Genomic DNA, 57,671 nt, shown 5'->3' with positions numbered 1-57,671 from the left:
CGCCCCCGAAAATACATAACATGTGCTCTTTGGAGTCTCGGCGGTATTGTTTGCTCAGGCTCTATCTTTATTCCTGTAGTTTCATTGGAAGCCACGTAGGTGGTGAGACATTATGAGCCAAGACAAAATCGCATTTATCAAAGACAACATTAAGACCGTTCCTGATTATCCTAAACCAGGCATTATGTTCCGCGACATCACAAGCCTGATGGAAAATCCAGCGGCTTACAAAGCAACGATTGACTTGCTGGTTGAGAAATACCAAGGCCAAGGTTTCACAAAAGTTGTTGGCACTGAATCTCGTGGCTTTCTTTTTGGTGCGCCACTGGCACTGGAGTTGGGTGTAGGTTTCATTCCTGTGCGTAAACCGGGTAAATTGCCTCGTGAAGTGATCAGTGAAAGCTACTCGCTGGAATATGGCGAAGATACGCTTGAAATCCATACCGACGCAATTGTTGAAGGCGATAAAGTGTTGGTTGTCGACGACCTGCTAGCGACTGGCGGCACGATTGAAGCGACCACGAAACTTATCCGTCGTCTTGGCGGTGAAGTTGAACACGCTGCATTTATCATCAACCTGCCAGAAATTGGCGGTGAGGCGCGTCTGACTGCGCAGGGCATCAATGTATACTGCCTGTGTGAGTTCGACGGACACTAATTGTTCGTTTAGCCCAGAATCTCTAAAAGAGCGTGATCGTCAAGATCGCGCTCTTTTTGTCTGTGTGCTAGGATGGCGACAATAGAAGAATAGATTTTATAACGCATGAGTTATCAGGTATTAGCCAGAAAATGGCGCCCGCACCAGTTCAGTGATGTCGTCGGTCAATCGCACGTACTTACTGCACTGGCCAACGCGCTGGATCACAACAGACTCCATCATGCTTACTTGTTCAGTGGCACGCGAGGCGTGGGTAAAACGACCATCGCGCGTATATTTGCCAAAGGCCTGAACTGTGAGCAAGGTATTACGTCTACACCCTGTGGTGTTTGCGCGACGTGCCAAGAAATTGATCAAGGACGCTTTGTCGATTTGCTAGAGATCGATGCGGCTTCTCGAACAAAAGTCGAGGACACGCGAGACTTGCTGGATAATGTCCAGTACAAGCCTGCACGCGGTCGCTTTAAAGTCTATCTCATAGATGAAGTTCATATGCTGTCGCGGCACAGCTTCAATGCGTTGCTTAAAACGCTGGAAGAGCCGCCAGAATATGTGAAGTTTTTGCTCGCGACGACAGATCCGCAAAAACTGCCCGTCACGATTTTGTCTCGTTGTCTTCAGTTCCACCTGAAGCATCTCGATGTCACCCAAATTAAAGATCAGTTGCACCATGTTCTTGAACAGGAACACGTGGCTGCGGATTCACGCGCACTTTCATTGATTGCTCGTGCGGCGGAAGGCAGTATGCGTGATGCTCTGTCTTTGACTGACCAAGCGATTGCGCTGGGTAATGGTGCTGTTGTTGAACAGCAAGTGACTGAGATGCTTGGTACCTTGAGTACCGATCAGGCTCTACTCTTGCTTGAGGCATTGGCAGAAGGTCAGGCTGATCTTGTTATGCAGGTGCTTTCTCAGCTTGCAGAGGTTGGTGTTGAGTGGGATGGCCTTCTTAAGGAAATCGCGTCCCAATTGCATCGTATTGCAATGGCACAGGCGTTACCGGATGCACTTGACAACACGCAGCCAGATGCTGAACGCGTCAGTCATTTAGCTCAGACACTTTCGCCTCAAGATGTTCAGCTTTACTACCAAATTGCGCTTCAAGGTCGTCAGGACTTGCCATTTGCGCCAGATGGACGAGCAGGACTAGAAATGGTGCTGCTGCGTATTCTGGCATTCAAACCGGTTACGTCGGCGCACTATGAGCCATCTGTAATCAATGTACCGCTATCGGAGCCGCAAGCCAGTCAGCCGTCTCAGCATTCACAGGACAAGTTGGCATCACTGAAAGCGCAGGTAGCATCAGTACGCTCGAGCCACAATGCGCCGAGTAATGCTATACCTAACCAGCATGTGGCATCTAATCCACATACTGCGCCGAGCCAGATAGCCTCGCAAAATGTGCCAGCTGCCAAGCAACAGCAGTATGCGCCGCAGCAGCAAAGCACTGCACAAAGACAAGCTGTTCAGCCATCTCAGCCAATGCAAGAAGACCCTCAAATGTCTTCGCACATGGCGGCAATGGAACAAGAGGCGATGCGTGAATACGACCACGCACCTCATGATGAGCAGCAATATCAACCCGCTCCAGCGCAACAGGCTGCTCAACAGCCTACACAACCATCGCAGGGCTCGCCTTCGCAAGGAACGGCGTCTGGCAGTATTCTCGCTGCGCGTAATATGCTGAGAAGCCGCGCCAAGCAAGAGGGCCAACCGCCAAAAAAGGGTAGTCCGGTATCGGCTGGCAGCAAGCCGCTGTCAGTAATTGATCGTATTGCGGCAAAACATAAGCCTGCTGATCCGGCAACTTTTCAATCCTTGCCGACACAGGCTGCTACGGTGAAAGATGATGCGTATCGTTGGACACCTACTCAACATGTTGCTGAAGTTAAGACGGTAACCGTAACGCCAGAAAAAATTAAAAAGGCACTGGAGCACGAGCGAACGCCGGAAATGCGTGAAAAGCTTGAGCGTGAATCGATTGATAAAGATGAATGGTGCCGAATTGCCAATGCGTTAGATGCGCCTCGTTTGGTAAAACAGATGGCACTGAATGCATCGATGGAGAGTGATGGCTCTTCGATGACGCTAACGCTGCGATCCGCGCAGAAACACCTAAATACGGATCAAGCACAAGGCAAACTGCGAGACGCATTGAGCCACCAATTAGGACAAGCTATCACCTTGTCTGTTGTGCTTGGTGATGAAGGTGTAACGCCACTAGAATGGCGAGATAAGCTGTACACAGAAAAGTTGACGCAGGCCAGTCATAGCCTGAACGAAGATCCACATGTTCGCTTTATCTGTCAGCGTTTTGCCGCTGAAATAGATGAAGAGAGCATTAGACCGATATAAACCACGTGATGCTGTTTACGTCATAGCGTGAGCAGTTCCAGACTATAAAAGAGAGATTGATATGTTTGGTAAAGGCGGAATGGGCAACCTGATGAAGCAAGCGCAGCAGATGCAAGAGCGCATGCAGAAAATGCAGGAAGAGATTGCAAACATGGAAGTGACCGGTGAATCGGGTGCTGGCCTTGTGAAAGTTACCCTAACGGGCAGTCACAGCGTTCGCCGTGTTGATATCGACGAAAGCCTGATGGAAGACGAAAAAGACATGCTGGAAGATCTGATTGCGGCAGCTTTCAATGATGCAGCACGCCGTATTGAAGAAGCGCAGAAAGAAAAAATGGCTTCTGTGACTGGCGGTATGCAACTACCACCAGGCATGAAAATGCCATTCTAAGAATGCGTACCAGCCAACTGCTTGAACAATTAATGGAAGCGTTGCGTTGCCTGCCGGGCGTTGGCCCGAAAAGCGCGCAGCGTATGGCTTTTCATCTCCTTCAGCGTAACCGCCAAGGTGGTGTAAAGCTTTCTGAGTCATTGCTTGCGGCAATGACAGACATTGGTCATTGCGATAAATGTCGAACCTTTACTGAAGAAGAGGTTTGCGCCATTTGTGCCAACCCTCGTCGTCAGGAAAATGGCCAGATTTGTGTGGTAGAAAGCCCTGCAGATATCGCGGCGATTGAAGCGACAGGCCAATATTCTGGACGTTATTTTGTCTTGATGGGTCACTTATCACCACTAGATGGTATTGGCCCTTCAGACATTGGTTTGGATGTATTGGAAAAACGTTTGGCGTCAGAGTCGATTGCAGAACTGATTCTTGCGACCAATCCGACCGTGGAAGGCGAAGCGACGGCTCACTATATCAGTGAGCTTTGTGCCGAGCATGATGTTGTTGCCAGCCGAATTGCCCACGGTGTCCCGATGGGCGGCGAGCTAGAACTTGTCGATGGGACAACCTTGTCTCATTCCATCATAGGACGACATCGTCTCAGATAGAAAAGGCCGCTTAGCGGCCTTTTTTTTACCTGTTAGTTTTTACGTTTTCGGTTTATTGACGAGGTATTAATGCTCGCGTGGTGGCAGATTCGCCATCAGGCGTAATTGCGATGATCTCGACGCTTCTTGCTGGCTCACTGTCCACATAGACAAAGACCCGGCCATTGTCTGCAGTCATGAATTTGTCGTTAACACTGGCACCAGATACTGGCTGGCCATTTTGAGTCAATTTAACCCATGCGCCACCGTTTGCCGGAGTGACATCAAGGTCTAGGTTGTGGGAAGGCATCGCTACTGCAGCAGATGCACCAAAAACCATAGCTAGAGCGATAATTGTCGTTTTCATAATCGTATCTCCTTTTTGGTGTGCTTCTTGAGCAACAACTAAACAATATGAGGAGTGACCATGAATCACAACAGAGTAATTCGCTCAAAACGTTCTAAAAGATAGTGCAAGATTTCGTCAAATATCCGGTCAAACCCGGTAAGAATCTAAAAATTTCTTAAAATAGGCGGCACAGTGCTAATTTGTTGATTCTTAGTGAAAGGCGTAAGACTGAGTGTGATGGTGCTAGAGGGAAGAAAACGCCGACAGATGTCGGCGTAATAAGGGGGGCCACATGGGGTACTTAATACTTGCTATAAAGCACCATAGACCCGTGGTTTAGGCTTGTGAGTAACAATGAGCCATCGCCCAAAACGTCAATGCGTCTGACTTTCTCTGCGCCCATCCGATAAATAGAGCGAACAAACGTCAGGTCTTCTTTGGAGAACTCTGTGGTATCCCCAGTGGTAACATCTTTTAATTCGACCAAGTTCAGTTTCAAGTAACCACCGCTCACTTCCCACTCGCCAGATTCAGAGACGGACATCATTATCTGAACGTTCTCATTCTGATTCTTTAAGATGATTTGTGTATCTCTTGAGTAGGTGTTGTCGGGCAGAAAAACCATATTACTCTGTTGTTCAGACATAGTAAGCCCACTGGCATCACGGTACGCAGATTCTTGAAAGTAGTTATACGTTTTTGACTTCCATTCTCGTGATTTGAGTAAACTCGCGGTGCGAACATCTTCGCCTAAAAATACCCAGCTACTGCCAAGCAGCGAAAGGAATAGCAAGACAAAAGGTGCCCAGCGTTTAAATTGGTCACGTCGACGAATTTCTTGCGTTATCGACATAATGAATGGCTCTCCTCTTCACTGGTCAGAACAACATATGTCACGTTGTCATCTGCGTCATCAGCACTGTGTATGTAATTGAGCGAGATTTGATTGTCTTGGCCGCCTGTGACGATCACTTCTTCAAGAGGAGCTCCCTCGCTATAGTGGCTGATATACCTATCAACACATCTTTCAACCATCGGCTTCCATTTCACGATGCGTGCATTGGTGACGGGAATATACACGGGCACATCTTGAACCTTTAAAATTTCACGAAACGCTTCGGATTTCGGGGTTGAAGCGACAAAAAAGGCAACAGGAAGAAGAAGTGCTAATAGAAAAGCAACCCAAGAGCTTAGTGGCGTTTTAGGGTAGGTGGGTGGTGCTGTCGTGGTTTCCGGGATCGGGTCTGGTTGCGTGTATTCTGGCGGCGTTAAAGGCGCACTCATTACCTCTTCAATAGGATCAGGCGTGTCCACGATATCTTCGGATACCGTTTCTACGGGTTCTGGCAATGGATCTTCCTGAATAACGGGCTTGGGCGTTGGTATATCAACCGGTTGGTCGTTGTAGACTTCGACAGAGCAAACAACCTGATACCCACGTTTGGGTACGGTTTTGACGAACATCGGGTTCTTAGTCGACTCCTTTAACGCTTTCCTTAGCGTGGAAATTGATTGCGTCAGACTGGAGTCGTCAACTTCGAAGCCTTGTTTGCGCCAAACAAAGTCATGGATTCGGTTCCGCGTAACAATCGCATGAGGCTCTTCAATAAGAACCATCAAAACGCGGCATTCATTGCTCCCTAATCGGACTAAATCGTCATTCTCATGAAGATCGACCAGAGAGCTATCGCTGGGAGAGAAAACAAAACGCTCTCCCAGTAGGTATCGGTTCGATTTATTTAACATTCGTAATTCTAACCTGCACGAATTTTGGGCAATTTTAGAGGAAAAGGCCGATTTATAGGCGTAATTAAAGAGGATTATACTCGAATTGCGAAAAAGACCTCAACAAATGAAAAAATGCCTAAAGAACCTTGAAAAGTAAACATGCGACCCTATCTAAAAAGGAACAGTTAATAAAATCACATTTGGTTGGGGTTTAAATGAGCGATCAAGCAACTCTACAAAGTAAGGAAACACGTGGTTTCCAATCTGAAGTGAAGCAACTTCTTCACTTGATGATCCATTCTCTCTATTCGAACAAAGAGATTTTTCTGCGTGAATTGATTTCAAATGCATCGGATGCATCTGACAAATTGCGCTTTAAGGCACTTTCAGATGTCGCCCTGTATGAGAACGATGGTGACTTACGTGTTCGCCTGAGTGTGAATAAAGACGCGGGAACCTTGACCATTGAAGACAATGGCATCGGTATGACCCGTGACGAGGTGATTGATAACCTCGGCACCATTGCGAAATCTGGTACGGCTGACTTTTTCAAGCAGCTTTCAGAAGACCAAACGAAAGACAGCCAGCTTATCGGCCAGTTTGGCGTAGGCTTTTATTCTGCCTTTATTGTTGCGGATAAAGTAACGGTAGAAACCCGAGCAGCGGGTACTGACGCGTCAGACGCGGTTTGCTGGGAGTCGACGGGTGAAGGTGAATACACCCTCGAGAACATTGAAAAAGCATCTCGCGGTACGGTGATCACGTTACATCTTCGCGAAGAAGACAAAGAGTTTCTGGATGATTGGCGTCTGCGCGAAGTGATTGGAAAATACTCCGATCACATTGGTATCCCCGTTGAAATGTGGACCAAAGAGCGCGATGAAGAAGGAAACGAGACTGACCAAGGCAAATGGGAAAAGATAAATAAAGCTCAAGCCTTATGGACACGCTCTAAGTCTGATGTCTCAGATGACGAATACAAAGAATTTTATAAGCACCTTTCACACGATTTTGCCGATCCACTGCAGTGGAGCCATAACCGTGTCGAAGGGAAAAATGATTATACGAGCCTTCTCTACATTCCTTCCAAAGCACCTTGGGATTTGTTCAACCGTGAGCACAAGCACGGCCTGAAGCTTTATGTCCAACGTGTATTTATCATGGATGATGCGGCGCAGTTTATGCCGAGCTACCTACGTTTTGTTCGTGGCTTGATTGACTCCAACGATTTGCCGTTGAACGTGTCGCGTGAAATTCTGCAAGATAACAAAGTGACACAAGCACTGCGCAATGCATGTACCAAGCGCGTGCTCACTATGCTGGAGCGTATGTCGAACAATGACGCTGACAAGTACCTGAGCTTCTGGAAAGAGTTTGGCTTGGTGCTGAAAGAAGGCCCAGCTGAAGATTTTGCTAACCGTGAGAAAGTTGCAGGTCTGCTGCGTTTTGCCTCGACGAACATAGACAGCAGTGAGCAAACGGTGTCGCTGGGTGACTACGTGTCACGCATGAAAGAACAGCAGGACAAGATTTACTACCTGACGGCAGACAGCTATCAGGCAGCGAAGAACAGCCCGCACCTTGAGCAATTTAAAGCAAAAGGTATCGAAGTTATTCTGATGTATGACCGTATTGATGAATGGCTGATGAGTTATTTGCCAGAATTTGACGGTAAGCAGTTCCAAGCGATTACCAAAGCGGATCTCGACTTGAGTAAGTTTGAAGATGACGCTGAGAAAGAAAAGCGTGAGGAAACCGAAAAAGCGTTTGAGTCTGTGGTTGAGCGTGCGAAGAGCTATTTGGGCGATCGCGTTAAAGATGTGAGACCAACATTCAAACTGTCGGGTACACCTGCTGTTGTTGTGACCGACCAATTTGAAATGGGCACACAGATGGCTAAGCTGCTTGAAGCGGCTGGTCAGCAGGCACCTGAAGTGAAGTATATCTTCGAGCTGAACCCTGAACACACCTTGGTGAAGCAGATGTCTGATGAGGCTGACGAATTGGTGTTTGGACGTTGGGTTGAGATGCTACTTGGGCAAGCAATGTTGGCCGAACGTGGTGCAATGGACGATCCGTCTCAATTCCTGACAGCCGTAAATCAACTTCTGACTAAAGGCTAATTGCATCACAGCTTTGAATAGATAACCATTAACTATCAAGCCCAGCAGGATCGCTGGGCTTGATAGCGTTTACATAACCGTGTATTTTGCATTTTTTTGCGAACACTCCAAAGTAAAGAAAGGGGATAACTATGCGCATCATTCTTCTGGGCGCTCCAGGTGCAGGTAAAGGAACTCAAGCGCAGTTCATCATGGACAAATACGGGATTCCACAAATCTCTACAGGTGACATGCTGCGTGCAGCAATCAAAGCTGGCACTGAGATGGGCAAACAGGCGAAAGCAGTTATCGATGCTGGCCAGTTGGTGTCTGACGATATCATTCTTGGTCTGGTTAAAGAGCGCATTGCGCAAGAAGACTGTGCAAAAGGTTTCCTGCTGGATGGCTTCCCACGTACCATTCCTCAAGCTGACGGCCTGAAAGAAATCGGTGTTTCTGTTGACTACGTGTTGGAATTCGACGTTGCTGACAGTGTGATCGTTGAGCGTATGGCGGGTCGCCGTGCACACATCGCATCTGGCCGCACTTACCACGTTGTTTACAACCCGCCTAAAGTTGAAGGCAAAGACGACGTAACGGGTGAAGACTTGGTTGTTCGTGATGACGACAAAGAAGAAACCGTACGTGCGCGTCTGGGTGTATACCACGATCAAACAGCACCACTTATCGCTTACTACTCGAAAGAAGCGGAAGCGGGCAACACTCAGTACCTGAAATTTGACGGTACCAAGCTTGTTGACGAAGTTAGTGCAGAAATCGAAAAAGCACTGTCGTAAGACATTTGCTGTGATTTGCAAAAAGGGTAGCCGAAAGGTTGCCCTTTTTTGATCTTAACGAGGCTGAAAAGAGTACTGTCTCGGCGGGTATGTTATTCTTCTCTCGTAACTAACTGTTGAAGCAGGTTGAAATGGAAAATAATCAAAACAAAGTAGGGGTGTTGTTAGCAAACTTGGGAACGCCTGACGCACCGACCGCTAAAGCAGTGAAAGCCTTTTTAGGCGAATTTCTTCATGACAAACGCGTTGTTGATATGACGCGGTGGCTTTGGTGCCCGTTGCTGCATGGTGTCATTCTTCCCGTTAGGGCTCCTAAGGTTGCGAAGCTCTATGCCAGTGTATGGATGGATGAAGGTTCACCATTGATGGTGTACTCAAAACGTCAAAAAGCGGCCCTTGAAGCAGCACTGAATATGCCCGTTGAGTTGGGTATGACATATGGCTCCCCAAGCCTTGTCTCTGGTATTGACGCATTGACGGCGCGCGGGTGCGAAAAGATTTTCGTTTTTCCGCTTTATCCTCAGTATTCAAGAACGACCACTGCGGCGATTTTCGATAAAATTGCGAAATCTTTAAAGCAGCATCCAGCCTTACCCGAGCTTCGCTTTATTAATCACTATTTCAGTGAAGATACTTACATTGAAGCGTTGGCGCAGTCTGTTGAATCGCAATGGGAAGCCAATGGTAAACCGGACATGTTAGTGTGCTCTTACCACGGTATTCCAAAACGTTTCGCGGACAATGGCGATCCGTATGCGCAGCATTGTAAGCAGACAACCAACAAGCTCGCGGCGCGATTGAATAGCGATGTGCCTGTGAAGATGACGTATCAATCAAGGTTTGGGCGTGAAGAGTGGCTTCAGCCGTATACCGATAAAACACTGGAAACCCTGCCTTCTGAAGGTATCGAACGTATTGATATCATCACGCCTGCGTTCTCTGTTGATTGTCTTGAGACCTTGGAAGAGATTGCTGAGCAAAACCGTGACATATTTATGGAGGCGGGAGGTAAAGCCTACAATTACATTCCATGCCTTAACGATTCTCCTGCCCACATTGAGATGATGTGTCATCTTGTAGAAAGACATACCAAAGACTGGTAAGTCTTAAGCGAGAAAATAGCGGCTTTCTATACTGAAAATACCCAAGTGAAATGGTTGTCACTTGGGTATATTTGTAATGGGTATCTTTATCCTACAAATTTGTGTGATAGAATTCGCATTTTTACGCCACTACAACGACGCATAGAATCATGAAATTCCCAGGCCAACGCAAGTCTAAGCATTATTTCCCTGTGCACGCGCGCGATCCATTACTTGTTCAGGCAAGTGAGCAACGTAGGCTTAAAAGCCCTTGTGTTATCGGTATCGACCAAACGTTGGTAGATATCGAAGCGAAAGTCAGTGATGACTTCGTGAAGAAATACGAGTTGAGTAAAGGCCACTCTTTAGTGATTGATGACAAGCGCGCAGAAGCTTTGTATCAAGAACTAAAAGAAAACAACATGATCAGCCACGAGTTTGCGGGTGGCACGATTGGCAATACCCTTCATAACTACTCCACACTGGCAGATGACAAATCCATCCTGTTGGGTGTGATGAGCCGTGATATCACTATTGGTAGTTACGCTTACCGCTATTTGTGTAACACGTCTAGCCGTATGGATATGAACTATCTTCAAGCGGTTCAGGGACCAATTGGTCGTTGTTACGCGCTGATCAGTGAAGATGGCGAGCGTACCTTTGCAATCAGTGAAGGCCTAATGAACCAACTTCACCCAGATTCCATTCCTGAGCATGTATTCAAGAATGCATCGGCGTTGGTTTTGACCGCGTACCTTGTTCGTTGTAAAGAAGGCGACCCAATGCCTGAAGCGACGATGAAAGCGATAGAGTACGCGAAGAAATACGATGTGCCTGTCGTGATGACGCTGGGTACTAAGTATGTGATTCAGCAGAATCCTCAGTGGTGGCGCGACTTCCTATCTGAACACGTGACTGTTGTTGCGATGAACGAAGAGGAAGGTGAAGCACTGACCGGTGAAGCAGATCCGCTAAGCGCAGCCGACAAGGCTCTGGAGTGGGTAGACATGGTGCTATGCACTGCCGGTCCAGTCGGTCTGTACATGGCAGGCTATACCGAAAATGACGCGAAGCGTGAAACCTCGCTGCCGTTGTTATCTGGTGCTGTTGCGGAGTTTAACCGTTACGAATTTAGCCGCCCGATGGTGAAGAAATACTGTGAAGACCCGATTAAGGTGTATTCACACATCGCACCTTACATGGGTGGTCCAGAGCGCATTAAGAATACTAACGGTGCGGGTGATGGCGCGCTGTCAGCTGTGCTGCACGATATGTCAGCAAACCGCTATCACCGTGAAAATGTGCCGAATTCAAGTAAGCACTCCTATCCGTTCCTGACATATAGCTCGTTCTCTCAGGTTTGTAAGTACGCAAACCGTGTAAGCTACGAAGTGCTTGCACAGCACTCTCCGCGCTTGTCACGAGCGCTTCCTGAGAAGGAAGATAGCTTGGAAGAGGCTTACTGGGAACGCTAATTTCGTCATCCTTGGTTCTGATTCTGCGTTAGCTGCATGAACTCGCACTCGTCACTTAGTAAACTAAGCGCCCAGTGACTCGCTCAATTGCTACCTAGCCTCAGAGCCAATGATTTGAGATTCAAATCAACGACGTTGAGTTTTGTTCTTGGAAAGAAAAAATCCGCCACGAGGGCGGATTTTTTTTATCTATTTTCAATGCAATTGCCGGTGCAGTCTTAGTTACCTCGCTTATGTGAGCTTCTGTACCCAAGCGTCGGTTGCGCGCACCAAGGTGCGAAACAGAGAATCAAAGGCCTCTTTGGGCTGGTGGACAGGATCATCAATATCTCCTTGTCCTATCCATTGCCCGAGCAACATTGTTTTGCTTCTTGAGCCTGGCGAAAGCTGGGCGACTTCCTCAATGTGGTCATGCGACATGACTAATATCAGGTCAAACTGGGCACACAGCTCGGGACTGAGTTGGCGCGCCGCATGACAAGATAGATCAAAGCCGTGTTCCGCACACACCTGCAGAGAGTAGTGATGGGCACTGGCGTTGGTTAACTTACTGGCAGATACCATGGTTCCCGCTGATTCTACCGTATGATTAGGGAGTATCTCCTTTAGTAATACTTCAGCTACGGGAGATCGGCAGATATTGGCGGTGCAAACGACGAGAATTCGGTCAAACATGCGCGACCTCTTTTGTATCGTTCTGAGCCGAAGGAGAGACGAGCTCTCCCATTGCTGGCAATACAGCACTCGCGTTCGCAAGGAATAGAATCAATATAAAGGTGAGGGCATTCGCCATCGGCTGAAGGTTAAAGTCGACGCTGATGTGAATGAGCATCCCTATGATGGACATGATGCAACCTAGCGCGATGCCTTTCATTGTTTTGCTATGTCGAGTCCTGATGGTAGAAAAAGCCCGCCAAAATGCATAGAGGACAACAAAACCCAACAGCAGTGTCGCAGGAATTCCCGCTTCTACGAGAAACTGCACGTAGTCATTGTGTGCATGGTCATAGAACCCTATGTCTGCTTTAGAATACATCGGAAAGATCGTGTAAAAACTCGCCATGCCTGTCCCGGTAAACGGGAAATCGCGAATGATATCGAGTGACCAAATCACCACTTGGTCTCGAGATTCCGCGCCGAGTGATGTTTCGACGAGGCGTTGCTTCACTTTGTCCAGGCCAAATAATGCGCCGACTACGATAGTATCTATCGCAATCACACTACCAACCAATGCCGTCAACGCTCGGGGTTTGTTCTTATAAAAAATCAGCGCGATGATCCCGCCGATGGCCGTTGCTGCAAAAAAGGCGGTATTTCCCATGCGAGATCGCGTCATGACAAGCGCGATAACCATGATAATAAGACATAAGCGGATGTACATTTTCCGGCTCAGAATGCCTTCTAACAGCCTTTTGATGAACACAAAACGTGAGTCTGAAGGGCTTGTGTGAAGCTGTGCAACAATCAGACCCAGCCCCATACACAACGTCATCATAAGATAATTGGCGAGATGGTTTTTATAGACAAATGAACCCGTGGCGATTCCTTTTTCAGTGAAGCCAAATACCGGGCTTTCTGTCATATCAAGCAATACAACCATTGCCGCGTAAAACGCCTGAAACGTACCACTTATGACGATTGCTAGGACGACTTGTTTAAGCCGTTGACTCGAATTCACCAAGAAAATAGCGTTAAGCACGAAAAGCGTATAGGCCACACCTTTAAACAGTGAGGTGAGTGTCATTCGAGAATCAAGGGAGATAAACCCCGTTGGTGCGCCAACAAGTTGATAGATATCCGCGCTTTTTTGTGAAAAGAACGAGAGCATGTCCCAAGGAAGGGGAAGTGCTTGAAATAACACCCATACCTGAAAGAAGGCTAGGCCAAACAGCAGGCATTTATAACGCTTGATGGGCTCAGAAGGTAAGTTACCGCGATAGGCGAGGATGAGTAGGATCGATTGAAGGGCTATCCAAATTTCTGCGATTGCCCAGGCCCAATCTCGGTTGCTGCCTAATGGAATGGGGAGCCAGATAATCAGTAAAAGAAGGGAATAAAAAGAAAATCGCTCTAAGGAAGCCATACAAAATCTCTTGATGAGAGTACAACAAAAAGCCCAACGAACGCTGGGCTTCTAAAGGCTAATGGTGTGACGACATCTCTTAATTAGGCGAGATAACATCCGTGCCACCACCACCTTGGCCGCCAACTGCAGGAGCTGCTGGTGGAGCAGGCCCTACTGCGGCAGTTTGAATACCCGCGGCGGTTGCCTCTGCGATTTGCGTCGGATCGACCCCAGCCAACAGGGCTGCTGTTGTAATGTTCTCACTCGCAACACCAGCATCACGAGCAATCTGCGCGATTTCCAGTGCACTATCTGGGGCTGCTGTCATAGCGGCTTGAACAGCGAGTTGAGGGTCAACTCCGTCCATGCCAAGTAGCAACGCCAAAATATCGACAGCATGCTCGGCATTTTCGATCAAAACGCTTTGATACGTTTCTTCCGTTGGCGCATCGCCAAGCTGAAGCAATATCGCATCACGCTGTTCATCGCTTTCGAACGCAAACGTAAATGAAGAAAACGCTAAGGTAGTCGCGCCTAAAAGAGTAGCGGCAAATTTCATAATTCTTCCTTGAAAGTGGTTTCAACACTTTGATTAAAGAAACTATATCAGATTTGAGATGATATAAAATGTCAACGAAAGACACGGGATGGTCGATCAGTGAGTCGCTTTGTTTTTTGACCACGCTATCGCAATAACACTGCAAAAATATGTACCAAACAACACGCCAACAACGTTGACCGCCATATCTAACCAAGAGAATTGTCTTGAAGGAATGAGCGACTGTAATGACTCATCTAACACGACCAACACCAAAACGAAGAGAGTCGCGGGTGGTAACCCAAAGCAGATTTTTCTTTGTGTAGTTAGCCGACAAAGCATGCCGAGGATAAAAGAGCCACAAAGGTGGAGATAAATGTCGCCACCCATCAGGACTTCCGTTGCCCGAATTTGTTCGGCCAAAATCCCAGCAGACTTAAGAACAGATGCGCAGCCCAAAAGGGTGACAAAAACGACCAGTGCAAATAAAGGGCCTTTAGAAACATTAGACACAAGCCTGCACCTTTACTTTATTAAACGCCAAAAGATTACAGATGCGCTGTTTACCGCCTGAATAGGTGATCATGGTGTTTAGTGCGTTGCGATGTCGCCAACTGCTGGCTAGAGAAACGAGGTGCTGAGAGGCATAAACTCTATTCTCCACCTGCATGGATTCCCAGTTAGAAAAAGCACTGTCAACCAACATAAGACGGCTTGATAGTGAATAGGGCCCAAAGAGAGACGCGAGAGAGCGAAACGCTTCCGCATCCTTAGGTGATTCAGCAAGCTTTGCCAATTCAACATAGGTATTTGCCCAAGTAGGGCGCAAATAAGAACTGGTCAACAGCAGAGAACTTGAGTAGTCATTCGTTCGAGCATCATGACCAAGATACGAAAGCCACTGGTTGAACATAGACGCACTATTGAGTTGGTGTGCTGTGACAACAACGGTGGCTAACTCTGATGCTCCGAGATGTTGATCGTTTTGGCGAATATCCAAATTAGCGTGTTCAGAAAAATGTGTAATTCTAGATACCATCGCTTTGGATGTGAGGGCATTTTGTAACGTGAGTTGGCTGAAGATGAGCAAGAGTAATGAGAATAAGAGTAATACTGCAGAAACATAACTGACTTTCATAGATTGCTTCGTACCCAAAGAGATAACAAAATTACAATTCCAGTACTTCTATAAATAAAAGGGACTTGGTGCTTAATTGCCCCAAGTCCCGAGAACCTACGTTATTTTAAGGTGCTAGAACGATAGGTGTTGTTGAGAAGCCAGCTAGGCATTTCGTACTGTGGAATTTTACCATCTTGTGTAATGTTGGTTTGATGGTAAGAGTGCTGGTTCCAAATGCGAGTAGCGTTTTTCCAATCACCGTCTTCCGATTCAAAGGCTCGCACGCCGGAATGTGTGTTGTATCTTGGGTCGAAATTGTTTGAAACAACAATGAGCTCTGCATTGTTGTCGCCCTCAAGATCGACGACAATTGGGTATTCATAAAGCGTCGCACTGGAGTTCTCGATAACCAAGCGCTCCTGACCAGTTTTACCATCTAAAACCGCTATCTGGAATTGGTCCTGAACGATCACCTCATCTCGACCGTCTGCGTCAAAGTCGTAAGCTGATACTCCAACTTTATAGCTGGAAACATCATCGATGGTGTAAGACCAAACGAGATTCCCGTTTGTGTCATACATGGAAACCTTATCCATGGAAGCTGAAACGATGCCTAATTCATTGTTACCAAGGAAGCTCGAGATAGCTTGAACGCCGCCTCCCTGCTTGGACTGATCTTCCACTTGCCATTTCAACTGTCCGTCGTGTTCATAGACGGCCAACAGTTGATATGAGTTAGCATCTGCTCCAGGGATAGACGTAACAAACTCGGGCTCAGGATCTGAGTCTAGGTTTGCAACGGCGGAAAACCAAAAAAAGTCATGCTTTGAAGTGTCTGACCATACAATGTCGCCAAATTGATTGTAGAGAGATGCGTTAGCAAATACTTCCATGCTGCCATCGAGATCGACATCAACCGCAATTGGGTCTGGCCCCCATGTCGCGAATCGATAGAGATAACCGTTGTTATACGAATAGACGCCATCTGCGAGAAGTATTTCAGGGTTTGAATCCGAGTTGATATCGGCGATTGCGATGTTTCTGTATCCTGCGTATTTAATGGAATCTTGAATTGAACCAACATTGTCTACGACGTAAACGGAGCGGGCCTCTCTGTGGCCTACAATAATTTCCACAATGCCATCGTTATCCATATCTGCAATTGCAGGAGAATAGCGAGGATCTGCCCAAACCGGACCGTCGTTGTAAGTCCACAAATCAGAGCCATCTTTTCCACTAACTGCCCTTAGGACACCAGCACTCGAATACTTGCTGCCTTGAAAGCTCACAAAAACAACGTCTGCGACATCTCGGTTATCTATCACGCCGTCACCGTTGTCATCATTAAGTTGGCCGGTAACTGGCGTCATCATCACCTGATCGTACTCAGGCATGAATGTGCTACTCTCCCAGTGCCATTTTAAATCAGCCTCAAGCGGGGAAGTCAGAATTTGTCCGTCGAAAGGTTGATAGCCCAAAAACATTGAGCCTTCAAAACTGTCGGCGATGATGCCGACGTTGGAGGTGCCTGATGGAGCGGAAACATCAGCATGAGGTGCGAGGACCAATCCTTCTATTGATACACCGGACAATTTCAGTGACGTCGCTTCAAAAAGATTAAATATTGTTTTGGAGCGGTGTGGCACGAAGTCTTGTAGGCTTTTATTGCTTAGTGGGCTAAATCCAGATTTATCGCCACTAATATTCACTATCACCGTCGCATTCTCAGGTATACAGCTAAGAGCGATCGTATGTGATTTTTCGAGTTTATAACCATCGAGATTAAAAACTTGCATGTCGCTGGTGCAATCACCTTTCAGATAAAGGCCGCCCCAAAGTGCTTCGACTGTTCCAACATTCTCCAATTTACTAAGTGTGGTGGAGTAATTGATTATATCTTCTTCTAGATTATCAAAATCAATAGGTAGGTCTGCGGATCCTGTGATAGTGCTAGTTTCAGCCATACCGAGGAAAACGGTATGATTAACGTCCTCAATGTCACCATTGACTATAACGTTACCTCTATAGACACGACCGCTTTTGTAAGTAAGGTCACCACCTACAGTCAAAGAATATTCGCTATTTGGGAAGTCTGAAAAATCGTTAAATATACTGTAGCCGTTTAAATCAGCATCTTCGCCGATCGCCAGTGGGCCATTACTTCCAGAATGCGGCGATGTAAAATCACCGAATACTAACGCACTGTAACTGGTATTTAGTGCGAAGGTTTGAGTGCTAAAAAGCATAAACATGGTGCAAAATATATTTCGCATAATGTTACCTTTATTTAATCGTATGAATTTTCCCACCGATAATAGATATAACTTCGATGGAGAGGGGATTTGTTATTTGATTTTTCTTTTTTCTTTAAGGAGTAACCAAGCAAAAGTTGTATTTGTTACTAAATACCTTTTCCACATTCTGCGGGGTTCTTGTATAACGCGATAAAGCCATTCTAGTCCGTTCTTTTGCATCCAAATGGGGGCTCGATTGACTTTCCCAGCAACCACGTCAAAAGTACCTCCAACACCCATTACGAAGTCGACCCCTAACTGATCACGCCATTTGTTGATGAAATTCTCTTTTTTGGGAGACGTAATAGCGACGAATAACAGTTTTGCGCCAGACTCTCGTATTTTACGCACTACAGTTTCTTCATCGTCCCAAAAATAACCGTCGTTGTATCCAGCTATTGTGAGTTTGGGGTAAAGGTGTTGGACAGTTTCTGTCGTCTTTTTTACGGTTTCACTTGTTGCGCCAAGAAGAAAAACAGGGAAGTCTTTTTCTGCGCTCATTTTTAATAACTCATGAAAGAGATCTACACCCGCGACTCTCTCAGTGACGTCATGTCCCAGAAATCGCGCGCCAAAGACTACCCCCATACCATCGATATTAATTACATCACAAGCTTTTACCGAATCAGCCAGAGAGGGGTCTTTTCGCATGTTGACTATTTTGGCGACGTTAACAACCACGTGTTGAAGAAAGTTGCCTTCTGATAAATTTTTCTCAATATGTATAACAGTTTCTTCCATTGTCGCCACATCCATAGGCGAGCCAAGAAAATTAATCCTTTTCATGATATGTCCCATAATTTAAAAGAAACAAAAATGAGTAATAAACCCATGCTTGTGTCCAGCGAATATAGTTAGTGTTGTTTTTTATATGTCGGTACTTTTGATAAGAGAAAAGACCTGAACTCTGGCGATATAATTGTCGGACTGATGTTTCAACTATTTTTTTTGCGAGTTCAATGTCTTCATCCGTTTTACCTACTCGAAGCAATGTGAACACCGCTTGAGAAACACTATGCATGTCTAACGGATATCGGTTGTTGTTGTAGTATTTCGCCGTTCCGTCTTCTTCGAATAAATGTGTCTTGTAGTACGTTAATCCTTTGGATATTGCCGAGTCGAATATATCAACCCCCAATGATTCTTTAATCATTTGCAGTGCTTCGAGGTTGTAACCTGTATGAAAACCATCAACAAACTGATGATGATGTCGAGTTCCATAAACCCAAGAGCCATCGTCTCGCTGGGCTTTTACGGATTGGAGAGCGACATCTATAGCTAGCTGCTTGTAATCGTCGTTTCCAGTCAAGTTAGCAACCTTTGCAACCCAAGCGGCTCCCCATAGGCTCGCATTGTGTACGAACGCTTTTTCACCAGGGATGTAGGAAAAGTACTTTTGACCCTCTTTGTCGTTATAGAGAATATTCACGATAAAAGCGGCAGCATCTAACGCAGGTTCTGAGTATTTACGGTTGTGCGTAACCTCGGACAAGGCAAATAGAGCTTGTGACACGTAGATAGTGGTGATGACATTTGGCTTTCCTTTGGGTACATAAAAAGCCCGAGCATTCCAGTCAAAATGGTACCCCCAACAAGCATTCCCCCACTCCTCCTTACTGCACTGTTGATGGAGCAACCAATCACCAAGCTGAATCGCCTGCTGTAGATAAGCGTCGTCCTTGTTGTATCTGTATTGTTCTATCAACCCTAAAATAAAAAGTGCAATGCCTTTGGGATTACGCTTTTTGGGAACGCCTAACATCGGCCGAAAATTAATGAGGGAGCGTTTGTTGAATTGAATCCAACATAAGCCAAAAAGTCCTTTTTTAAGTCGAGGAAACACACTAAAAAAAGTGCTATTTAGGCCATCAAAAGGGTCATAGCCTGCAAAACTATCTTGCTTTGCGGTTTTTAATGTATTCTCTGAAATAGCTTTAATGCTTTCGTAAAAGCGCATTATTCACCTGTTAAATCTGAATAGATAAGGTCAAGTTTTGGGAAAACGGCTTGCTGACTGAAATGGTTCGTAAACTTTCGTTTTGCTTGAGAGGAAAGCCGATCATTCATCTCTCTATCAATGATCAATGCGGTAATATGTTCGGCGAGTTTTTCTACATCACCGGCTTCGATTAACAACCCATCCACGCCTGACTCAATAGCATCTGGAATCCCCCCCACAGTAGAAGCGACGACAGGCACGTTTGCCGACATTGCTTCGAGTATGCCCATGGGAAAGCCCTCGTTATAACTAGGTAGGCAATAGACATCAGACTTACTTAGCCAGGCTATTTTGTCAGAGCCTGATACCCAGCCTAAGAAGTCGATGTTGTCAAGAATTCCGAGATTTTCGGCTTGCTGTTTGAAGGTATCTATATCTCCGTCGCCCCCTAATGCGAGGCGTGCATTTGGCAATTGTCTAACGACGATCGAGAAAGCATCAATCAAATCTCTAACACCTTTACGCTCCCCAAGCCTTCCTAGAAACAAAATTCGTCCTTGCTCGGTTTGAGAGCGATCTAGGTCTAGTGTTTCTACAGCGTTATATACGATGTGGGCTTTTGATGGGTCCTTGAGAATTGTTGTTACCCAAGAGTGCCATTGAGAAGACAAGACAATAACTGCATCTGCATAGTTAAACGTCTGCCGAATGTGCAATTGGGTTTTGTTCGAGCACTCGTTATAATAAAAGTGTTGAAACTCAGCACCATGCAAGTGAAGTACTACTTTTACTCGAAATGCTCTCACTAAGCGAACAATAAAAGATTTCCGGTAATAACTGCCTCGGGATGCCATATGGATATGTACCAGCCCAACTTCGCGTGATGCTATAAAGTAAATCAGTTTTAATATGGCAGATATAAATAGAAGAATTTTTTTTAAGCCGAAAAGAGAACCATCATTGGTATGTGTAGCAATATGTTTGACGTTCCATTTCTGGAAATGACCATTATCTAATGAATTAATTACTGTCGATATCCCACCCATCTCACTTAGACCAGTTGATAGGGTGATGTTTATTTTCTTTCTCATATTGTAATAGCGTCGCAGTGAGGAGTGGAAACTAGGCTTTATAACATATGGAGTAAAAATATCATTTTGTATGAATATTTTTGCTGATTTTATTCTTGACGATTTTTGGTTGCTTAATACTAAACATAATTGTTAGGTTTCAAGTTTTTTTTGATTTCAGCTTGCAGTGGTTAGTGTGTTTTATGATTGAATGTTAAATATTAATAGAGATATCTGCAGAGCGTAATACGGAACGGAATTTTCCAGAGCGTGTTCTAGGGACCTTTTCCATGGCAATAAACTCTATCCTAATGGAGTCTCCAAGCCGTTCTTGAATTTTATTCGATAGTTCATGCTCAATAGCTTTAATGTTATCTAGTTCTTTAGGTACGAATCGAATAATTATTCGGTCTCGTTCTACTTGTTCTATTTGGCTTTCGACAATGGTTGTTACACCTTTAAATGCTACATCCATTCTGCCAACATAGGTCCCATTTGGAAGAATCAGGTAATCATCATCTCTTCCTAGTATTTTTTCCACGAAAGGCGAGTGATTACCGCATGAACACTTTGAGTGTGAATCGAATCCTTCTACGTAGTCGTTTGTGTCGTATCGTCTAAGTGGCATTGCCGAGTTATAAATATTAGTGCCGACGATATGTTGCCCATGTTCATTATGAAGCACTTCTACATGCGAGTAATCGGGACGAATATGATAGTTTCCCTGCTCACAAAGTTGCAATGCAGCGACACGCTCGGCCTGACCATAATGGTCGAGAACCTTACCAAAAACTCCGGCCACCGTTTGTTGATTTTCCTTTGAGAACAACTCACTGGAAGTCAATACACAGGCGAGATCCCAGTTGGGTTTCCAATCAAGTTTCTGAGCAAATTTAGCAAGGAGTGATATCGAACTCGGATATGCCATGATCACTTCTGGCTTAAAGTTTTCGAGTGCCTCAAGATATAAATGCGCGTTGGCCTGAGAAATATGATAAGAAGAAAGAAATAAACGCCTCGTGAACAACGTTTTAACCCAAAACGTTGGACCAGTATGATTGGCAGGGAAAAGGTGCTCACCTCTTAACACTGCAATCCGTGGAGAGATGCCTACGCCATTCTCATACATGTATGATTTAATAATGTATTCTTCAAGAAAAATAGATTGTAAGCTCCGATAAACTGTCATAGGTTTATTGGTTGTTCCGCTAGTATAACCCTTAACACTAAATTTAGTGTTAGGCTTATTACCAATTTTTAGAATTTGGTCTTTGTTTATTATTGGGAGGTTTCTGACATCGAAGAATACGTTCCCACAAAAAAATCTTGGGGCCAAATATTTATAAATAAGATTTATGACTACATTTTCTTTTAAAATCAGCCATAAGAAGTCTTTAAACATCATTATACTCCGATATCAAGCTTGTAGATAATTGCCGACCATTTTTTCAAAGCTAAATTTACTTTCAATAAGTTGGCGTGCATTTTGGGATACAAGAGATAATTGCTCTAAGTTACTGTGAATTTCTAAAATTCTTTCGGTAATACTAGAGACATCGCGATAAGTGTGAAAATAGCCCGTTTTGTTATCTTCAATCAATTCGGCATTTCCACCGATATTTGCGCCAAGTACTGGGGTGCCACATGCCATCGCCTCTAAAACTGCGTTAGAAAAAGTTTCGTGAGAGGGTATTAAAAAAAGATCTGCTTTGAGGAGGTAACTATTAACAGAGTTGGTGTCACCAATAAAATCGACGAGATGTTCGATGGCATTATCCTTACAGTATTTTTCGAGAGACGCGGCATGTTCAACAAAACTGTTATGTGCCCCCCCAACTATAAGTAACTTTATATCTACCCCTTGTTCATTTAACTTTGTAACCGACTGCAAAACATCGAAGTGTCGTTTTTCGGGTCTGAGTTTAGCAACCATGCAAAGGGTCATAGCCTTGGAGGTGTTTATTTGCTTAGGGTGATAAGTATATCGATTAATATCAACGCCATTATAAATTTCTAAAATTTTGCTTGTGGTCTGTGGATGCCTAGTGGCCAACGCCTTACTCAAAGATTTATTTCCTAAAACAATCTTATCAAAATGCTGTAAGTTTCTTTCTGCTAGGTGTTTCTTTATTTTTTGAGATAATCCATAAACAGTGCTTGTATTTAACATGGCAATTTTTCGTTGCTCAGATTTTGGTGCCATTAGAATTGGGTAATAATTCAGCCAAAATGTTTTGTCGTAGCTTGGGTTTTTTAGAAGGAAAGAGTTTATCTGTTTTCTACAGGTTAACCATTCTCTAAAACCACCTGTACCATCTATGGTTACAAATCGTACTTTTGGTGAAAGTTCTTTTTTAAGTTTTGTTACGTTAGATAAACAAAGAATATCCACTTCAGCAAGCGAGTTTTCAACCAGATAATTCGCTATATTTTTAATTTTAACTTCGGTTCCGCCAACTGAGAATGCAGAAATGACAAATAGTAACTTCACTCTATTTAACCTTCTTGTAGGGTAGGAAAGCAGCTAAACATGCAAGGATGAACAAGATATTATTTTGTTTTATATATGCACTTCCTGTAACAGAATAGATAATAAAAAATACTGAAAGAAAAAGGGGGAGCAGAAAATATTCACCTTGAGTTCGATAGTTTCTCAAGCTGTCTATAAGACACTTTAAAAGCAGCATGAAATAGAAAAATACGCCAAATATCCCCAACTCGATAAGAGTGTCTACAAATCCATTGTGGGCATGACCGAGTAAGATATACCTTGGGTCAATCAAGCCATTGGCGTAGCCGAACTCACCCCAAAAGCCTCCTCCAAAACCATAACCTAGTATAGGAGAGTCGATACTCAGTAATATATCTACCCACATATCCACCCTACCAGAACCAGACAGGTCCTTTCCCATTAAGTCAATGATGACAAATTCAATAGCAATAGGAACCAATGCCAGGCAATATATAGACAAGATTGCAATAATAATTTTGATGTGAGTTGTAATTCTGTGTGAGATTGCGAAATATAGCTTCAATAACACTATGAATGAAACAGCAAGAATAGGTGTGGACGACCCTGTCATTAGAAGAACAAAGAGTACAATAGCTAACATGGAATTTCGATAGTTTCTCAAAAGGACATTCTGTGCTACTAAGATTACGGCAAAAAGTCCCATCACGCGACCTAGTCGATTCTTAAATCCAAATGTGCCATGCCATAATCCAGCGTGTTCAGCTACATTGCTACCATCATCCACACCGATACTGGGTACAAGTATTGATACGAATATTGAAGCTATCGCGGCAAAGATGAGCGGAAGAATAAGAACTTTTAGTAACTCGTCCCAATCAAAAACTAATATTAGACATAAAGCGAAACAAAATGTACCAGTTAATGCAATACTTCTCATAATTGCTTGGCTAGGTTCGAAACTCCATAGTATTGATGCGATTGATAGTAAGCAAATTAATAGAGGGTATGGAGAGTGCACTATATATTTTACGGCTTCTTTTCTATATAAAAATATCAATACACCGGATACAAAGTAGAACTGTGCAGATATGATGGAGTAAGTGGCTGATGGATTCTCTGCGTCAAAAAAAAATAGAAAGAATCCACTAAAAAAAAGAACTCCAAGTCCCATGTAATAGGAGAGCATTCTAGAAAATTCCAAATCATTGACTCCTATTGTTATTTGCTAACGTCAAATATTTTTCCTGCAAACATTCCACTTGTTTTCTTACACAGTATTTATTCTTTACATACTTATATGCATAAGAACCTACTTGCAGTCTTAATGAACTATTGCTCACAAGTGTGGATAGGTTATTTGCGATAGATTTAGCGTCTTCGTTAGCAGAAAGAAATCCCAGCTCGTTGCTATTAACGATCTCTGAGATACCGCCCACCTGCGTTGCGACGACCGGGAGTTTGTGGCTCATCGCTTCAATAATCGCTCTTCCAAACCCCTCCGAGCGGGAGGTGTGACAGTAAATGTCGGACATGCTTAAGTAATCATGTACTTTGTCTGTAGCACCGACCCATATAATATTTTTATCTATACTCAGGCTTGTTGCCATTTGCATCAATTTAAGAGTAGAGCCATTGACGTTTTCTGTTCCAATTTGAACTAGGGTAATATTTTTGTGTTTTTTAAGTAGTATTGAAATTGACTTTAAAAGTATATCAATGCCTTTTATGTCAGCATGAAAAGCCACATTAGAAATTATGATGTTTTCTTTTGGTATATTTAAATCACTTCGGCTTATGCTTGCTTTTTTATCTGAAAGAGATAGATTGATACCATTGTAAAGGGTGCTTACATTCTTTACCCGTGAAATGGCTCTTAACTGTTCAGCAACCGCGTTGGACACAGCAAGTACTTCTGACGAAAGTCGACATCTTAATCTGGTTGAAAACTTTGAAAGGGTGCTTTTACCCGGCATAGAACGGAATGATTGAATCGCGGGAATACCGAGAAAGTATGAAATTGTTGCTCCATATTTCGCTGCCGGATTGAAATGGTAATGGACAATATCTGGACTTTCTTTCAAAAACAATGAAAACAATGAGAGCATAAAATATATAGGCTTTCCTCTTGCGGGAATAACCAATAACTTTACGTTGTTCATCTTTAGGTCTTCTAGGTATCTACGAGATGTCGGTAATTCTTCGTAAACGAGACTTAATGTATTTCCATTTCGTTTGCAATTTTTTGCCAACTCAATAAATTCAGTCTCAAGTCCTCCATATTTATTTGAACGCATGCCGGTTAGATGAATAATATTCATGCATTAATCTCCACATGCTTGTTCAGATGTAAACGATACGTACATATAAGACAAATAGCGATGTAAGAGATGCCACATGTCAATGAGTAGTACATAATTGTGTGCTTGGCTGTCATTTTGGAATTCAAGCAGTAAAGTAGAATTACGGTCTTTATTGTAAAATCGATTATCTCAAATTTTAACAGCAGTTTATTTTCAGAAATGATAGTCAATGCTGGTGTGGTCGCGACATTGACAATGCTCATGAATACCCAAAAAAGCATATATTTCGAGTACTCACCTGCTTCCCTCCAGTTGTCCCCAAGTACTAGAACTACCAAATCAGAAATGTAGTAATACATGATAATACATATTGGAAACCCAACAAAGAAAAGACCGGATGTTAATTTGATGTACGTATGGTAAATACCTTCACTATTTTGCTCCCTAAAATAAGGGTAAAAAACGTTACGAAGAGCCATGGTCAATATTCCAGCTGGCATTTTCAATAACCGTTGCGCTATAAATAATCCACCTATTACACTGGTTGAATAATACAATGGGAAAATGAGGTATGGTAGTTGTTGAGATGCATAATTCAATAGGCTTTGAGGAAATAAGTGTATATATGTTCTTCTGTATTTTTGTAGTATATACTTTGCCTTTTTTGATGTTATCTTGCTGGATTTAAAATCACGTTTAAAGTTACTATTGAAACAGAAATATTGAATGTAGAGCACATAGCTTAAGATACTGCCTAATATAAGGCCATATGTTCCCGCTAAAACAAAACTAAGAGCAAGTTGACACACTACTATGGAAACAGACCGGTAGAATGTTGCCTTAGAGACATAGCCATATTCTTTGTTACTGTTTGCATTAATAGTAATAAGTTTGTGGCCGCAAAAAGCAATTACTCCAGGGATGACGAGAAGAATTGGAATTATGCTTTCCGTGCCAAAATAAATCTTTGCTTGATTGCTAAATATAGATAAAGCTAGTGTTGTTACTATTGAGGATGCAATGGTAATTATAGTACAAGTTTTAAGTATTATTGCACGCTCATTTTTACGGGAAGTTAGCATCAGAGCTGATTCAATATTGGCACTTGCGAATAAAGAGATAAGCCCAACTATAGATAAATATACACCAAAAACACCAAACTCTTCTGGGGAAAAAAATCGAGATAGAACAGGTATTGATATGGCCATTACAATACTAGCAGCTATCGAGCCAGTTGCCAGTGTCATAATGCTTCTTATGAGACTTTTTTCCATTTATTGCTCTAACTCTAACATTTTAATTACTCATTAAAATCGAATTTTCATATTGTTTGGCCCAGGAGGCATAGCATTCACAAGTTAATGCGCTACAATCTTGTTATATCATGCTTGAACCTCAAAAAATACGTTAAAAGTTGAGGCGTTACCGATAAGTTTTAGACTATATTGTTTCGCTTTTTTTTATAGTGTAGGGCTCAGATCTGTTTATTTTCTTTCTGTATGAGTTTAGTAAAAAGTTTTTGGTGGGACCTTCAACGGCATAGTAAAAGATAGTTGAAACCAGAACGGATAGTGAGAAAGCTATAAATGCCCCTAGGTATATATTTACCCCAATGCTTTCTAATCTTCCAAGTATTATGTATCCAAAGTTTTGATGTATAAGATAGAGCGAGTAAGAAATCATTCCCAAGTACGTTAGTGGCTTTACATTTAAGAATCCAAGTTTACCGTTGACTAGTAGATAAAACACTCCGATACAGAGAATATAAATGTAGATGTCATTTGCGTTGATATATGTAGAGATTAGAATAACCATAAAGGCCAATAATGTATCAGTGTTTCTTATATGCTTAAATTCCCACGCTTTAAAAGAAAGTATTCCTATAATGAAGAATGGAATGTATTTATATAAGAACACTTTCTCTGATATTGACTTTAAAATGGGAGTGTCTATAAAAAAATTTCCGCCAGTTATTAAAAGGTAAGAAGCGGACAGTAAAAGGAGAACATGTTCTTTTCCGAAAATCGTGCATATAATAAACACCCACATGTAAAATACAACTTCATACGAAAGTGTCCAATAAACGCCGTCAATGGATGATATGCCAAGGAAATTGTGAAAAATGACTATATTTTTAATTAGTGTAATAAAGTCATGCTCCCTACCTTCTAGCCCAAAGAAAGTAATCATGGTGTAAGTGAATACAATGGCACAAATATATGCAGGATAAAGCCTTGCAACTCGGGCTACTATGAAGTCCATTCCCATTTTTGAGTTTTGAACGGACCAATAGATAACAAAGCCACTAATACAGAAAAAAAGTTGAACGCCATACTTCCCTAGGCTCATCAAGCTTATTGCTTCGGCCTCTGTCGAGTATAACTCTATATATCTATAGAGATAGTGATAAGCAACCACCATCAGTGCACTAATTCCTCTTAGTGCATCTAACTCTGGCATTCTTGAAAGCGGTTGTTCTTTAGACATCAATTTCCCTTGATCAACGCGAAGTTCTAAGTAAGTCGTTATTAAAAGCTCGCTATTATCTCGTGATATACCAATTCATAGACTTTTCAATTCCATTTTTTATGCGATAAATAGGTTCGTACCCTAAACGCTCTTTAGCCTTTGATATATTCGCTTGTGAGTGACGCACGTCGCCTTCTCTGAAATTGCGATATTGTAGACTTCCTTTGACATCTATTCCGTGTGTCAGTAGAGCTTCTTTAATCGTTGCATATAAGTCATTCAATGTTGTTCTGTCACCTAGCGCAACGTTATACACGGCGTCTTTTGCGTCGTCGGATGCGGTCGCTGCGAGTATGTTCATTTGAACCGTATTTTCGATAAAGCAAAAGTCACGGCTTGTCTCACCATCGCCATTTACAAAGACGTCTAAGCCATTCAGCATTGCAGATGTCCACTTAGGAATGACAGCAGCATAAGCACCGTTGGGATCTTGTCGAGGGCCGAATACGTTGAAGTATCGTAGACCGATAGACTTAAACCCATATGTTTTTGCGAATACTGCCGCGTATAGTTCATTGACATATTTCGTAACGGCGTAAGGAGACAGAGGGTTGCCTATGTTTTCTTCTACTTTTGGTAGTGCCGGATGATCTCCATATGTAGAACTACTGGCTGCATAAGTAAAACTTTTGACGTTTTGCTCTTTTGCCGCATTCAACATGTTCAGGAATCCGGTGATATTCGCGGCGTTTGTTGTAATGGGATCATTGATTGAGCGGGGAACTGAGCCTAGTGCTGCTTGATGGAGCACATAGTCAACGTCTTTTGTTGCACGCTCGCAATCATCGTAGTTGCGAATGTCACCTTCATAGAAAGTAAAAAGAGACCATTGCGAGTCCGAGACTAGGCTTTTAACTTCGTCCAGGTTTTTTTGATGTCCTGTCGCGAAATTGTCTAATCCTATGACTTTTTGATTCAGCTTAAGTAATGTTTCTAACAGATTGGATCCAATAAACCCAGCTACCCCAGTGATAAGCCAAACCTTTGGTTCTGACCTTAGTTCGTTTTTTATGCGTTCAAATTTTGTCATGAAAAATTGTGTTCCGTCGATTCGGGAAGAATTATGTCCTAGAAAATATAAACTCTAAGCATTAAAGACGAATATCTACATCTTGCTTGTCGAGGATATACTTTAAATCATAGATTACGTGTTTTTCTTTCCCATATGAGTGGAGCTCGTTCGCACCTATTTCTTTAAACTCAGCGTGTCCAACAGCTAAAATAATTGCGTCATAATGGTTTTTCTTGATGTCCTCAACGAGTGTGAGTCCATACTCGTGTTGTGCTTCGCTCGATGAACACCAAGGGTCGGCGATATCGACATTAACGTTGTATTCTTTGAGCTCGCTTACGATGTCTACAACTTTAGTGTTTCTTAAGTCTGGACAGTTTTCTTTAAAGGTTAGCCCCATCACGAGAACGTTTGAGTCTTCGACATGGATTCGTTTCATTAGCATTTTTTTGACTAACTGAGAAACGACATACGCGCTCATTCCATCGTTCAATCTTCGGCCAGCCAGTATCATTTCAGGATGATAACCAATGCTTTGAGCTTTATGCGTTAGGTAATACGGGTCAACACCAATACAATGTCCACCTACTAATCCCGGGCGGAATGGAAGAAAGTTCCATTTGGTTCCCGCAGCCTCTAGAACTTCCAGCGTATCGATTTCCAACTTGCTAAATATAATAGATAGCTCATTGATAAGCGCGATATTGACATCACGTTGCGTATTTTCAATCACTTTTGCAGCTTCAGCTACCTTTATAGATGATGCCTTATGAGTACCTGCAGTAATAATTGACTTATATAGCTCATCTACTTTAGTCGCAATTTCTGGTGTAGAACCACTAGTCACTTTCAGAATGTTCGTAACACGATGCTCTTTATCACCAGGGTTTATTCTTTCAGGTGAGTAACCAGCATAAAAGTCGGCATTGTATTTAAGTCCTGATACGTCTTCTAATACAGGTATGCATACTTCTTCGGTTGCGCCTGGATATACTGTTGACTCATAAATAACAACATCATCTTTACGTATTACCTGACCCAGCATTTCACTTGCTTTAATTAGGGGCGTAAGATCGGGTTGTTTGTGTTCATCTATAGGTGTTGGGACAGTGACGATATAAACATTACATGCTTTAAGATCACCAGATGTGCATGTGTAAGAAAGATGAGTTGACTCTTTTAGTTCGCGATCAGATACCTCAAGCGTAGAGTCGTGACCATTAACTAATTCTTGGATCCTTTTGGAATTGATATCAAAACCGATAGTTGTATATTTTTTGCCAAACTCAGCCGCTAAAGGCAAACCAACATAACCTAAGCCGATAATTCCGATCTTTACATTTTCTTGGTACATACTCATGCCTTAATTCACTATCCCACGTGTATCAATGACGAACTTGGTCATGAATAACGTTTTGTCTGCTGCTTTAAACTGTTTGTGGTCGACGAGAACAACAATGATATTTGCCTTCTCAAGTGCGACTTCTAACGTCGTTTGCTCTACACCCGCATGTACGAGGTTTTCCGGAATCGCGGAAACGTTTGGTTCTACGGCAAATATCTGTCCGAGATTTTTCTTCGTCAGTTCTTCGACGATTTGCAGGGCTGGACTTTCGCGGAGGTCGTCGATGTCGGCTTTAAATGCGAGGCCTAAGCAAGCAATTACTGGTTTTTTGAATTGATCCGCTGCCTTTTCAATTTGGTCTACGACGTAGTGTGGTTTCGAATCATTTGTTAAACGAGCTTGACGGATAATTTTGGCTTCATCAGGACAACTGTCTACGATAAACCAAGGATCGACAGCGATGCAGTGACCACCCACGCCTGGTCCTGGATTTAGAATGTTCACGCGAGGATGCCTGTTTGCTAGTTTGATAAGTTCCCAGACATTGATTTTTAATTTGTCGCTGATGACGGATAATTCATTTGCGAATGCGATGTTGACGTCACGAAATGAATTTTCTGTCAGTTTAGCCATCTCAGCGGTTCTTGCGTTGGTAATCACACATTCACCGCGGACAAACGTTTGGTATAGCTCGACGGCTTTCTCACTACAAGCCTTTGACATCCCGCCAATAACCCTGTCATTCGAGACCAATTCTTGAAGAACATAACCTGGCAATACACGTTCTGGGCAATGAGCCACTTTAATATCCGCACTGTCGCCAGCGTCTTGGGGAAAGCTCAAATCTGGTCGCGCGGCACTAAGCCATCCTGCTAGTTTCTCTGTGGCTCCCACAGGAGACGTTGATTCGAGAATGACGAGGTTACCTTTTTCCAAAACGGGCGCGATTGCGTTCGCTGCCGATTCAATGTAACTAAGGTCGGGAGTGAACTCTTCCTTGAAGGGGGTGGGCACTGCAATCATAAAGACTTCTGCAGCTTCAGGGGTAGTTGTTGCGCGCAAATTTCCTGTTGCGACAACACCACGAACAACGATATCAAGGTCTGGCTCTACTATATGAATCTTTCCTTGATTGATTGTTTCTACAGCTTGGGGATTTACATCTACGCCTATTACTTCTATTCCGCGTGAAGCCACAACGGCAGCGGTAGGTAGTCCGATATAACCTAAGCCGACGACAGAAACCTTCTTAAAAGCCATGATAGTTCCTTAATGATAGGGGAGTTTAAAAACACCCATCAAAATTGTGAGAGTGCATAATTCTTTAAAATGACGGAGGGGAAATGCAGATGTCGCTAAACATCTGTTTGCTTTTCCTTCGCAAAATACGCTTTGATTTTTTCAATAATCCGGTCACAAGCTTTTCCGTCGCCATAAGGATTATGTGCCCGACTCATTTGCTCGTAGTTATCTGGATTGGTTAGGAGGTTTTCTACCGCGGTGATAATGGTTTGCTTTTCAGTCCCCACTAGTTGTACTGTGCCAGCATTAACCGCTTCCGGACGTTCAGTTGTGTCCCGCATGACAAGGACAGGTTTGCCTAAAGATGGCGCCTCTTCCTGGATACCACCGGAGTCGGTGAGGATAATGTGTGACTTATCCATTAAATAAACGAAAGGCAGATATTCTTGTGGTTCGATAAGACAGACATTGTTTAATCCACGTAGAAGACGGTTCACAGGCTCTCGTACGTTAGGATTGAGATGAACAGGGTAAACAATTTGAGTGTCAGAGTGCTTAGTTGCGATCTCTGCGATAGCTTCGCAGATACGTTCAAACCCGCCACCAAAACTTTCGCGGCGGTGGCCAGTTACCAAAATGAGCTTCTTCGACAGGTCAATTTCAGGAAATAGTGCCTGCATTGTCTGATTAAGGTCTTGGTCCCCAGCAAGCTTTTCCTTCACAAGTAGCAACGCGTCAATCACTGTATTTCCAGTCACAGCAATATTATTTGGTTCTACATTTTCTCTTAGAAGGTTTTCTTCTGACGTGGCGGTAGGAGCAAAATGAAGCGTGGTTATTGCACCAGTGAGTTTGCGGTTTCCTTCTTCGGGCCATGGAGAATAAATATTCCCCGTCCGTAGACCCGCCTCAACGTGCCCAACAGCAATTTGTTGATAATACGCAGCGAGGCTAGTCGACAATGTGGTCGCTGTATCGCCGTGAACTAGCACCATATCTGGCTGAAAGGCTTCAAAAACAGGTTTTAATCCGGACAGAATATTTCCAGTAACGTCGTAGAGAGATTGACCGGGTTTCATAACGTTTAAGTCATAGTCTGGTGTTATCTCAAACAAGTCCAAGACTTGATCTAGCATCTCCCTGTGTTGGGCTGTTACACAAACCTTTGCCTCTATGCCATCAGTACTGCGGAGTTTATCAACCAGTGGTGCCATCTTGATGGCCTCTGGTCGGGTACCGAATATAGAAAGTATTTTTATGGGCTTCGTCATTATGCTGTCCTTAGCTGTCTGCGTTGCCGTACGCGTACTTCGAATACTCTGAATAAGTATGCTTACCCTTCTTGGGCTGCGTAACTTGATTTATTACTACGCCATCAATAGATATTTTGTGTTTGGTGAAAAGAGTCATCGTATGGTTGTACACTGACTTGGTAGTACTGTTTGCTTTCAGCACCAATACAATACCTTTCGTGAGTTTTCCGATAATAAAGGCGTCTTTTACCGGGAGTATCGGTGGTGTATCAAATATGACCCGGTCATATTTTTTTGAAAGCTCGTTGACCAGCGTTGTAAACGAATCACCACTAAGCAGTTCTTGTGGATTTGCGACTAGCATTCCTGCCGGTAATATATCTAAGTTAGTGCCGGGTACTGTTGTAATACTCTCTTTGGGAGATACGTTCATTACGAGAATATTTGATAAGCCATACTGACTCTTAGGTAAGCCAAAACGCTTTCCGATAGTTGGTTTTCTTAAGTCACAATCTATAAGTAGTACTTTCTCTATACTTGAAAAAGACTGCGCTAGATTGATGGCTGTTGTGGTTTTACCCTCTCCCGGTACAGATGAAGAAATCGCAATAAATTTCCTATCTGATTTTGGCATGCTTAAATAAAGAGAGGTTCTAATAGAGTCTATGGATTCTTGGAAAGCAGAGAATTTACTATTAGTGAAAACCAAGTGATCAATTGGACTATTCTTGTATTCTCGTGCACGCACCATTGGAATTGTTCCCGTTGGTAGCAAGCCCAGTTTACTTTCAAAATCTCTCGCGGATGTGATGGTGTTGTTAAAGGCATCAAGACAAATAACGACCACAACGGCAAAGCTTAAGCTAACAGTAAATGCAAAAAGAACGATCAATTTTCGATTAGGTTTAAATGGATTTTCTGGCACCAACGCATAATCACTGAAGCGAGCATTTGCTGCACTAAAATTGCTGGCTGCAGACGTTTCTTTTTGTCGAGTTAGAAATAGATTATATAGTTTGGAGTTGCTATCGACTTCTCGCTTCAATGCATCATATTCGCTCTTTATTACGCTTAGTTCTTGGAATTCTTCTTTTTTGTTAAGTAGTTCTTGTTTTAAAAGTTGCTCTTGCTCGATAGCACTTGAAAGCTCTTTTTCGATACCGTCGATAAGCTTGTAAATTAATTTTTCTGCTCGTCTCTGTATTGATTTTAAACGCGCATTGGCTTGGATCATTCTGTCATGTTTTGGTCCATAACGTTTGGATAGTTGACTGACTTCCTTTTCCGCTTCTGCTTCCGCCATTCTGACATCGCGAACCTGAGGATGATTAGATATAAGCGTGTTCGCACCAAGTGCAGCGATATCGGCATTGGGATTGCTTTTCAGAGCATTGTATAAGGCCTGTGTCTTCGTTCTTCTGTCAGTTGCTTCAGCAATTCGACCAGTAAGGTTTTGCAGCTCATTGCTTGTCAAAGCAGAAATGCCACTGTCGTCAATCAGCTTCTGGTGTTGAAGAAACTCCAATAATGCTTGCTCTGAAGCGTTAAGATTCTGCTTAAGTCCTGAAAGACGCTCATTAAGCCATTCGTTAGCTTTGTCAGTGGCGATTAGCTTTGACTCTAAATTGCTTTCGATAAATGCGTCACCAACTGCATTGGCGATCTTTGCTGCTAACTTAGGATCTTCTGATTCAAATGAGATTCTAACAAGTTGAGTTTTTCTGATTGGTGATATTGTCAATCTAGATTTAAACTTCCTGAGAACCCTTAACTTAGTCGCCTCTCTTTCAGATTCTTCGTCTTTTAGAGTATCTTTATTTTTCGGAAGCAAAGAATCTAAAACAGGGTGTGAACGAAGCCAGTCTGAGAATTGCTTACGATAAGTGGGCTCGTTTGATGATTTTAAATTTGAATTAAACTCAGGAACCTTATCTAGTTGTAATTCATCAATAACTCGTTGAGACACCTGGTTGGATTTAAGTATTTCGAATTGGGTAAGGTAGTATTCATTAGCTCTTGTATCAATGCCAACGACTTCTTCGATAGATATAGCTTTTACTTGTTGAGACTCAATTAATAATGTGGCGGTTGCACGATAAGTAGATGTAATAGATAGTGCAAAAAGAACAGAAATGGCAGTGCAAAGGAATGCGAAAAGTGAAATTGAAAGCCAGTGCTTTTTAATCAAATGAACAAAGTATCCGAAATCGATAAGTTGCTCCTGCTTAGTACTATCTTTGCTAGAGTTAACAAACATTATGTTTTCCACTGATTAAAAGGAAACTTTTGGCGTTACGCCACGCCTTTCAGAAAATTGATGTGCAGTGTGTAAAATTGAAAGTTTATATAAGTAATTGGTTATTAGAAAAAGCTTTGCTCAATAACGATGATGTCTCCTGGGGACACCATGTGTGAAAGACTCACTTTATTCTTAGGCTCATTCTTATCTTCGCGAGTAACATAAATGCTTTTTCTGGCTGCGCGTTCCGTGAAGCCTCCTGCGAGCGCAATAGCTTTGTCAACGGTAAGGCCTGGTTGGTATTCATAGCCACCAGGCTTTTTGATTTCACCGTTTACGAATATACTGCGGAATTCAACGATACCGACGCGAACTTTAGGGGACACGAGATAATCTCCTTTTAGTCCATCGATAATTTCGGCCTTAAGTTGCTCGGTCGTTTTTCCTATCGCTAATAATTGACCAAGATAGGGGTAGTCGAATTCACCGCTGCTATCGATATACAGTTCTTCAATAGTGAGCTCTTCTTCTCCGTAGACTACTATTTGGATTTTATCCCCTGCACCAATGTTATAGTCGTTACCGCTCGCGAATGAACTGATTGGGAAGGCGAGTACCAATAAAGCTATTAATCGACAAATTCGTGTCATGTGAAATGCAACCCTTTAATAATCAGAAGATCAGATTCGTACCGAGATACCAAACGTTTTGGCTGTATTGATTTGTAATCATCGAAGAATCATTGTCTTCATAACGCCAGCCAACAGTAATTTCGGTATCTGCTCTGAACTCATAGCCCACGTAAAAGGAGGTTTGTAGCAAGTCATCTTTTCGGCTACTTAACGAGTAATCATCGTTTATCAGATTTAGTGCTATATCGCTATAAACTCGCTCTAGCCAGAAATGCTTCCAGCCAGCACCAAAACTGGTTTGATTGATATAGTTGTTGCCTTGATCTGGGTCTATAGCAACTTGAGCCGCAGATACAGAGATTGTCGAGTGGGTTAATGGCTCCCAGACCAAATCTAAATCCCAACTAAAGCCGCTAAAGTCTTCTCTGGCTTCATCTTCGTAATCTTTATCTTGTAAACCCAATCTGAGCTTTCCGGTCGTTTTCCCGGTGATGTCCCATTTCGCGCCGACTAAATAGTAGCTATCTAGGTTGTTTTGCGATTGACCGCTGGTTGGGTTGCCGAGTTTGTACTGACGGTCGGCTAAGTCAATCTCTAAGAGCAGTTCAGTAGCCGGAAATACCTGATAGTAAAACGCCAATGCACCAGCAAGTTCGCCATAGTCTTTATACTTTGTGCTCAGAGCAACAAACCCCGGCACGGTAAGGTCACGGTAGTTGTCGTAGGTCTTGTTTTCGTACCTTATGTTGGACTCGATACGACCTGTTGAGTCTTCAGAACCGTAAACGTGCGTTATGTTTGCGTTGTGCAGAGAATATTTGACCGGCTCTGTGGCGACGGTAGTTAATTGATCACCGGCGAGAATGCCTGTTCCTCGGGCCTCGTGAGATTTGAGGTAGGTGTAATTGATACCGAAACCGCTTCGCTGACTGACTTGTATAAAGTTATTTGTCGTGAACGCGTGGTCTAAGAAATCGTCATCATCACTATCAAAGTAGGTTCCTGAAGCGAGTTGGTAGGCAATTTGATACTCGTTACCATTGCGGTCAGATTCAAACATGATGCCGGGCTTAACAATTAAGCCGTTGGATGACTCAGGATTCTCTGACGCAGAATAACGGCCCACGTTGTCGTTGTATTCTAAAAATGCTTCAAGAAGAGGAGTAATTTTGATGCCTGACTCAGTGGTGTATCCATAGTCTTCGTCTGCAAATACAACACCGCTGGTACTCAGCAATGCTATTGCAATGAGTGATTTTTTGGGGCTATTCATTACTATTCCTTTAGTAGGCAGTCTTGCCTGTAAAGCCTTTGAAAATGGTTTTAAAAATAATTTTCAAATCCAGCCATGTTGACCAGGACTGTATGTATTTCAGGTCAAATTCGACACGTTTTTGCATTTTCTCTAAGGTATCCGTTTCACCGCGGTAGCCGTTGACTTGAGCGAGTCCTGTAATACCGGGCTTAACTTTGTGTCTCAGCATGTAGCGGTCAACGATCGTGCGATACTCTTCGTTGTGTGCGACCGCATGAGGGCGGGGCCCAACGATTGACATGCGACCTTGCAGTACGTTGAAAAACTGTGGTAACTCGTCCAGAGACGTCTTGCGAATAAATGCGCCAAATGGTGTAATTCTTGGGTCATTCTTGGTGGCTTGCTTGACTACCGCACCATTATCCATGGTGCTCATGGAACGAAACTTCCACACTTTGATGGGGCGGCCATCTAATCCATAACGAAATTGTTTAAAAATCACGGGTCCAGGTGACGAAAGCTTCACACCAAGTGCAACACCAATGAGTACAGGGCTAATCAATAAAATAATAAGAGAAGCCAGTACGATATCTTGAGCCCTTTTAAACCAACCGTCGGTGCCATAAAAAGGCGTGTCATGTATACTGATGGTTGGTATATTCCCGATGGCACTTAAGCGAGATTGGATAAGGTTATAGACAAAAAAGTCGGGGATAAGATACGTATTTGCTGTCGTGTCAGAAAAAGCATTCAGGTATTTGGTGATTCGTTCATTTGCTTTTAATGGCATTGAAATATAAATATGTTGGATCGCACCTTTTTTTGCCATTTCAAGTGCAGAAGGCACACTTCCTTTGAATGGTGCGGGTAAGGTGTCTATGTTAAGGCGATTCAATTCGCGGTCATCATAAAAACCAACCACTTTAATACCAAGCTCCGGGTTGTTCTTTATCTCATTAGCCAGCCTAATTCCATTCTCGGTAACACCTACTATTACGGCCTCTTTTCTGTTGTAACCATAATCACGCAGTTTTCTAAGGGTCTGCTTTGCAATAAACCGCCATGTAATCAATAGAATTGGTGTGGATATTAACCATGTCCCCGTTACAACCCTTGAGTAGCTGGTACTCGTCTTGGTGAAAAATGCGAGTGCGATAAGCAGGCTAATAGTAAGCAACCAGGCTTTGCTAATACTTATTGCTTCATCTTTGAATTTAAATACACGCCAAGAACGATAAAGGTCATTTTTTTCAGCGATCAGCAAATACACTAATATTGAGTAGCTAGTCAGTAGTGCGCTGTTTCTATCGAAATGTCCAATATAGGCGATCGAGATTATATAAAGTGCCAGTGCAATAATGATGCAATCTATAACTCTGTAGAAAACATGCAGAGTGCCATAGTTACTATGTAGTTTTAGCGTTGTGTCCATGATGTTCTATCCCTAGATAAATTACCTATGGCTGACTGTTAGCACATTGTTTCGACGCTACCGCCCTTGAGTGTCGTTCCCAAAATACGATTTAGACCAGGATTATTATTGATAGATTTGCTATTAAAAAGAGGCTGTAGACTATAATTTATAGAACCTCAAGAATGGCGGGATATTAACATTGTGAAGTGGTAGACAGTATGCTTATTAACTTTTAGTTCGAACAATAAATAAATACTCCGTGATACCGCGCAATAGTATGAAAGTGAGTTGTTGCTCAGTGGAATATATGCGAGGCAAGTCAATTCAATGGCGCATTATATTTGTGGGTATAAACCAAGTTTGCGACTTATTTCTCTCAATCTTTGTGACCAATGAAATGTCGAATATATAAAGTAGATTCTTGTTCAAGAATCTAACTATGTTAAATATCCCGCATATCTGTGCTCAGAGTCATTGAACCTTGATATACAAGGCTCTCTTAAGATTTGGATGTTTTGTCGGATGTTCAGCGACGAAGGAGCGAGGGATTGTCAGATTAAACTCGCGGGACGGTTAGGGGGTAAATAGTTCATTCTTGTCGTTTGCGTAAGGTACTGCAAGAAAACAGAACAAGGAGCGTTTTGTCTCTTCGGGGAAAGATGAGGCCACGTCTGAAATGATGACTAGACTCACTAGAGAGGGATTGAAGTGTTAGAAATCGCTTGTATGCTTAAATCTATGCGCTTAAAGCTTGGTCGTAGGCAGTGTTTGCCGTGGTGTCGTTTGAGTGTTGCGAGAGCAGGAAACGAAAAAGCCGATGAACGGATTCATCGGCTTGTTTTTGTGGGACGGCCTAATTACTTGCTTTGCGCGTAAGCCTCATTGTGTACGGCTGCTACTGCACGACCTGAAGGGTCTGCTGCATTCTTAAAGCTTTCATCCCATTCGATGGCTTTCGCACTTGAGCAGGCGATTGAAGGGCCACCAGGCACACATTCAGCGGCACTTGCTAGTGGGAACAACTCTTCAAAGATTTCACGGTACGCATAACCTTCTTTGGTTGTTGGTGTGTTATATGGGAAGCGAAATTGTGCAGTCTCCATTTGCTGGTCTGTCACTTTCTCTTCTGCTACAGCCTTTAAGGTGTCAATCCAGCTATAGCCAACACCATCAGAGAACTGTTCTTTTTGGCGCCATGCGATGGCTTCTGGTAAGTAATGCTCAAAGCATTCGCGAAGAATGTGCTTCTCCATCTTCCCGTTGCCACACATCTTGTCTTTCGGGTTTAGGCGCATAGCGACATCGATAAACTCTTTGTCGAGGAAAGGTACACGGCCTTCCACACCCCATGCAGCTAACGACTTGTTTGCACGTGCACAGTCGAACATGTTCAATGCAAGTAGCTTACGCACTGTCTCTTCGTGGAATTCTTTCGCGTTAGGTGCTTTATGGAAATACAGATAACCGCCAAAGATCTCGTCTGCACCTTCGCCAGATAGCACCATCTTGATACCCATGGCTTTGATTTTTCGGCCCATCAGGTACATCGGGGTGGACGCACGAATGGTGGTGACGTCATACGTTTCAATATGGTAAATAACGTCACGAATCGCATCCAAACCTTCTTGAATGGTGTAAGTCATTTCATGGTGAACAGTACCAATTTGATCGGCCACTTCACGTGCTGCTTTTAGATCGGGTGCACCTTCTAGTCCGACAGCAAAAGAGTGCAATTGTGGCCACCATGCTGCAGATTTCTCGTCATCCTCAATACGCATTGCGGCAAAGCGCTTCGCGACTGCAGAAGTAATAGAGGAATCCAAGCCACCAGAAAGGAGAACGCCATAAGGTACGTCGGTCATCAACTGGCGTTTAACGGCAGCTTCAAGTGCTTCTGTCAGTTCTTCTTTGCTCGTTGCGTTGTTTTCAACGGCAGCAAATTCGTTCCAATCACGAATGTAGTAACGCTGAGGCTCTGCATCACCTGAGCCATAAGAAGAACCCGGTGGGAATTCGCTGATACTGCTACAAACTGGTACCAGTGCTTTCATCTCAGAGGCAACATAGTAGTTACCCAGTGCATCATAGCCTTGATAAAGCGGAATGATGCCAATGTGGTCACGACCTACGAGGTATTCATCTTTCTCTTCATCATAAAGAACAAAGGCAAAGATACCGTTCAGCTCTTCCAGCAGTTCTGCGCCTTTATCTTGATAAAGAGCCAAAATAACTTCGCAGTCAGAATCGGTTTGAAATTCATACTTGCCTTCGTAGCGAGCACGAATCTCTTTGTGGTTATAGATCTCACCATTCACGGCAAGGATGAGCTTACGATCTGGGCTATAAAGTGGTTGAGCACCACTGTTTAGGCCAACAATCGCTAAACGCTCGTGGGCAAGAATTGCTCGGTCTGAGGCGTAAATACCTGACCAGTCAGGGCCGCGATGGCGGAGCAATTTTGACATTTCTAATGCTGTTTGACGCAATGGCGTCGCATCGGACTTAATATCTAAGATGCCAAATACAGAACACATAAATCCCTCTCAAACTTCCTTTACTACGCTGTATTAACGTATTTTTAATTTGTATTGACCTCAATTTGCCAATCTGAACAAAAAATGCAACCTGTTGTGGAAAATAAAGTAATAAACTCGACATGTAGATAGATTTCATTCAGAAATGCAGGTCTTCTAATGAATCAGGTTCACAGTGAGGTTAAAAAGAGGCCACTTTTGCGATCAATATAGTTAGTGGCCGTAACATCTATTATCGCAACTGCTCTTTTACGTGCCGCGCGAAACCAGAGCCAGCTTCTCGGTAAATATTGAATGCTGCATCTACACCCAGTTCCTGCAACTGTTCCAGTTCGTCAGCATAGCGGGCAATAGCCGCCACTTTACCCTTAAATTCAAGTTGTTGTATTTGCTCCATCGCAATGGTGTTTGCTTGGCTATTTGGCATAGCAAGGAGTATCAGTTCGATATGCTTTGAGGAGATTACTCTGGACCAAAAGTCAGGGTCAGTTGCGTCACCATGGATAACGTGTCGTCCTTCGCCAATGTGCTTTTCGACTGAATCTTCACGAGCCTCAATACCTAGGACACCGTCAGGATAGGTCGCACTCATTTCGTCATAGGCACCACTTCCGATACGGCCCATTCCAAGGACTACCACGCTGGCGTTGCCTAAATCGATCAATTGGTCACCATGGTTTATGCGCTCAGGTTCGGGATCGTGGAAGTGTTTAGCGACAGAGCTATAAATTCGATGGCTAAAGGTATTTATGGGTGCAGAAATCATAAAGGATAGAGACACGGCAATGGCGATTGCTACCAGTATGCTGCCGGGTAACATACCTAATTGATAGGCAATACCGCCTACAATTAGGCCGAATTCGCTGTAGTTAAAGAGTGTGAGCGATGCAAACAGTGACGTGCGAACGCGAAATTTAAAGCCGTTGAAAACAAGGTAGTACAAAAGACCTTTTATCGGAAGTAGCAGCATGAGAAGCAGTGCAATCATTAAGCCTTGCATCGTGGGCTGCTCTGATAAGCCAATATTGAGGAAGAAGCAGACCAAAAACAGTTCTTTGACGTTAAAAAGAGATTTTGCCATTTCGGAAGCGCGAGGGTGTCCCGCCATCAGCATCCCGACAATAAGCGCGCCTAAATCCGCTTTCATTCCGACGGCATCAAACAGGCCTGCGCCTAATACGAGCGCAAGAAATACGCCGAACAGTACGAGAACCTCGCCATGCCCGGCTTTGTCGAGTAAGCGGAATAGCAAGGGACGTAGCAAGGGCAGGGCGAAGAGGATAAGTGCTTCTATACCGGGTGTTTTGCCTGATGCAATCGTTAAGAAAACAACCGCAAAGATATCCTGCATGATCAGGACACCAATCGCCAATGTGCCATACGTGGCGTTCATTTCCCCTTTTTCTTGCAGTGCTTTAATGGCAAAAACGGTACTTGAGAATGATAAGGCAAAGGCGAACAGTACCAGTTCATTTGTAGCAAGATCTTGAAACGCTGAAATGCCGATTGCTTTGAAGCCGAAAAGACAAAGCGAGAACAGTGCCGTCGTCATGACGTTATGCAGCGAGGCTCCAAACCAGATTTCTTTGTTGAGCAGGGAGCGTACATCTAACTTAAGGCCAATAGTAAACAGAAGAAGTGTTACACCAAGATCGGCGAGTGATTGAATGATTGGCGTTGACGTAAACCCTGCAGCATGAAGTGCAAAGCCTGCGATTAAAAAGCCGACCAAAGGCGGCATGTGGCAACGTAGCATAAGAAAACCGCTGAGAAAGGCAACGGCAATTATAACGAGATCCATAAGTGCGTGATTCGTCCTGAATGAATGTGTCGATCAGCGACAAATTAGCTAACCAACAGAATTAAAAGAATTTTGTAACAGTATAATAAAACAAAGGCGGCACCATTAACCAGTGCCGCCTTTGAAACGAGATGTTACTAGGGACCGAAAAATCAGTCTTCCAGTAGCTTTTGCAATAGCGCGCCATTAAGCATGGCTCGCTTAACCAAAGCAAATGCACCAAGTGTTGGTGTGGCAGATAGCCCAGCTGCGACAATAGGTAGATTCTGATGGAAAGTACGTAAAGATTGGTTTTCTACGCATCGTTGAATCGCAGGGAACACAACGCTATTGGCTTCGGTTATCTCACCAGAAATAACGACCTGTTGTGGATTGAACAAGTTGATTGTCATGGCAATCGCTTTGCCTAAATGATTCCCGACTTTTACCAGTACTTGTCGAGCCAATTCGTCACCTGCTACGGCGGCGCGGCAAATATCTGACACATCCAGCTCTTGTTTACCTTGCAACATACTTTCATGGCCTTGTGCCAAAAGCTGTTGCGCGTGTTCGATAATGGCAGGGTTAGACGCGACAGTTTCTAGACACCCAAAGTTGCCACACTGACACTTTTTACCCAGTGGGTCTATTTGGATATGTCCGATCTCGCCGACGTTGCGGTTATAACCCAAAAATACTTGCCCGTTGACGATGATACCTGCGCCTGCACCGTTGTGAACACTGACAAGAAGTGTGTCGTGGTAATTTTTACTCACCCCGAAATAATGTTCCGCTAGAGCCTGACCACGAGTGTCATTACCGATGAAACATTGCACACCAAATTCGTCGCGAATTAAGTCACTCAACGGTAATTTATCGATCGAAATATGTGGCATATATTCGACAATACCGGTCTCGGCATCGACAAGGCCTGGTAAGGAGATAGATACCGCAATCAACTCTTTTAGGATGTCTTGTTTCGCAGCAAGAAAGCTATGTAGGTGATGAAGTAGTCCTTCTATCAACGCTTCCTGACTTGGATAGTGGAAAGACTCCTCGTGAACCGCCAAAGGTTTCCCTGATAGGTCAAATAGCGCTAATTCAATGCGCTCTCGGCCGAGTCTTACTGCAAGGGAATGGAAGGGGGCGCACTCGGTGGTCAACGAGATAGCTCGTCGACCTCCGGTGGACGCTTGTTGCGCAACCTCTTTAATAAGGCCGCGCTCAAGCAACTGGCGGGTAATTTTAGTCACACTTGCGGGAGCAAGGCTACTCACATCAGCAATTTGTATTCGAGAAATCGGACCTTGCTGGTCGATGAGTCTATAAACGGCGGCACCGTTTAGCTGTTTAACCAGATCTACGTTACCGATTTGTCCGCCAGTCATAAATGTCCTAATTCAATGTGTATTCGCCGTTAACGATCGTCGCTTTGACATTGAAATCACGGTCAAACACAGCCAAGTTAGCTACGTATCCTTTTTTGATACGGCCAAGCTTGTTATCCATACCGATAGCACATGCAGGGTACAGTGTTGCCATGCGAACCGCTTCATCCAAAGCGATACCTACATGTTCGACAGAGTTCTGTACTGCTTCAATCATGGTCAATGCCGAACCGCCAAGCGTGCCGTTTTCATCAACACACTTACCATCACGGTAATATACTTTCTTACCAACAAAAATAAAGTGATCCATGTCGGCTCCTGCAGGCGCTGCTGCATCGGTAACCAGAACCAGTTTTTCACCTTTCAGTTTGTGGGCAATACGGATGTTCGCGTAATCAACGTGGAATCCGTCGGCGATAACGCCGGTGTAGACTTCTGGCGTATCGTAGATTGCGCCAACCATGCCAGGTTCACGACCTGCGATTGGTGTCATCGCGTTAAACAGGTGAGTCGCAAATGTAATGCCGGCTTTAAAGCCTTCACGTGCTTCTACGTAGCTAGCGTTAGTGTGACCCGCCGAAACAACGATCCCAGCTTCAGCCAGTTTTTCAATGTGTCCCGCTGGGGTTAGCTCAGGTGCCAGTGTTACTTTCGTAACAACATCTGCGTTCGCAGCGATAAAGTCGATCATCGCATCGTCAGAGCGACGGATGTAGTCAACGCTGTGAATGCCTTTTTTCGCAACATTCAGGTATGGACCTTCAAGGTGCAGACCCAGTGCCTCGTTTGCGTATTGAGCTTGGTAGTCACGAATCGCTTCAACCGACGCCTTCATGTCTTCGTCAGAAGACGTGATCAGCGTTGGCAGGAAGCTGGTACAGCCAGACTTCAAGTTCGCCAAATGCATAGTGCGGATTGTTTCGGCCGTTACTTGGTCGTTAAACATCACGCCACCACAGCCATTTAGCTGAAGGTCGATAAAGCCAGGAGTCAGGTAAGCACCGTCCAGAGAACGGGTCTCAATGCCTTCTGGCAATTCATTTTCTTGGCAAATGTTCTGGATCAGGCCGCCATCAATGATGACGGCTTGATTGTCCAGCACGTCGCTGCCGGTAAAAATACGGCAGTTAATCAGTGCGTACATGAAAACTTCCTTACCTTACAGGTTCTTGATGTTTTGAGCTTCTAGCTCTTGGAAGTACTTAACAGTCTTCACTTTCAGCTCTGCAGTTGAAGGATCGTCACAAACCATCAGTGCTTTAGGGTGTAGCTGAAGAGCAGAAACAGTCCAAAGGTGATTTACTGAACCTTCTACCGCCGCTTGCAGAGCCAATGCTTTGTTATGACCGGTGATCAGGATCATTACTTCTTCTGCGTCAAGCAGTGTACCAACACCGATAGTCAGTGCGTGTTTTGGTACTTGGTTGATATCGTTGTCGAAGAAACGAGAGTTCGCAATACGCGTGTCTTCAGTCAGTGTTTTGATGCGAGTACGTGAAGACAGAGACGATGCAGGCTCGTTAAATGCAATGTGACCGTCGTTACCAATGCCACCCATGAACAGGTTGATTTTACCGTAAGACTTGATTTTGTCTTCGTAGCGTTTGCACTCTACGATGTGGTCTTCAGCATTGCCGTTCAACAGGTTGATGTTTTCTTCTTGAATATCAATATGATTGAAGAAGTTGTTGAACATGAAGCTGCGGTACGATTCTGGGTGATCCGCAGGGATACCACAGTATTCGTCCATGTTGAAAGTTACCACGTGTTTGAAGCTTACTTCGCCTTGCTTATGAAGGTGAATCAGTTGCTTGTAAGTGTTCAAAGGGGTGCCGCCAGTAGGCAAACCCAGAACAAACGGGCGATCTTCGGTTGGTGCAAATTTGTTAATTGCATCAACGATATAACGTGCTGACCAAAGGCCTACTTCATGTGCAGTTTGTAGCGGGATAAGTCTCACAGGGACACCTCAATAGTTAATTCAAAATCTGATTCAATGGTAATCGATTCGTATCTTACTTTTCATCATAAAATAAGTTTTATGAGCGTGCTAGCAAAAAACTGGATCTCATAGTGTTTTGAGTGACAAAAATCACAATTGCATTCGTTTTAATTTGCGGGGCGAAATTAATGGAATACACTGCCACTGACTCACATTGGATAGTAAAAAAAATCCCATGTTGTCATTACAACTCTGAGAAATAACCACATAGGGGGAACAAAGGTGAATATTCTCGGTTACTTTCAAAAAGTAGGTAAAGCACTAATGGTACCAGTTGCCGTGCTTCCTGCAGCTGCAATTCTTATGGGTGTCGGTTACTGGATTGACCCGAATGGCTGGGGTGCGAACAGCGCACTTGCTGCATTCTTGATCAAAGCTGGTGCGGCAATCATCGACAATATGTCTGTACTGTTCGCAGTTGGTGTTGCGTACGGTATGTCTAAAGATAAAGATGGTGCGGCTGCACTGTCTGGTTTCGTTGGTTTCTTGGTTGTTACCACTCTGCTTGCACCGGGTGCGGTTGCTCAGATTCAAGGTATCGACCCAAGTGCTGTTCCTGCAGCGTTTGGTAAGATCAACAACCAATTCGTAGGTATCCTGGTTGGTATCGTTTCTGCTGAGCTGTACAACCGTTTCTCTTCTGTTGAACTGCACAAAGCACTGGCGTTCTTCTCGGGCAAGCGTCTGGTTCCTATCCTGACTTCTATCGCGGGTATCTTCATTGCTTTCGTACTGATGTACGTATGGCCTACTGTTTACGGTGGTCTGGTAAGCTTTGGTGAAGGCATCCAAGGTATGGGCGAAGTGGGTGCGGGTGTATACGCGTTCTTCAACCGTCTTCTGATCCCTGTAGGTCTGCACCACGCTCTGAACTCAGTATTCTGGTTTGACGTAGCGGGTATCAACGACATCCCTAACTTCCTGGGTGGCGCGAAATCTATCGCTGAAGGTACTGCGACTGTTGGTGTAACAGGTATGTACCAAGCGGGCTTCTTCCCAATCATGATGTTCGGTCTGCCTGGTGCGGCTCTGGCTATCTACCACACTGCTAAGCCAGAAAACAAAGAGAAAGTAGCGGGCATCATGGTTGCTGCTGCATTCGCATCATTCTTTACTGGTGTAACTGAGCCTCTTGAATTCTCATTCATGTTCCTAGCACCTGGCCTATACGTTCTTCACGCATTGCTGACTGGTATCTCTGTATACATCGCAGCATCTATGCAGTGGATTGCAGGCTTCGGCTTCTCAGCAGGTTTAGTAGATATGGTTCTGTCTACGCGTAACCCACTGGCGAAAGACTGGTACATGCTGATCATCCAAGGTCTGGTATTTGCAAGCGTTTACTACGTGGTATTCCGCACTGCAATCGTTAAGTTCAATCTGGCGACTCCTGGTCGTGAAGATCTGGACGAAGAAGCACCAGCGAACGGCGTAACAGGTTCTAAAGAGACTGGTATCCTAGCTCGTCAGTACCTGAAAGCACTGGGTGGTCACGACAACCTGACCAACATCGATGCATGTATTACTCGTCTGCGTCTGACTGTTAAAGACGGCAGCCAAATCGACGAGAAAACGCTGAAAGCACTGGGTGCAATGGGCGTTGTTAAACTGGGCACCAATAACCTGCAAGTTATCTTGGGTCCTTTGGCAGAAATCGTTGCTGGCGAAATGAAGAAAGTCGGCACTACTGAAGACCTGTCTGACGTAAAACTGCCTTAATTAATAAATACTGACTAAACAGTCAATATAGCCGGCCTTTTACGGGGTCGGCTTTTTTTGGGCCTTTTTCGGCCATATTCGTAGGGAAATAGATATATGAAACAAACATTTAAGCTTGGAATGCTATCTGCGGCTATTGCTGCAGGCCTGACTGGTTGCGGTACTCTGCAGTTAGGCTCAGAGCAACAACACATCGTTGACGCATTGTCTTCTCAGCTAAACATCAGCTACGACATCGTGACTAACCACGGTGCGCAAGAAGGTATGGCGTGTCAGGAAATGGGTGCAGAGTGGGCATCTTGTAACGAAATCACCATGACTGTGGTGAACGACGGTGACGCTGTTGAAAGCAACGATTGGAAAATCTACCTGCACAGCATTCGCGTTATCCTAGAAGTTGCCAACAAAGACTTCACCATCGAGCACATCACTGGTGACCTGTATGTCCTGACACCTACCGAATCTTTCAAAGGCTTCGCGGCTGGCGAAACGATTGAAATCCCCCTAATCCAAGAATACTGGACATTGTTTGAAACTGACTTTATGCCTCGCGCATACGTGGTATCAGGCGACGCAACACCAAAAGCTATCGAGTCTCTGAACACTGAAAACGTGGATGCGTTTGTGTCAGAAATCGAAGGTAACGAATACAAGCGTGTTCCAGAAGACAACAACATCCTGGCGACTGCAGCTTCACGTTTTGCGAAAAACAGCGATGTAGAAGCACTGGCTGAAGGTGCGATCGAAGCAGCTATCATCCCAACACCATTGAAAGCACGTCAAATGCGCGGTGAGCTGAACGTTGCTGGCGGTTTTGCTATCACTAACAACGCTCTGGATGCCGCTCAACTAGCAGCGTTTGAAGAGCGTGCAGAGTTGTTGGATGTGAACGTTAAGGGCGACGTCGCACTTAACATCAACGTAGATGCTAAGGCATTTGAAGGCGAAGAAGCCGTTTCTGGCGCATACAAACTGGCAATCAATGCAGCGGGTGTTGAGGTGCTGGGCTACGACAGTGTAGGTGCGTTCTACGGTCTGCAATCTATGCTGGCTCTGATGAGCAAAGGTGACACTGAGGTTCTGCCTTGGGTAGCAATTGAAGATGCGCCACGCTTCCAATACCGTGGTGTAATGGTAGACGTAGCGCGTAACTTCCACTCAAAAGACGCTATCCTGCGCACCGTTGACCAAATGGCGGCGTACAAGCTGAACAAACTGCACCTTCACCTGACTGACGATGAAGGCTGGCGTTTGGAAATCCCGGGTCTGCCAGAACTGACTGACGTGGGTGCAGAGCGTTGTCACGACCTGTCAGAGACGTCATGTCTACTGCCACAACTGGGCTCAGGTCCAGACAGCGACAACTTTGGTTCAGGCTTCTTCTCGAAAGCGGATTACATCGAAATTCTTGAGCACGCGAAAGCGCGTGGTATCGAAGTGATCCCAGAAATCGACATGCCTGCACACTCACGTGCAGCAGTGGTTTCTATGGAAGCGCGTTACAAGAAATACGCAGAGCAGGGCGATCTGGCGAAAGCAGAAGAGTTTCGTCTGATGGATCCAATGGATACGTCTAACGTAACGACCGTTCAGTTTTACGACAAGCGCAGCTTTGTAAACCCTTGTATGGATTCTTCGCTGAACTTCGTGACCAAAGTAATCACCGAAGTGAAAGCGATGCACGAAGAAGCAGGTATGCCATTGAGCACCTGGCACTTCGGTGGTGACGAAGCGAAGAACATCAAGCTGAATGCAGGTTTCCAAGACATCAATGCTTCTGAGCCTGTTGCATGGAAAGGGTCTATCGACCTGAGCCAGCAAGACAAGCCATTTGCGAAGTCGCCAATGTGTCAGAAGCTGATTGAAGAAGGCGTAGTGTCTGATTTCGGTCACCTGCCAAGCTACTTTGCTGAGAAAGTCAGTGGTGTAGTTTCTGAAAACGGCATTGAAAACTTCCAAGCATGGCAGGATGGCCTGAAGTATTCGAAAGATGCGTCAGCATTCGAAACCGAAAACACCCGTGTAAACTTCTGGGACGTTCTGTACTGGGGCGGTGACGCGTCAGCGTACGACTGGGCAGCAAAAGGCTACGACTTGATCGTATCTAACCCAGACTACGTGTACATGGACATGCCATACGAAGTTGACCCGAAAGAGCGCGGTTACTACTGGGCAACGCGTGCAACCGACACTCGCAAGATGTTCGGTTTCGCACCAGAGAACCTGCCTCAGAACGCGGAAACCTCTGTTGACCGTGACGGTAACGGCTTTAACGGTAAAGGCACTGTAGACCACAACGAAGGTTTCTACGGTCTGTCTGCACAGCTATGGAGTGAAACGGTACGTACTGACGAGCAGTACGAGTACATGGTATTCCCGCGCGTTATCGCAGCGGCTGAGCGTGCATGGCACAAAGCTGACTGGGAACTGGATTACCAAGCAGGTAAGCAGTTCAACCAGCAAACCACTCACGTTGACAAAGATGCACAGCTACAAGACTGGACACGCTTTGCAAACGTAATGGGTCAGCGTGAAATGGCGAAACTGGATGCATCTGGCATCAACTACCGCATTCCTGTTCCAGGTGCGGTGATGCAAGAAGGCAAACTGCACATGAACATCAGCCTACCAGGCCTGCCTCTTCAGTACTCTGTAGACGGCGGTAAGTCTTGGACTGATTACGCTGCGCCAGTTGCAATTGAAGACGCAAGCAAAGTGCAAGTACGCGCACTGAGCGCGGATAAACAACGCGAAGGCCGCGCAGTTTCTCTGTAATTTCGTCCTCATCCACTCAAAGCCCGCACTTAGCGGGCTTTTTTTTGTTCAATTGGTGCTTCTACGTTCAGTAGTGGTTGAGTAAACCGTCGTGATCGTGGATCATTGGGCGTTAATTTTAAAAATTTCGTATCCGGATCTTCCTACGAGGTAAATTTGATGAGTGAGTCTGAGGCTCGTCCAACCAATTTCATCCGTCAAATCATTGATAAAGATTTGGCGAGTGGTGCACACACCACAGTCCACACGCGTTTTCCACCAGAGCCAAATGGCTATCTGCACATTGGACACGCAAAATCGATCTGTCTGAACTTTGGCATCGCGAAAGATTACCAGGGTCAATGTAACCTGCGTTTTGACGACACCAACCCAGAAAAAGAAGACATCGAGTTTGTTGAGTCGATCAAAGACGATGTGAACTGGTTGGGCTTCCAGTGGGATGGCCAGGTTTGCTACTCATCTGACTATTTTGATCGTCTACATGGCTACGCCGTTGAGCTGATCGAAAAAGGTTTGGCTTACGTTGAAGACCTGAGCCCAGATGAGATTCGCGAATACCGCGGTACACTGACTGCGCCAGGTAAGCACAGCCCATACCGTGATCGTAGCGTTGAGGAAAACCTTGAGCTGTTCGCGAAGATGAAGAACGGTGAGTTCGCAGAAGGTAAAGTGTGTCTGCGCGCGAAAATCGACATGGCGTCACCGTTTATGGTGATGCGTGACCCTGTTCTGTACCGTGTGCGTTTTGCCCATCACCATCAAACAGGTGACAAGTGGTGCATTTACCCAATGTACGACTTTACACACTGTATTTCTGATGCGATTGAAGGCATTACACACAGCCTGTGTACGCTGGAATTCCAAGACAACCGTCGTCTGTACGATTGGGTGCTGGATAACATCACGATTGAATGTCAGCCACGTCAGTACGAATTCAGCCGTTTGAATCTTGAATACACCGTGATGTCTAAGCGTAAGCTGAGCCAACTAGTGAGCGAGAATTTGGTAAACGGTTGGGATGACCCACGTATGCCAACCATTTCTGGCTTGCGTCGCCGTGGTTATACGCCTGCAGCTATCCGTGAATTCTGTAAGCGCATCGGTGTTACTAAGCAAGACAACACCATCGAGATGAGCTCACTGGAGTCTTGTGTTCGTGATGATCTGAATGACAATGCACCGCGTGCAATGGCTGTTCTGGATCCAATCAAGCTGGTAATCGAGAACTTCCCAGAAGGTGAGATTGAAACGTTAAAGGCGTCAAATCACCCGAACAAACCAGAGATGGGCGAGCGTGAAGTTCCGTTCAGCCGCGAAATCTGGATTGAAGCTGAAGATTTCCGCGAAGAAGCGAACAAGAAGTATAAGCGTCTGGTTCTGGGCAAAGAAGTGCGTCTTCGTAACGCTTACTATGTGAAAGCAGAGCGTTGTGAAAAAGACGAAAACGGCAACGTAACGACCGTTTACTGTACTTACGACCCTGAGACACTGGGTAAAGATCCTGCTGATGGCCGCAAGGCGAAAGGTGTGATTCACTGGGTATCTGCAGACGCAGGTATTGACGCTGAATTCCGTCTGTACGACCGTCTATTCACTGTGCCAAACCCAGGTGCAGCAGATGATTTTGCAGCAACGATTAACCCTGAGTCATTGCAAGTGGTTCGTGGTTACGTTGAACCAAGCCTGAAAGCGGCGTCTGCTGAGCAAGGTTTCCAGTTTGAGCGAATGGGTTACTTCTGTGCAGATCGTAAAGACAGCAAAGAAGATGCATTGGTATTTAACCGTACTGTTGGCCTTCGCGATACTTGGGCGAAAATCGAAGCGCAATAATTTGCAATTTGATACGAAAAAAACCGGAGCGATTGCTCCGGTTTTTTTATGTCGATATTTTATTATGCGTCGTGCAAGCTAGGATCAGCTTTGCAATCGCCTTCCAAGCAGTGACCGTAAAGGTACAAGCTGTGGTTTGTCAGACGGACATTAAACTTATTTGCGATTTCGCGTTGTCGCTGTTCGATCACATTATCGGTGAACTCGATCACTTTACCGCAATCAAGACAAACTAAATGATCATGGTGATGCTGGGTTGCCAATTCAAATACTGACTTGCCGCCTTCGAAATGGTGACGAGTCACTATCCCTGCATCGTCAAACTGGTTCAAAACACGGTATACAGTCGCAAGACCGATTTCTTCACCGATGTCGATCAGCTTTTTATAAAGATCTTCTGCGCTGATGTGCTGACAGTCCGGCTCTTGCAAGACTTCTAAGATTTTCAATCGAGGCAGAGTGACTTTAAGCCCTGCGTCTTTCAATGCCTTATTGTTATCTGACATCCGGTTCTTCCTACGTAATTGCTTTTCCCTAGAATGTATTGAGAACGGGAAAAATTGATAACTAGCGTAACAAATGTGATAAGCCGCCGCCAGTAGCATAGTACAAATATCTGAGTTGTTTGGTTGGTTTTGCGGCTTGTCGCTGGAATAGAAAAGTGGCACGATAAAACTGGTTTGACCAGAAAAGGATTTCAAGTGTACAAATTCTATAAACCTAAGGTCGTGAAGTTTGCGCTTAACAGTTGGCCACCATTTTGGGGGGCTGGCATCAAAATACTCTCAATCTCAGATGATTTTCGAGAGGTTAAAGTGAAATTGAAGCTTCGCTGGTGGAATAAGAATGCCAACCGTACCCAATATGGCGGCAGCATTTTTTCAATGACGGACCCGGTCTATGCTTTGATGCTGATGGGTATTCTTCGCGAGCGTTATTTTGTCTGGGATAAAGAGGCAGACATCAATTTCATTAAGCCTGGAAACACGGATCTCTTTGCAGATTTTGTGATCTCTGAAGACGCAATCGCGTCAATTCGTCATGGTACAGAAAATGGCGACAAAGTCTTTCCGGAGTTTGTGGTAAACGTGGTTGATGCTGACGGAGAGGTGGTTAGTCAGGTCAAGAGAGTGTTGTACGTGAGGAAAAAACCGAGATATCGGGATAGTGAGCAGATGAAAGCCACGTAAATCAATGATGGGGTTTGCTATAAGCATAAAAAAACGCGCCACAGGCGCGTTTTTCATGACTGTTGGAAGATTAGTCTTCCAGCTCAGACAGGCACATTTCTTCGTGGATTTGTTTAACCCAGTTTTCAACGCGCTGTGCAGTCAATTCTGGTTGACGGTCTTCGTCGATACACAGACCAACGAAGTTATTGTCGTCTACCAACGCTTTTGATGCTTCAAACTCATAGCCATCGGTTGAGGTGTTACCAATAATGGTACCGCCTTTAGACTCTACGATGTCACGGATGGTGCCCATCGCGTCACAGAAGTATTCCGCGTAGTCTTCTTGGTCACCACAACCGAAAATCGCTACCAGCTTCGTTGAAAAATCAATTTGCTCTAGCTCTGGGAAAAAGTCATCCCAGTCACATTGTGCTTCGCCGTAGTACCAAGTAGGGATACCCAGTAGCAGCAGATCGAAATTATCGATGTCTTCTTTGCTGCTCTTTGCGATGTCCTGAACGTGGACCATTTCTTTGCTCAGTTGTTTTTGAATCATCTTGGCAATGGCTTCAGTGTTACCTGTATCGCTGCCAAAGAAGAGACCTACGCTTGCCATAATCGAGAATACCTATGTTCTGTTTATTGAGATGCAATATACACATCTCGCAAAGTAAAGTGTAGGAGAAGGTGATGTCTTCTCTCTTCCTTAAATATGTAGAAAGTTGTTAGCCAATGCCAACACCTTCCCAGAATATTTGAATCACGCCTTTGGTAATAAATCCTGCACATCCGAGGAAAAGAACCAACCAGACGATGCGACGCCCAAAAGGCGGAACGTTTCCTTCGTTAAGCACGTCCTTGATTGCCATACCGATAAAAAAGAAGATGCTGGCAAAGAGTAAATCCAGGCCTATCTTTTCGAGCAGTTCAAAGTGCTCATACAGCATGTCCGTCTCCCTGTCGGATCTTTAATCGCGCGAACTATAGCATAACTGCCATCTGTCTGTTAACGCTCAGACTTTGTTAAAAAGCGGGTGATCACACGAGCGACAGTTTCGGGCTTTTCTGCATGTAGCCAGTGACCGGTGTTAGCAACAACATGTGCCTTTGCGTTGGGAAACTGAGCTTCAATTTCATCGCGATGTTCGGCAGAAATGTAGTCAGATTCACCGCCTTTCAAAAACAACGTGTTACCCGGATACTGACCAACGTTTGTCCAGCCTGTAATGTCTTCGTAATTCGCCTCTAAGGCGTCGACATTGAACCGCCAGTCAAACGTACCGTCTTCTTGGCGAGCTAGAGATTTCAATAGAAACTGACGCACACCGGGGTCAACGATGTGATCTGCCAGTTTTGCTTCTGCGTCTTTACGGCTATTAATTGGTTGTTGCATGGAGGCGTTAAGCCCAGAAAATACGTTGTCGTGACGACGCACTTGATATCTTACGGGAGCAATATCCATGACAACTAATTGCTTAATACGTTCTGGGTATCGGGTTGCCATCATCATGGCCACTTTTCCGCCCATAGAGTGACCCACAACGGATATGCAGTTGAGATCTTGTTGATCGAGAAATGCGAGTACGGCATCGGCTTGCGACGCATAGTCGACATTGAGGCTTCTTGGAGACAAGCCATGATTAGGAAGATCAATCTGATATACCTTGTAATGTTCAGCCAAAACACGCGCTAAACCACCTAGGTTATCTAAACTGCCAAAAAGCCCGTGGATCAGGAGCAATGGTTCGCCTTCGCCTTGGATCTTAAAGTTCAAAAACACCGATGTTTTCTCTCAATATGAATCGTTTGCCGTAGAGTATACCTGTCTAACTCTGTATAATCGCCCCGTTGAATTGAAATTAGGACACGATGATCGAACGATGAAGACAATTGAGGTTGATGAAGAGCTATACCGGTACATCGCCAGTCAGACACAGCACATTGGCGAAAGTGCATCGGACATCCTGCGCAGACTTCTTATGGCACCGCAGATGGAGCAACAACCCGTTGCAACATTGATCCCTGCTCAGAAAACGAAGGGAATTGTTGTCAGTAAAGATGCGGGTAAGAGCGACACAGTTGATCGCGTGAAAGAAATGCGCTCCTTGTTGATCTCAGATGAATTCGCAGTACAAGAGAGAGCAATTGGCCGCTTTATGCTGGTTCTTGCAACCTTGTACCGCATTGATGACCTCGCTTTTTCTGAAGCAACGGCATTGAAAGGTCGCACTCGCGTCTATTTCGCAGATAACGAACAGACATTGCTCGAAAGTGGCAAAACAACCAAGCCTAAACATATTCCAGGTACACCATTTTGGGTGATCACAAATACCAATACGGGTCGTAAACGTCAGATGGTAGAACAACTAATGACGAAAATGGGATTCACTAACGACATCACTGAAAAAGTGGCTGGCGAAATTTAACGTCCGGTCGATAAGCTCTGTGAACGTTTGGTTGCTGTTCAAATAGATAGAATTTATAGAGGCTTTGTCATTGACGGGCCTCTACTTGTTTTTGTTTTTCAAGTTCCTGAAAGGATGCGAAGTCATGGCTAGTAGTGAACGCGCAGGTCAACGCGCGCTGCAAATCGATTTGCACAATATTCCTCTGTTGGTATCCAACTATTTCCAATTAACGCCAGATCCAACAAACCCAGCGCATAACGTTGAGTTTGGTACGTCGGGTCACCGAGGATGTGCCGACAAATCAACATTCAACCAGCACCACATTTTGGCAATTGCACAAGCAATTGCGGACGTACGTGCGGAACAAGGCATCACAGGTCCTTTGTTTGTCGGTAAGGATACTCACGCGTTGTCAGAGCCAGCATTTTGCTCGGTAGTAGAAGTACTCGTTGCAAACGGCGTTAAAGTGATTGCACAGGAAAAGGGTGGTTACACGCCAACCCCGGGTATCTCTCACGCAATTTTGGCTTACAACAAAGCAAATGCTGACCATGCTGATGGTATTGTAATTACACCATCTCATAACCCACCACAAGATGGCGGTATTAAATACAATCCGCCTCACGGTGGTCCAGCAGAAGGCGAGCTAACCAAAGCGATCGAGTCTCGCGCGAATGCGCTGATTGCAGCAAGTCTTGAAGGCGTCCGCCGCATTTCTTTCGCGGAAGCGACAGCAAGCGAGCTGTTCGTTGAAACCGACCTAGTGATGCCTTATGTGAAAGAGCTGGATCAGGTTGTCGATATGGCCGCAATCAAAAATGCGGGCTTGAAGCTGGGTGTGGATCCATTGGGCGGATCAGGCATCGATTATTGGAAAGCGATCGCTGCGCACTTTGAACTAGACATCACACTGGTTAACGACGCGATTGATCCGTCTTTCCGCTTCATGTCTTTGGATAAAGACGGCGTGATCCGTATGGACTGCTCGTCACCGTCTGCAATGGCAGGTCTTCTGGAATACAAAGATCAGTTCGATCTGGCTTTCGGCAACGACCCAGACTTTGACCGTCATGGCATTGTGACGCCAAGCGGTTTGATGAACCCGAACCATTACTTGGCCGTGTGCATCGATTACCTTTACCAACACCGTCCACAATGGGGCAGTGAAGTCGGTGTAGGTAAGACGTTGGTATCAAGCGCAATCATTGACAAAGTGGTTGCAAACTTGGGCCGCAATCTTTGTGAAGTACCAGTCGGTTTTAAATGGTTTGTAGACGGCCTTTATTCCGGTGAGCTGGGCTTTGGCGGCGAAGAAAGCGCGGGTGCATCTTTCTTGCGTAAAGATGGAACACCTTGGGCGACCGACAAAGATGGCATCCTTCTGTGTCTTTTAGCTGCAGAAATTACGGCTGTTACCGGCAAGAACCCGCAACAGTATTACAATGAGCTGGCAGAAAAGTTTGGCGAGTCTAGCTATGCGCGCCTGCAAGCCGTTGCAAACGGCGAGCAAAAAGCAGTACTGAGCAAATTGTCAGCAGAGATGGTGACAGCGACTACCATGGCGGGTGACGAAATTATCGCTAAACTGACGCATGCACCAGGTAACGGTCAAGCGATCGGTGGCTTGAAAGTCGTGACTGAATTTGGTTGGTTTGCTGCGCGTCCGTCAGGCACGGAAGACATTTACAAGATTTACTGCGAAAGCTTCAAAGGCGATGAGCATCTTCGTCAAATTCAGGAAGAAGCAAAACAAATCGTCAGCGACGTATTTAAAAACGCAGGCCTGTAAGCGTAAGATAGAAAAGAAAGCCACCCAACTGGG

The 57,671-nt window shown here is 44.5% G+C and carries 49 protein-coding genes and 2 pseudogenes (1 of these 51 running past the window's edge); 15 read left to right on the top strand and 36 right to left on the bottom strand.

The genetic code is table 11. The annotated features are described in order from the left end of the window. From LRP49_RS14590 to recR, 5 genes are all read left to right on the top strand, one after another. Positions 1 to 19: the final stretch of a YbaN family protein gene (locus LRP49_RS14590; RefSeq protein ID WP_274143039.1), read on the top strand. Its footprint begins 380 nt before the window's first position; 19 of the gene's 399 nt are visible here — the last part of the coding sequence; its start codon lies beyond the left edge, outside the window; the stop codon is at positions 17 to 19. Between the two features lie 93 nt (positions 20 to 112). Then, on the top strand, positions 113 to 658 hold the full coding sequence (apt, locus tag LRP49_RS14585; RefSeq protein ID WP_274143038.1) for an adenine phosphoribosyltransferase: 546 nt from the start codon (positions 113 to 115) through the stop codon (positions 656 to 658). Between the two features lie 105 nt (positions 659 to 763). After that, positions 764 to 3,013: a DNA polymerase III subunit gamma/tau gene (dnaX, locus tag LRP49_RS14580; protein ID WP_274143037.1), complete on the top strand. Its 2,250-nt coding sequence runs from the start codon at positions 764 to 766 to the stop codon at positions 3,011 to 3,013. Between the two features lie 61 nt (positions 3,014 to 3,074). Then, entirely contained in the window at positions 3,075 to 3,404 is a 330-nt protein-coding gene (locus LRP49_RS14575) for a YbaB/EbfC family nucleoid-associated protein (protein WP_274143036.1), read from the top strand. A 2-nt stretch (positions 3,405 to 3,406) separates the two neighbouring features. Then, the gene (recR, locus tag LRP49_RS14570) at positions 3,407 to 4,009 is read left to right on the top strand and encodes a recombination mediator RecR (protein WP_274143035.1); all 603 of its coding nucleotides are present in this window, start codon (positions 3,407 to 3,409) and stop codon (positions 4,007 to 4,009) included. A gap of 52 nt (positions 4,010 to 4,061) precedes the next feature. Here the strand turns inward: recR and LRP49_RS14565 are convergent, their stop codons facing one another. The 3 genes from LRP49_RS14565 to LRP49_RS14555 form a co-directional block, all read right to left on the bottom strand. Then, the gene (locus tag LRP49_RS14565) at positions 4,062 to 4,355 is read right to left on the bottom strand and encodes a hypothetical protein (RefSeq protein WP_274143034.1); all 294 of its coding nucleotides are present in this window, start codon (positions 4,353 to 4,355) and stop codon (positions 4,062 to 4,064) included. Positions 4,356 to 4,638: 283 nt separating this feature from the next. Continuing rightward, positions 4,639 to 5,190: a regulatory protein ToxS gene (locus LRP49_RS14560; protein ID WP_274143033.1), complete on the bottom strand. Its 552-nt coding sequence runs from the start codon at positions 5,188 to 5,190 to the stop codon at positions 4,639 to 4,641. Continuing rightward, positions 5,181 to 6,083 carry a transcriptional regulator gene (locus LRP49_RS14555; protein WP_274143032.1) on the bottom strand — a complete coding sequence of 301 codons (903 nt, stop codon included), beginning with the start codon at positions 6,081 to 6,083 and terminating at the stop codon, positions 5,181 to 5,183. The genes LRP49_RS14560 and LRP49_RS14555 overlap by 10 nt, the downstream gene beginning before the upstream one ends. Before the next feature lie 197 nt (positions 6,084 to 6,280). Here LRP49_RS14555 and htpG point away from each other — a divergent pair, with 197 nt between their 5' ends. From htpG to LRP49_RS14535, 4 genes are all read left to right on the top strand, one after another. Then, positions 6,281 to 8,188, top strand: a complete 1,908-nt coding sequence (htpG, locus tag LRP49_RS14550; RefSeq protein WP_274143031.1) for a molecular chaperone HtpG — start codon at positions 6,281 to 6,283, stop codon at positions 8,186 to 8,188. Positions 8,189 to 8,319: 131 nt separating this feature from the next. Continuing rightward, positions 8,320 to 8,964 (top strand): adenylate kinase, encoded by a 645-nt coding sequence (gene adk, locus LRP49_RS14545; protein WP_274143030.1) that lies wholly within the window; start codon positions 8,320 to 8,322, stop codon positions 8,962 to 8,964. Between the two features lie 131 nt (positions 8,965 to 9,095). Then, on the top strand, positions 9,096 to 10,067 hold the full coding sequence (hemH, locus tag LRP49_RS14540) for a ferrochelatase (RefSeq protein ID WP_274143029.1): 972 nt from the start codon (positions 9,096 to 9,098) through the stop codon (positions 10,065 to 10,067). A 149-nt stretch (positions 10,068 to 10,216) separates the two neighbouring features. Further along, complete coding sequence (locus tag LRP49_RS14535; RefSeq protein ID WP_274143028.1) at positions 10,217 to 11,521, top strand: inosine/guanosine kinase; 1,305 nt, start codon at positions 10,217 to 10,219, stop codon at positions 11,519 to 11,521. Positions 11,522 to 11,752: 231 nt separating this feature from the next. Here the strand turns inward: LRP49_RS14535 and LRP49_RS14530 are convergent, their stop codons facing one another. From LRP49_RS14530 to nagB, 29 genes and pseudogenes are all read right to left on the bottom strand, one after another. Beyond that, positions 11,753 to 12,196 carry a low molecular weight protein-tyrosine-phosphatase gene (locus tag LRP49_RS14530; RefSeq protein ID WP_274143027.1) on the bottom strand — a complete coding sequence of 148 codons (444 nt, stop codon included), beginning with the start codon at positions 12,194 to 12,196 and terminating at the stop codon, positions 11,753 to 11,755. Further along, positions 12,189 to 13,604 carry an O-antigen ligase family protein gene (locus tag LRP49_RS14525; protein WP_274143026.1) on the bottom strand — a complete coding sequence of 472 codons (1,416 nt, stop codon included), beginning with the start codon at positions 13,602 to 13,604 and terminating at the stop codon, positions 12,189 to 12,191. Before LRP49_RS14525 ends, LRP49_RS14530 begins: the two co-directional genes overlap by 8 nt. 79 nt (positions 13,605 to 13,683) lie before the next feature. After that, positions 13,684 to 14,145 (bottom strand): hypothetical protein, encoded by a 462-nt coding sequence (locus LRP49_RS14520; RefSeq protein WP_274143025.1) that lies wholly within the window; start codon positions 14,143 to 14,145, stop codon positions 13,684 to 13,686. 96 nt (positions 14,146 to 14,241) lie between these two features. After that, positions 14,242 to 14,637: a VanZ family protein gene (locus tag LRP49_RS14515; RefSeq protein ID WP_274143024.1), complete on the bottom strand. Its 396-nt coding sequence runs from the start codon at positions 14,635 to 14,637 to the stop codon at positions 14,242 to 14,244. After that, entirely contained in the window at positions 14,630 to 15,262 is a 633-nt protein-coding gene (locus LRP49_RS14510; RefSeq protein WP_274143023.1) for a hypothetical protein, read from the bottom strand. Before LRP49_RS14510 ends, LRP49_RS14515 begins: the two co-directional genes overlap by 8 nt. Positions 15,263 to 15,366: 104 nt before the next feature. Beyond that, positions 15,367 to 15,618 (bottom strand): annotated as a pseudogene (locus tag LRP49_RS25360) (beta-prism lectin domain-containing protein); the annotation flags it as partial. 1,092 nt (positions 15,619 to 16,710) lie between these two features. After that, positions 16,711 to 17,490: pseudogene (locus LRP49_RS25335) on the bottom strand (choice-of-anchor A family protein); the annotation flags it as partial. A 99-nt stretch (positions 17,491 to 17,589) separates the two neighbouring features. Then, positions 17,590 to 18,324, bottom strand: coding sequence for a WecB/TagA/CpsF family glycosyltransferase (locus LRP49_RS14500; protein ID WP_274143021.1), 735 nt, complete (start codon positions 18,322 to 18,324; stop codon positions 17,590 to 17,592). After that, positions 18,311 to 19,495 carry a glycoside hydrolase family protein gene (locus LRP49_RS14495; protein WP_274143020.1) on the bottom strand — a complete coding sequence of 395 codons (1,185 nt, stop codon included), beginning with the start codon at positions 19,493 to 19,495 and terminating at the stop codon, positions 18,311 to 18,313. The genes LRP49_RS14500 and LRP49_RS14495 overlap by 14 nt, the downstream gene beginning before the upstream one ends. Further along, positions 19,495 to 20,568, bottom strand: a complete 1,074-nt coding sequence (locus tag LRP49_RS14490; RefSeq protein ID WP_274143019.1) for a glycosyltransferase family 4 protein — start codon at positions 20,566 to 20,568, stop codon at positions 19,495 to 19,497. The genes LRP49_RS14495 and LRP49_RS14490 overlap by 1 nt, the downstream gene beginning before the upstream one ends. 193 nt (positions 20,569 to 20,761) lie before the next feature. Continuing rightward, positions 20,762 to 21,952, bottom strand: a complete 1,191-nt coding sequence (locus LRP49_RS14485; RefSeq protein WP_274143018.1) for a phenylacetate--CoA ligase family protein — start codon at positions 21,950 to 21,952, stop codon at positions 20,762 to 20,764. Between the two features lie 12 nt (positions 21,953 to 21,964). Next, positions 21,965 to 23,038, bottom strand: a complete 1,074-nt coding sequence (locus LRP49_RS14480) for a glycosyltransferase family 4 protein (protein ID WP_274143017.1) — start codon at positions 23,036 to 23,038, stop codon at positions 21,965 to 21,967. Between the two features lies 1 nt (position 23,039). After that, entirely contained in the window at positions 23,040 to 24,221 is a 1,182-nt protein-coding gene (locus LRP49_RS14475) for an O-antigen ligase family protein (RefSeq protein WP_274143016.1), read from the bottom strand. Between the two features lies 1 nt (position 24,222). Continuing rightward, on the bottom strand, positions 24,223 to 25,338 hold the full coding sequence (locus LRP49_RS14470; protein WP_274143015.1) for a glycosyltransferase family 4 protein: 1,116 nt from the start codon (positions 25,336 to 25,338) through the stop codon (positions 24,223 to 24,225). Then, positions 25,335 to 26,594, bottom strand: coding sequence for an oligosaccharide flippase family protein (locus LRP49_RS14465; RefSeq protein ID WP_274143014.1), 1,260 nt, complete (start codon positions 26,592 to 26,594; stop codon positions 25,335 to 25,337). Before LRP49_RS14465 ends, LRP49_RS14470 begins: the two co-directional genes overlap by 4 nt. A gap of 166 nt (positions 26,595 to 26,760) precedes the next feature. Next, on the bottom strand, positions 26,761 to 27,807 hold the full coding sequence (locus tag LRP49_RS14460; RefSeq protein ID WP_274143013.1) for an acyltransferase family protein: 1,047 nt from the start codon (positions 27,805 to 27,807) through the stop codon (positions 26,761 to 26,763). A gap of 55 nt (positions 27,808 to 27,862) precedes the next feature. After that, complete coding sequence (locus tag LRP49_RS14455; protein ID WP_274143012.1) at positions 27,863 to 28,879, bottom strand: SDR family oxidoreductase; 1,017 nt, start codon at positions 28,877 to 28,879, stop codon at positions 27,863 to 27,865. A gap of 61 nt (positions 28,880 to 28,940) precedes the next feature. Further along, a complete protein-coding gene (gene tviB, locus LRP49_RS14450; protein WP_420791583.1) occupies positions 28,941 to 30,215 on the bottom strand; it encodes a Vi polysaccharide biosynthesis UDP-N-acetylglucosamine C-6 dehydrogenase TviB in 1,275 nt (424 codons plus the stop codon). Between the two features lie 9 nt (positions 30,216 to 30,224). Next, complete coding sequence (wecC, locus tag LRP49_RS14445) at positions 30,225 to 31,466, bottom strand: UDP-N-acetyl-D-mannosamine dehydrogenase (protein WP_274143010.1); 1,242 nt, start codon at positions 31,464 to 31,466, stop codon at positions 30,225 to 30,227. A gap of 95 nt (positions 31,467 to 31,561) precedes the next feature. After that, positions 31,562 to 32,719 (bottom strand): non-hydrolyzing UDP-N-acetylglucosamine 2-epimerase, encoded by a 1,158-nt coding sequence (wecB, locus tag LRP49_RS14440; protein WP_274143009.1) that lies wholly within the window; start codon positions 32,717 to 32,719, stop codon positions 31,562 to 31,564. 10 nt (positions 32,720 to 32,729) lie between these two features. Beyond that, positions 32,730 to 34,958: a GumC family protein gene (locus LRP49_RS14435; protein WP_274143008.1), complete on the bottom strand. Its 2,229-nt coding sequence runs from the start codon at positions 34,956 to 34,958 to the stop codon at positions 32,730 to 32,732. 104 nt (positions 34,959 to 35,062) lie between these two features. Continuing rightward, positions 35,063 to 35,590, bottom strand: a complete 528-nt coding sequence (locus LRP49_RS14430; protein ID WP_274143007.1) for a polysaccharide biosynthesis/export family protein — start codon at positions 35,588 to 35,590, stop codon at positions 35,063 to 35,065. A 22-nt stretch (positions 35,591 to 35,612) separates the two neighbouring features. Beyond that, positions 35,613 to 36,845, bottom strand: a complete 1,233-nt coding sequence (locus tag LRP49_RS14425) for an outer membrane beta-barrel protein (protein ID WP_274143006.1) — start codon at positions 36,843 to 36,845, stop codon at positions 35,613 to 35,615. Positions 36,846 to 36,855: 10 nt separating this feature from the next. Beyond that, entirely contained in the window at positions 36,856 to 38,259 is a 1,404-nt protein-coding gene (locus LRP49_RS14420) for an undecaprenyl-phosphate glucose phosphotransferase (protein ID WP_274143005.1), read from the bottom strand. Positions 38,260 to 39,098: 839 nt separating this feature from the next. Beyond that, on the bottom strand, positions 39,099 to 40,775 hold the full coding sequence (gene asnB / locus LRP49_RS14415; protein WP_274143004.1) for an asparagine synthase B: 1,677 nt from the start codon (positions 40,773 to 40,775) through the stop codon (positions 39,099 to 39,101). A 232-nt stretch (positions 40,776 to 41,007) separates the two neighbouring features. After that, a complete protein-coding gene (locus LRP49_RS14410) occupies positions 41,008 to 42,576 on the bottom strand; it encodes a cation:proton antiporter family protein (RefSeq protein ID WP_274143003.1) in 1,569 nt (522 codons plus the stop codon). A 152-nt stretch (positions 42,577 to 42,728) separates the two neighbouring features. Then, entirely contained in the window at positions 42,729 to 43,943 is a 1,215-nt protein-coding gene (nagC, locus tag LRP49_RS14405; RefSeq protein ID WP_274143002.1) for a DNA-binding transcriptional regulator NagC, read from the bottom strand. A 7-nt stretch (positions 43,944 to 43,950) separates the two neighbouring features. Then, positions 43,951 to 45,087, bottom strand: a complete 1,137-nt coding sequence (gene nagA / locus LRP49_RS14400) for an N-acetylglucosamine-6-phosphate deacetylase (protein ID WP_274143001.1) — start codon at positions 45,085 to 45,087, stop codon at positions 43,951 to 43,953. Between the two features lie 15 nt (positions 45,088 to 45,102). Further along, positions 45,103 to 45,903 (bottom strand): glucosamine-6-phosphate deaminase, encoded by an 801-nt coding sequence (gene nagB, locus LRP49_RS14395; RefSeq protein ID WP_274143000.1) that lies wholly within the window; start codon positions 45,901 to 45,903, stop codon positions 45,103 to 45,105. A gap of 264 nt (positions 45,904 to 46,167) precedes the next feature. Between nagB and nagE the strand changes: the two genes are divergently transcribed. The 3 genes from nagE (at position 46,168) to glnS (ending at position 52,269) form a co-directional block, all read left to right on the top strand. Continuing rightward, on the top strand, positions 46,168 to 47,664 hold the full coding sequence (gene nagE, locus LRP49_RS14390; protein ID WP_274142999.1) for an N-acetylglucosamine-specific PTS transporter subunit IIBC: 1,497 nt from the start codon (positions 46,168 to 46,170) through the stop codon (positions 47,662 to 47,664). Positions 47,665 to 47,760: 96 nt separating this feature from the next. After that, positions 47,761 to 50,439 (top strand): beta-N-acetylhexosaminidase, encoded by a 2,679-nt coding sequence (locus LRP49_RS14385; RefSeq protein WP_274142998.1) that lies wholly within the window; start codon positions 47,761 to 47,763, stop codon positions 50,437 to 50,439. Between the two features lie 159 nt (positions 50,440 to 50,598). Further along, complete coding sequence (gene glnS, locus LRP49_RS14380; RefSeq protein ID WP_274142997.1) at positions 50,599 to 52,269, top strand: glutamine--tRNA ligase; 1,671 nt, start codon at positions 50,599 to 50,601, stop codon at positions 52,267 to 52,269. 62 nt (positions 52,270 to 52,331) lie between these two features. Here glnS and fur read toward each other — a convergent pair whose 3' ends face one another. Beyond that, positions 52,332 to 52,775: a ferric iron uptake transcriptional regulator gene (gene fur / locus LRP49_RS14375; protein WP_274142996.1), complete on the bottom strand. Its 444-nt coding sequence runs from the start codon at positions 52,773 to 52,775 to the stop codon at positions 52,332 to 52,334. A gap of 195 nt (positions 52,776 to 52,970) precedes the next feature. On the opposite strand from fur, the gene LRP49_RS14370 reads away from it, so the two are divergent. After that, positions 52,971 to 53,459 carry a DUF4442 domain-containing protein gene (locus tag LRP49_RS14370; RefSeq protein WP_274142995.1) on the top strand — a complete coding sequence of 163 codons (489 nt, stop codon included), beginning with the start codon at positions 52,971 to 52,973 and terminating at the stop codon, positions 53,457 to 53,459. 70 nt (positions 53,460 to 53,529) lie between these two features. Here LRP49_RS14370 and fldA read toward each other — a convergent pair whose 3' ends face one another. From fldA to LRP49_RS14355, 3 genes are all read right to left on the bottom strand, one after another. Continuing rightward, complete coding sequence (gene fldA / locus LRP49_RS14365) at positions 53,530 to 54,057, bottom strand: flavodoxin FldA (protein ID WP_274142994.1); 528 nt, start codon at positions 54,055 to 54,057, stop codon at positions 53,530 to 53,532. Between the two features lie 109 nt (positions 54,058 to 54,166). Further along, positions 54,167 to 54,388 carry a DUF2788 domain-containing protein gene (locus LRP49_RS14360; protein WP_274142993.1) on the bottom strand — a complete coding sequence of 74 codons (222 nt, stop codon included), beginning with the start codon at positions 54,386 to 54,388 and terminating at the stop codon, positions 54,167 to 54,169. Positions 54,389 to 54,447: 59 nt separating this feature from the next. Continuing rightward, positions 54,448 to 55,221, bottom strand: a complete 774-nt coding sequence (locus LRP49_RS14355) for an alpha/beta fold hydrolase (protein WP_274142992.1) — start codon at positions 55,219 to 55,221, stop codon at positions 54,448 to 54,450. A 100-nt stretch (positions 55,222 to 55,321) separates the two neighbouring features. On the opposite strand from LRP49_RS14355, the gene seqA reads away from it, so the two are divergent. Further along, positions 55,322 to 55,867, top strand: coding sequence for a replication initiation negative regulator SeqA (seqA, locus tag LRP49_RS14350; protein WP_274142991.1), 546 nt, complete (start codon positions 55,322 to 55,324; stop codon positions 55,865 to 55,867). A 124-nt stretch (positions 55,868 to 55,991) separates the two neighbouring features. Then, complete coding sequence (pgm, locus tag LRP49_RS14345; RefSeq protein WP_274142990.1) at positions 55,992 to 57,638, top strand: phosphoglucomutase (alpha-D-glucose-1,6-bisphosphate-dependent); 1,647 nt, start codon at positions 55,992 to 55,994, stop codon at positions 57,636 to 57,638. Positions 57,639 to 57,671 lie beyond the last annotated feature (33 nt).

Origin of the sequence: Enterovibrio qingdaonensis (assembly GCF_028683135.1) — a bacterium.
Classification (GTDB): domain Bacteria; phylum Pseudomonadota; class Gammaproteobacteria; order Enterobacterales; family Vibrionaceae; genus Enterovibrio; species Enterovibrio qingdaonensis.
The sequence above is the reverse complement of the archived record's forward strand: the minus strand, read 5'-3'. Positions and strand labels throughout refer to the sequence as shown.

Coding starts and splice junctions, on each gene's coding strand:
- apt (WP_274143038.1), top strand. CDS start 113: ATGAGCCAAGACAAAATCGCATTTATCAAAGACAACATTAAGACCGTT.
- dnaX (WP_274143037.1), top strand. CDS start 764: ATGAGTTATCAGGTATTAGCCAGAAAATGGCGCCCGCACCAGTTCAGT.
- LRP49_RS14575 (WP_274143036.1), top strand. CDS start 3,075: ATGTTTGGTAAAGGCGGAATGGGCAACCTGATGAAGCAAGCGCAGCAG.
- recR (WP_274143035.1), top strand. CDS start 3,407: ATGCGTACCAGCCAACTGCTTGAACAATTAATGGAAGCGTTGCGTTGC.
- LRP49_RS14565 (WP_274143034.1), bottom strand. CDS start 4,355: ATGAAAACGACAATTATCGCTCTAGCTATGGTTTTTGGTGCATCTGCT.
- LRP49_RS14560 (WP_274143033.1), bottom strand. CDS start 5,190: ATGTCGATAACGCAAGAAATTCGTCGACGTGACCAATTTAAACGCTGG.
- LRP49_RS14555 (WP_274143032.1), bottom strand. CDS start 6,083: ATGTTAAATAAATCGAACCGATACCTACTGGGAGAGCGTTTTGTTTTC.
- htpG (WP_274143031.1), top strand. CDS start 6,281: ATGAGCGATCAAGCAACTCTACAAAGTAAGGAAACACGTGGTTTCCAA.
- adk (WP_274143030.1), top strand. CDS start 8,320: ATGCGCATCATTCTTCTGGGCGCTCCAGGTGCAGGTAAAGGAACTCAA.
- hemH (WP_274143029.1), top strand. CDS start 9,096: ATGGAAAATAATCAAAACAAAGTAGGGGTGTTGTTAGCAAACTTGGGA.
- LRP49_RS14535 (WP_274143028.1), top strand. CDS start 10,217: ATGAAATTCCCAGGCCAACGCAAGTCTAAGCATTATTTCCCTGTGCAC.
- LRP49_RS14530 (WP_274143027.1), bottom strand. CDS start 12,196: ATGTTTGACCGAATTCTCGTCGTTTGCACCGCCAATATCTGCCGATCT.
- LRP49_RS14525 (WP_274143026.1), bottom strand. CDS start 13,604: ATGGCTTCCTTAGAGCGATTTTCTTTTTATTCCCTTCTTTTACTGATT.
- LRP49_RS14520 (WP_274143025.1), bottom strand. CDS start 14,145: ATGAAATTTGCCGCTACTCTTTTAGGCGCGACTACCTTAGCGTTTTCT.
- LRP49_RS14510 (WP_274143023.1), bottom strand. CDS start 15,262: ATGAAAGTCAGTTATGTTTCTGCAGTATTACTCTTATTCTCATTACTC.
- LRP49_RS14500 (WP_274143021.1), bottom strand. CDS start 18,324: ATGAAAAGGATTAATTTTCTTGGCTCGCCTATGGATGTGGCGACAATG.
- LRP49_RS14495 (WP_274143020.1), bottom strand. CDS start 19,495: ATGCGCTTTTACGAAAGCATTAAAGCTATTTCAGAGAATACATTAAAA.
- LRP49_RS14490 (WP_274143019.1), bottom strand. CDS start 20,568: ATGAGAAAGAAAATAAACATCACCCTATCAACTGGTCTAAGTGAGATG.
- LRP49_RS14485 (WP_274143018.1), bottom strand. CDS start 21,952: ATGATGTTTAAAGACTTCTTATGGCTGATTTTAAAAGAAAATGTAGTC.
- LRP49_RS14470 (WP_274143015.1), bottom strand. CDS start 25,338: ATGAATATTATTCATCTAACCGGCATGCGTTCAAATAAATATGGAGGA.
- LRP49_RS14465 (WP_274143014.1), bottom strand. CDS start 26,594: ATGGAAAAAAGTCTCATAAGAAGCATTATGACACTGGCAACTGGCTCG.
- LRP49_RS14460 (WP_274143013.1), bottom strand. CDS start 27,807: ATGTCTAAAGAACAACCGCTTTCAAGAATGCCAGAGTTAGATGCACTA.
- LRP49_RS14455 (WP_274143012.1), bottom strand. CDS start 28,879: ATGACAAAATTTGAACGCATAAAAAACGAACTAAGGTCAGAACCAAAG.
- tviB (WP_420791583.1), bottom strand. CDS start 30,215: ATGTACCAAGAAAATGTAAAGATCGGAATTATCGGCTTAGGTTATGTT.
- wecC (WP_274143010.1), bottom strand. CDS start 31,466: ATGGCTTTTAAGAAGGTTTCTGTCGTCGGCTTAGGTTATATCGGACTA.
- wecB (WP_274143009.1), bottom strand. CDS start 32,719: ATGACGAAGCCCATAAAAATACTTTCTATATTCGGTACCCGACCAGAG.
- LRP49_RS14435 (WP_274143008.1), bottom strand. CDS start 34,958: ATGTTTGTTAACTCTAGCAAAGATAGTACTAAGCAGGAGCAACTTATC.
- LRP49_RS14430 (WP_274143007.1), bottom strand. CDS start 35,590: ATGACACGAATTTGTCGATTAATAGCTTTATTGGTACTCGCCTTCCCA.
- LRP49_RS14425 (WP_274143006.1), bottom strand. CDS start 36,845: ATGAATAGCCCCAAAAAATCACTCATTGCAATAGCATTGCTGAGTACC.
- LRP49_RS14420 (WP_274143005.1), bottom strand. CDS start 38,259: ATGGACACAACGCTAAAACTACATAGTAACTATGGCACTCTGCATGTT.
- asnB (WP_274143004.1), bottom strand. CDS start 40,775: ATGTGTTCTGTATTTGGCATCTTAGATATTAAGTCCGATGCGACGCCA.
- LRP49_RS14410 (WP_274143003.1), bottom strand. CDS start 42,576: ATGGATCTCGTTATAATTGCCGTTGCCTTTCTCAGCGGTTTTCTTATG.
- nagC (WP_274143002.1), bottom strand. CDS start 43,943: ATGACTGGCGGACAAATCGGTAACGTAGATCTGGTTAAACAGCTAAAC.
- nagA (WP_274143001.1), bottom strand. CDS start 45,087: ATGTACGCACTGATTAACTGCCGTATTTTTACCGGCAGCGACGTGCTG.
- LRP49_RS14385 (WP_274142998.1), top strand. CDS start 47,761: ATGAAACAAACATTTAAGCTTGGAATGCTATCTGCGGCTATTGCTGCA.
- glnS (WP_274142997.1), top strand. CDS start 50,599: ATGAGTGAGTCTGAGGCTCGTCCAACCAATTTCATCCGTCAAATCATT.
- fur (WP_274142996.1), bottom strand. CDS start 52,775: ATGTCAGATAACAATAAGGCATTGAAAGACGCAGGGCTTAAAGTCACT.
- fldA (WP_274142994.1), bottom strand. CDS start 54,057: ATGGCAAGCGTAGGTCTCTTCTTTGGCAGCGATACAGGTAACACTGAA.
- LRP49_RS14360 (WP_274142993.1), bottom strand. CDS start 54,388: ATGCTGTATGAGCACTTTGAACTGCTCGAAAAGATAGGCCTGGATTTA.
- seqA (WP_274142991.1), top strand. CDS start 55,322: ATGAAGACAATTGAGGTTGATGAAGAGCTATACCGGTACATCGCCAGT.
- pgm (WP_274142990.1), top strand. CDS start 55,992: ATGGCTAGTAGTGAACGCGCAGGTCAACGCGCGCTGCAAATCGATTTG.